This window comes from Streptococcus oralis Uo5 (assembly GCF_000253155.1).
Lineage (GTDB): Bacteria > Bacillota > Bacilli > Lactobacillales > Streptococcaceae > Streptococcus > Streptococcus oralis_L.
This window is the reverse complement of record NC_015291.1, coordinates 1,383,700-1,440,911: the sequence shown is the minus strand read 5'-3', so window position 1 is coordinate 1,440,911 and position 57,212 is coordinate 1,383,700. Positions and strand designations below refer to the sequence as shown.

Annotated in this window: 60 protein-coding genes and 1 tRNA gene (2 of these 61 only partly in view); 46 read left to right on the top strand and 15 right to left on the bottom strand. The window is 41.1% G+C overall.

What is annotated here, in order from left to right; translation table 11 throughout:
* The 3 genes from thrS to SOR_RS07285 form a co-directional block, all read right to left on the bottom strand.
* A protein-coding gene (thrS, locus tag SOR_RS07295) for a threonine--tRNA ligase (protein WP_000591037.1) crosses the window boundary here: on the bottom strand, positions 1–160 show its start. Its footprint begins 1,784 nt before the window's first position; 160 of the gene's 1,944 nt are visible here — the first part of the coding sequence; its start codon is at positions 158–160; the stop codon falls past the left edge of the window.
* Positions 161–170: 10 nt separating this feature from the next.
* Positions 171–797, bottom strand: a complete 627-nt coding sequence (locus SOR_RS07290; protein WP_013670263.1) for an adenylate kinase family protein — start codon at positions 795–797, stop codon at positions 171–173.
* Between the two features lie 257 nt (positions 798–1,054).
* Entirely contained in the window at positions 1,055–1,429 is a 375-nt protein-coding gene (locus SOR_RS07285; RefSeq protein ID WP_001181915.1) for a hypothetical protein, read from the bottom strand.
* Between the two features lie 192 nt (positions 1,430–1,621).
* Here SOR_RS07285 and SOR_RS07280 point away from each other — a divergent pair, with 192 nt between their 5' ends.
* From SOR_RS07280 to SOR_RS07270, 3 genes are all read left to right on the top strand, one after another.
* A complete protein-coding gene (locus SOR_RS07280) occupies positions 1,622–2,473 on the top strand; it encodes a metallophosphoesterase family protein (RefSeq protein WP_000161108.1) in 852 nt (283 codons plus the stop codon).
* Positions 2,474–2,633: 160 nt separating this feature from the next.
* The gene (locus SOR_RS07275; RefSeq protein ID WP_000801525.1) at positions 2,634–3,575 is read left to right on the top strand and encodes a hypothetical protein; all 942 of its coding nucleotides are present in this window, start codon (positions 2,634–2,636) and stop codon (positions 3,573–3,575) included.
* Positions 3,576–3,741: 166 nt separating this feature from the next.
* Positions 3,742–4,179 (top strand): Rrf2 family transcriptional regulator, encoded by a 438-nt coding sequence (locus SOR_RS07270; RefSeq protein WP_001167394.1) that lies wholly within the window; start codon positions 3,742–3,744, stop codon positions 4,177–4,179.
* A gap of 167 nt (positions 4,180–4,346) precedes the next feature.
* Here the strand turns inward: SOR_RS07270 and SOR_RS07265 are convergent, their stop codons facing one another.
* Genes SOR_RS07265 through SOR_RS07250 form a run of 4 tightly spaced genes read right to left on the bottom strand, consistent with a single transcriptional unit; the run spans position 4,347 to position 7,269 of the window.
* The gene (locus tag SOR_RS07265) at positions 4,347–5,006 is read right to left on the bottom strand and encodes an amino acid ABC transporter permease (protein ID WP_000443846.1); all 660 of its coding nucleotides are present in this window, start codon (positions 5,004–5,006) and stop codon (positions 4,347–4,349) included.
* A 9-nt stretch (positions 5,007–5,015) separates the two neighbouring features.
* Positions 5,016–5,693 carry an amino acid ABC transporter permease gene (locus SOR_RS07260; RefSeq protein ID WP_000131152.1) on the bottom strand — a complete coding sequence of 226 codons (678 nt, stop codon included), beginning with the start codon at positions 5,691–5,693 and terminating at the stop codon, positions 5,016–5,018.
* Between the two features lie 12 nt (positions 5,694–5,705).
* Positions 5,706–6,500, bottom strand: a complete 795-nt coding sequence (locus SOR_RS07255; RefSeq protein WP_000726174.1) for a transporter substrate-binding domain-containing protein — start codon at positions 6,498–6,500, stop codon at positions 5,706–5,708.
* 10 nt (positions 6,501–6,510) lie between these two features.
* Positions 6,511–7,269: an amino acid ABC transporter ATP-binding protein gene (locus tag SOR_RS07250; RefSeq protein WP_001229582.1), complete on the bottom strand. Its 759-nt coding sequence runs from the start codon at positions 7,267–7,269 to the stop codon at positions 6,511–6,513.
* Positions 7,270–7,446: 177 nt separating this feature from the next.
* Here SOR_RS07250 and recJ point away from each other — a divergent pair, with 177 nt between their 5' ends.
* The 13 genes from recJ (at position 7,447) to brnQ (ending at position 22,746) form a co-directional block, all read left to right on the top strand.
* Positions 7,447–9,663 (top strand): single-stranded-DNA-specific exonuclease RecJ, encoded by a 2,217-nt coding sequence (gene recJ / locus SOR_RS07245; protein WP_041170869.1) that lies wholly within the window; start codon positions 7,447–7,449, stop codon positions 9,661–9,663.
* A gap of 5 nt (positions 9,664–9,668) precedes the next feature.
* Positions 9,669–10,490 carry a hypothetical protein gene (locus SOR_RS07240; RefSeq protein WP_013670262.1) on the top strand — a complete coding sequence of 274 codons (822 nt, stop codon included), beginning with the start codon at positions 9,669–9,671 and terminating at the stop codon, positions 10,488–10,490.
* 358 nt (positions 10,491–10,848) lie between these two features.
* Positions 10,849–11,496, top strand: coding sequence for a COG3942 and LysM peptidoglycan-binding domain-containing protein (locus SOR_RS07235; RefSeq protein ID WP_000754475.1), 648 nt, complete (start codon positions 10,849–10,851; stop codon positions 11,494–11,496).
* Between the two features lie 509 nt (positions 11,497–12,005).
* The gene (locus tag SOR_RS07225) at positions 12,006–13,667 is read left to right on the top strand and encodes a ribonuclease J (RefSeq protein WP_000065641.1); all 1,662 of its coding nucleotides are present in this window, start codon (positions 12,006–12,008) and stop codon (positions 13,665–13,667) included.
* Positions 13,668–13,736: 69 nt separating this feature from the next.
* Complete coding sequence (locus SOR_RS07220) at positions 13,737–14,516, top strand: alpha/beta hydrolase (protein WP_000290049.1); 780 nt, start codon at positions 13,737–13,739, stop codon at positions 14,514–14,516.
* Positions 14,517–14,620: 104 nt separating this feature from the next.
* Positions 14,621–15,322: a M57 family metalloprotease gene (locus SOR_RS07215; protein ID WP_000498552.1), complete on the top strand. Its 702-nt coding sequence runs from the start codon at positions 14,621–14,623 to the stop codon at positions 15,320–15,322.
* Between the two features lie 101 nt (positions 15,323–15,423).
* The gene (uvrC, locus tag SOR_RS07210; RefSeq protein WP_001061171.1) at positions 15,424–17,271 is read left to right on the top strand and encodes an excinuclease ABC subunit UvrC; all 1,848 of its coding nucleotides are present in this window, start codon (positions 15,424–15,426) and stop codon (positions 17,269–17,271) included.
* Positions 17,261–18,115: a metallophosphoesterase family protein gene (locus SOR_RS07205; protein ID WP_001015757.1), complete on the top strand. Its 855-nt coding sequence runs from the start codon at positions 17,261–17,263 to the stop codon at positions 18,113–18,115. Before uvrC ends, SOR_RS07205 begins: the two co-directional genes overlap by 11 nt.
* Before the next feature lie 174 nt (positions 18,116–18,289).
* The gene (locus SOR_RS07200; protein WP_000670170.1) at positions 18,290–18,895 is read left to right on the top strand and encodes a nitroreductase family protein; all 606 of its coding nucleotides are present in this window, start codon (positions 18,290–18,292) and stop codon (positions 18,893–18,895) included.
* A gap of 12 nt (positions 18,896–18,907) precedes the next feature.
* The gene (gene pepV / locus SOR_RS07195; RefSeq protein WP_000125067.1) at positions 18,908–20,308 is read left to right on the top strand and encodes a dipeptidase PepV; all 1,401 of its coding nucleotides are present in this window, start codon (positions 18,908–18,910) and stop codon (positions 20,306–20,308) included.
* Positions 20,309–20,361: 53 nt separating this feature from the next.
* The gene (locus SOR_RS07190) at positions 20,362–20,952 is read left to right on the top strand and encodes a uracil-DNA glycosylase family protein (protein WP_000078133.1); all 591 of its coding nucleotides are present in this window, start codon (positions 20,362–20,364) and stop codon (positions 20,950–20,952) included.
* Entirely contained in the window at positions 20,949–21,236 is a 288-nt protein-coding gene (locus SOR_RS07185) for a rhodanese-like domain-containing protein (RefSeq protein WP_000658236.1), read from the top strand. The genes SOR_RS07190 and SOR_RS07185 overlap by 4 nt, the downstream gene beginning before the upstream one ends.
* Before the next feature lie 184 nt (positions 21,237–21,420).
* Entirely contained in the window at positions 21,421–22,746 is a 1,326-nt protein-coding gene (gene brnQ / locus SOR_RS07180) for a branched-chain amino acid transport system II carrier protein (protein ID WP_001074596.1), read from the top strand.
* A gap of 48 nt (positions 22,747–22,794) precedes the next feature.
* On the opposite strand, the gene SOR_RS07175 is transcribed toward brnQ, so the two are convergent.
* Positions 22,795–23,346 carry a DUF1307 domain-containing protein gene (locus tag SOR_RS07175; RefSeq protein ID WP_000861105.1) on the bottom strand — a complete coding sequence of 184 codons (552 nt, stop codon included), beginning with the start codon at positions 23,344–23,346 and terminating at the stop codon, positions 22,795–22,797.
* 316 nt (positions 23,347–23,662) lie between these two features.
* Positions 23,663–24,214: a DUF1307 domain-containing protein gene (locus tag SOR_RS07170; RefSeq protein WP_000844334.1), complete on the bottom strand. Its 552-nt coding sequence runs from the start codon at positions 24,212–24,214 to the stop codon at positions 23,663–23,665.
* Between the two features lie 139 nt (positions 24,215–24,353).
* Between SOR_RS07170 and SOR_RS07165 the strand changes: the two genes are divergently transcribed.
* The 17 genes from SOR_RS07165 to SOR_RS07085 all read left to right on the top strand — a co-directional run bounded on the left by SOR_RS07165 (position 24,354) and on the right by SOR_RS07085 (position 37,635).
* Entirely contained in the window at positions 24,354–25,391 is a 1,038-nt protein-coding gene (locus SOR_RS07165; protein WP_001076925.1) for a M42 family metallopeptidase, read from the top strand.
* A 1-nt stretch (position 25,392) separates the two neighbouring features.
* The gene (locus SOR_RS07160; protein ID WP_000335630.1) at positions 25,393–25,854 is read left to right on the top strand and encodes an HIT family protein; all 462 of its coding nucleotides are present in this window, start codon (positions 25,393–25,395) and stop codon (positions 25,852–25,854) included.
* Positions 25,855–25,868: 14 nt separating this feature from the next.
* Positions 25,869–26,585 (top strand): LD-carboxypeptidase LdcB/DacB, encoded by a 717-nt coding sequence (gene ldcB / locus SOR_RS07155; RefSeq protein ID WP_000747813.1) that lies wholly within the window; start codon positions 25,869–25,871, stop codon positions 26,583–26,585.
* A 122-nt stretch (positions 26,586–26,707) separates the two neighbouring features.
* A complete protein-coding gene (rplK, locus tag SOR_RS07150) occupies positions 26,708–27,133 on the top strand; it encodes a 50S ribosomal protein L11 (protein WP_001085808.1) in 426 nt (141 codons plus the stop codon).
* Between the two features lie 97 nt (positions 27,134–27,230).
* Positions 27,231–27,920 (top strand): 50S ribosomal protein L1, encoded by a 690-nt coding sequence (rplA, locus tag SOR_RS07145; protein ID WP_001085675.1) that lies wholly within the window; start codon positions 27,231–27,233, stop codon positions 27,918–27,920.
* Between the two features lie 487 nt (positions 27,921–28,407).
* Entirely contained in the window at positions 28,408–29,166 is a 759-nt protein-coding gene (locus tag SOR_RS07140) for a class I SAM-dependent methyltransferase (protein ID WP_001287222.1), read from the top strand.
* An 86-nt stretch (positions 29,167–29,252) separates the two neighbouring features.
* The gene (locus SOR_RS07135) at positions 29,253–29,765 is read left to right on the top strand and encodes an adenine phosphoribosyltransferase (RefSeq protein ID WP_001049316.1); all 513 of its coding nucleotides are present in this window, start codon (positions 29,253–29,255) and stop codon (positions 29,763–29,765) included.
* Between the two features lie 185 nt (positions 29,766–29,950).
* A complete protein-coding gene (gene metA / locus SOR_RS07130) occupies positions 29,951–30,895 on the top strand; it encodes a homoserine O-acetyltransferase MetA (RefSeq protein ID WP_001122734.1) in 945 nt (314 codons plus the stop codon).
* Between the two features lie 8 nt (positions 30,896–30,903).
* Entirely contained in the window at positions 30,904–31,581 is a 678-nt protein-coding gene (locus SOR_RS07125; RefSeq protein ID WP_000220745.1) for a DnaD domain-containing protein, read from the top strand.
* Between the two features lie 96 nt (positions 31,582–31,677).
* Positions 31,678–32,436 (top strand): triose-phosphate isomerase, encoded by a 759-nt coding sequence (gene tpiA, locus SOR_RS07120; RefSeq protein WP_000087899.1) that lies wholly within the window; start codon positions 31,678–31,680, stop codon positions 32,434–32,436.
* A gap of 191 nt (positions 32,437–32,627) precedes the next feature.
* On the top strand, positions 32,628–33,146 hold the full coding sequence (locus SOR_RS07115) for a Dps family protein (RefSeq protein WP_000229890.1): 519 nt from the start codon (positions 32,628–32,630) through the stop codon (positions 33,144–33,146).
* A gap of 209 nt (positions 33,147–33,355) precedes the next feature.
* A complete protein-coding gene (locus SOR_RS07110) occupies positions 33,356–33,694 on the top strand; it encodes a zinc ribbon domain-containing protein YjdM (RefSeq protein WP_001061600.1) in 339 nt (112 codons plus the stop codon).
* A 2-nt stretch (positions 33,695–33,696) separates the two neighbouring features.
* Positions 33,697–34,320: a Pr6Pr family membrane protein gene (locus SOR_RS07105; protein ID WP_000775200.1), complete on the top strand. Its 624-nt coding sequence runs from the start codon at positions 33,697–33,699 to the stop codon at positions 34,318–34,320.
* A gap of 112 nt (positions 34,321–34,432) precedes the next feature.
* Positions 34,433–35,584 carry an MFS transporter gene (locus SOR_RS07100; RefSeq protein WP_000816255.1) on the top strand — a complete coding sequence of 384 codons (1,152 nt, stop codon included), beginning with the start codon at positions 34,433–34,435 and terminating at the stop codon, positions 35,582–35,584.
* 99 nt (positions 35,585–35,683) lie between these two features.
* A complete protein-coding gene (gene truA, locus SOR_RS07095) occupies positions 35,684–36,433 on the top strand; it encodes a tRNA pseudouridine(38-40) synthase TruA (protein WP_000199153.1) in 750 nt (249 codons plus the stop codon).
* Positions 36,423–37,196 carry a bifunctional hydroxymethylpyrimidine kinase/phosphomethylpyrimidine kinase gene (locus SOR_RS07090; protein ID WP_000794801.1) on the top strand — a complete coding sequence of 258 codons (774 nt, stop codon included), beginning with the start codon at positions 36,423–36,425 and terminating at the stop codon, positions 37,194–37,196. The genes truA and SOR_RS07090 overlap by 11 nt, the downstream gene beginning before the upstream one ends.
* Positions 37,174–37,635: an ECF transporter S component gene (locus SOR_RS07085; protein ID WP_000814956.1), complete on the top strand. Its 462-nt coding sequence runs from the start codon at positions 37,174–37,176 to the stop codon at positions 37,633–37,635. Before SOR_RS07090 ends, SOR_RS07085 begins: the two co-directional genes overlap by 23 nt.
* Positions 37,636–37,857: 222 nt before the next feature.
* Here the strand turns inward: SOR_RS07085 and SOR_RS07080 are convergent, their stop codons facing one another.
* The 5 genes from SOR_RS07080 to SOR_RS07060 form a co-directional block, all read right to left on the bottom strand.
* Positions 37,858–38,589 carry a hypothetical protein gene (locus tag SOR_RS07080; protein WP_000930852.1) on the bottom strand — a complete coding sequence of 244 codons (732 nt, stop codon included), beginning with the start codon at positions 38,587–38,589 and terminating at the stop codon, positions 37,858–37,860.
* Between the two features lie 12 nt (positions 38,590–38,601).
* Positions 38,602–39,684: a M24 family metallopeptidase gene (locus SOR_RS07075; RefSeq protein WP_000040918.1), complete on the bottom strand. Its 1,083-nt coding sequence runs from the start codon at positions 39,682–39,684 to the stop codon at positions 38,602–38,604.
* A gap of 127 nt (positions 39,685–39,811) precedes the next feature.
* Positions 39,812–40,594 (bottom strand): lipid II isoglutaminyl synthase subunit GatD, encoded by a 783-nt coding sequence (gene gatD / locus SOR_RS07070; RefSeq protein ID WP_000263173.1) that lies wholly within the window; start codon positions 40,592–40,594, stop codon positions 39,812–39,814.
* Complete coding sequence (murT, locus tag SOR_RS07065) at positions 40,594–41,937, bottom strand: lipid II isoglutaminyl synthase subunit MurT (protein ID WP_000770018.1); 1,344 nt, start codon at positions 41,935–41,937, stop codon at positions 40,594–40,596. The genes gatD and murT overlap by 1 nt, the downstream gene beginning before the upstream one ends.
* A 205-nt stretch (positions 41,938–42,142) precedes the next feature.
* Positions 42,143–43,459, bottom strand: coding sequence for an FAD-containing oxidoreductase (locus SOR_RS07060; protein WP_000958954.1), 1,317 nt, complete (start codon positions 43,457–43,459; stop codon positions 42,143–42,145).
* Between the two features lie 191 nt (positions 43,460–43,650).
* Here SOR_RS07060 and SOR_RS07055 point away from each other — a divergent pair, with 191 nt between their 5' ends.
* From SOR_RS07055 to SOR_RS06995, 12 genes are all read left to right on the top strand, one after another.
* Positions 43,651–44,928 carry an L-lactate MFS transporter gene (locus SOR_RS07055; RefSeq protein ID WP_000841594.1) on the top strand — a complete coding sequence of 426 codons (1,278 nt, stop codon included), beginning with the start codon at positions 43,651–43,653 and terminating at the stop codon, positions 44,926–44,928.
* Between the two features lie 146 nt (positions 44,929–45,074).
* Positions 45,075–46,652 carry a DEAD/DEAH box helicase gene (locus SOR_RS07050; RefSeq protein ID WP_000671079.1) on the top strand — a complete coding sequence of 526 codons (1,578 nt, stop codon included), beginning with the start codon at positions 45,075–45,077 and terminating at the stop codon, positions 46,650–46,652.
* 263 nt (positions 46,653–46,915) lie between these two features.
* Positions 46,916–47,704, top strand: a complete 789-nt coding sequence (gene codY, locus SOR_RS07045; protein ID WP_000940724.1) for a GTP-sensing pleiotropic transcriptional regulator CodY — start codon at positions 46,916–46,918, stop codon at positions 47,702–47,704.
* Positions 47,704–48,279 carry a cysteine hydrolase family protein gene (locus SOR_RS07040; protein WP_001029657.1) on the top strand — a complete coding sequence of 192 codons (576 nt, stop codon included), beginning with the start codon at positions 47,704–47,706 and terminating at the stop codon, positions 48,277–48,279. Before codY ends, SOR_RS07040 begins: the two co-directional genes overlap by 1 nt.
* 80 nt (positions 48,280–48,359) lie before the next feature.
* Positions 48,360–48,445: transfer RNA gene (locus SOR_RS07035), tRNA-Leu, on the top strand.
* A 281-nt stretch (positions 48,446–48,726) separates the two neighbouring features.
* Positions 48,727–49,338: a CPBP family intramembrane glutamic endopeptidase gene (locus tag SOR_RS07030; RefSeq protein ID WP_000245886.1), complete on the top strand. Its 612-nt coding sequence runs from the start codon at positions 48,727–48,729 to the stop codon at positions 49,336–49,338.
* A 134-nt stretch (positions 49,339–49,472) separates the two neighbouring features.
* The gene (locus SOR_RS07025; RefSeq protein WP_001068257.1) at positions 49,473–50,750 is read left to right on the top strand and encodes an ABC transporter permease; all 1,278 of its coding nucleotides are present in this window, start codon (positions 49,473–49,475) and stop codon (positions 50,748–50,750) included.
* A gap of 12 nt (positions 50,751–50,762) precedes the next feature.
* Entirely contained in the window at positions 50,763–51,410 is a 648-nt protein-coding gene (gene vex2, locus SOR_RS07020; RefSeq protein WP_000173735.1) for an ABC transporter ATP-binding subunit Vex2, read from the top strand.
* Positions 51,411–51,460: 50 nt separating this feature from the next.
* Complete coding sequence (gene vex3, locus SOR_RS07015) at positions 51,461–52,840, top strand: ABC transporter permease subunit Vex3 (protein ID WP_000903002.1); 1,380 nt, start codon at positions 51,461–51,463, stop codon at positions 52,838–52,840.
* A 246-nt stretch (positions 52,841–53,086) separates the two neighbouring features.
* Entirely contained in the window at positions 53,087–53,743 is a 657-nt protein-coding gene (vncR, locus tag SOR_RS07005) for a response regulator transcription factor VncR (protein ID WP_000697935.1), read from the top strand.
* Positions 53,740–55,068: a sensor histidine kinase VncS gene (vncS, locus tag SOR_RS07000; RefSeq protein ID WP_000831379.1), complete on the top strand. Its 1,329-nt coding sequence runs from the start codon at positions 53,740–53,742 to the stop codon at positions 55,066–55,068. Before vncR ends, vncS begins: the two co-directional genes overlap by 4 nt.
* A gap of 139 nt (positions 55,069–55,207) precedes the next feature.
* Entirely contained in the window at positions 55,208–56,089 is an 882-nt protein-coding gene (locus tag SOR_RS06995; protein ID WP_001018995.1) for a class II fructose-bisphosphate aldolase, read from the top strand.
* Positions 56,090–56,223: 134 nt separating this feature from the next.
* Here SOR_RS06995 and SOR_RS06990 read toward each other — a convergent pair whose 3' ends face one another.
* Positions 56,224–56,685 carry a helix-turn-helix transcriptional regulator gene (locus SOR_RS06990; protein WP_000910599.1) on the bottom strand — a complete coding sequence of 154 codons (462 nt, stop codon included), beginning with the start codon at positions 56,683–56,685 and terminating at the stop codon, positions 56,224–56,226.
* Positions 56,686–57,210: 525 nt separating this feature from the next.
* Between SOR_RS06990 and SOR_RS06980 the strand changes: the two genes are divergently transcribed.
* Positions 57,211–57,212 carry a 2-nt sliver of a hypothetical protein gene (locus tag SOR_RS06980; protein WP_000344039.1) on the top strand. The gene runs 349 nt beyond the window's last position, so a 2-nt sliver of its 351-nt coding sequence is all that appears in the window; the start codon is cut by the window's right edge — 2 of its three bases fall inside, at positions 57,211–57,212; the stop codon falls past the right edge of the window.

The window sequence follows — 57,212 nt, the reverse complement described above, 5'->3', positions numbered from 1 at the left end:
CTTCAGTGATAGCACGAGTCGTGTCGATGAGTTTGCCGTTGAATTTACCAGCGAGAGCTTTTTTAGCTAGAGAATTGCTGATAGATTGGGCAATTTCAAAAGTTGTCACGCCAGATTCGAATTCACGAACAGCGCCATCTGGGAAAGTAATCTTAATCATGATTTTCTCCTTAAATATTTATTCTATTTTTGTTGGACAATTTTAAGAGCCGAGCAACTTCTTCCACAGTCTGATTCTCTGATTGACTGCCATCTGTTACGAGACTAGGATAGCCTAATTTCATCGCTTCCTTACGAACCATTTGGGCAAAAAGAATGTCTCGTTGCATCCAGTTTTCAAAAGCTTGCTCAGGGTTGGTTGTACCCTCTAAGACATAAGGAACCCATTCTCTCTGTATATAATGCTTTTTTTGAAAATCAGCTGTCGGAGTCAAGCATAGATAGGAAGACGCTGGGCATTCAAGCTCCTTTACCAAGTGAGGCAAAAGTCCTGCTCCCTCCACCAAGAGAGGTCTGTTTTGATTCTTTATCAAGTAAGATTTTACATAAGGAAAAATCTCTTCATAAAAGCGCCATTCTTCATCTGCCATCTCTTCTGGATTTCTCATCCAGACTTGTTCTGGATTTCTATCCTGCCTAAGAAGGCAAATTGGCTGTGAGTCTTCACTTGCTTGACTCATCATCTTTTCTACCAAATCATCCAGTTTGATATGAAGTAGTTGATACTGTCTAGCAAGAAGTGAGGCAATTGTTGACTTTCCACTGCAAGGCGATCCGCCAATCATATAAAGCATCATTCTTCCTCCTTCTGACAAAACAAAAACGACATCCTAAAAGGACGTCGCAACGTGGTTCCACCTTCATTTATGTTCCTCAAAAAAGAGGGACACCTCTGATTGGCTTTAACGTAGCCACCGTTTTATGTTTTCATAAAAGTCAGTAGAGTAGTATCAGTTTAGGCTTTCTATGCGTTTCCAGCAACCACGCACTCTCTAGTAGAAAGGGACTAAGTGACTTGTCTCTATGCATTATTATAGCATGATTGCGAGAATTTTCAAGGTTTTTGTATAATTTTTTTATTTTTCTCTCGCTGGAAGACATGCTTGATCCCCACACCAGAAACCAAGCCAAGTAGGGCAAAGAGCTCATAGGCTAGGAAGTAAAGCAGGATGAATTCGCCAAAGGTGATGATGGTAAAGCAATAGAGCAGACCAATACCGAGTAGCCACCAAAGTGAGAAATGAAATCGATAGCTATAAAGTAGTGATACGATAAAGGTTACCAGAGGTGAAAAGAGGATGATGTTGTAAATGTACAGTCCCTTCAGTGTATATGGGTCAGAGATGAGTAGAGAGAGGAGTTCATAGAGTGGCCAGTAAAAAAAGAAAATGACAAGGTAGAATGGGATATGCTTAAGATAATTCTGCATGGCAATAGTCCTCCAATCTGGAAAAATTGAGAGATATTGTAGACCACATAATCCTAAATGAAGGGGAAATCTCTACTTATATTATAGCACGAGTTAGAAGCTCTTACAATTTAATCCAGTGATTAGTGATAGTAATCTTTTCGAGTGTTTTCTGTTATAATACTAACAAAAGAAGGAAAATAAGGAGAAAGAATGACCAAAATAGCAGTTCTTTCAGACATACATGGAAATACGACAGCTTTGGAAGCTGTACTGGCTGATGCAAGAGCGGCAGAGGTAGACGAGTACTGGCTTTTGGGAGATATTCTGATGCCAGGAACAGGACGTAGAAGGATATTGGACCTCTTAGCTAGCTTGCCTATTACAGTAAGAGTTCTGGGAAATTGGGAAAATAGTCTCTGGCGAGGCCTGCATCGCAAGTTAGATCCTACAAAAGCGAGTCATTCTTATCTCCTGCGTCAAAGTCAGTATATCTTAGAGGAGATTAGCCCTAAAGAAATCGAAGACCTCAATAATCAACCCATGCAAGTTCATCGTCAGTTTGGTGATTTGATGGTGGGAATCACTCATCATCTCCCTGATAAAAACTGGGGTAGAGAATTGATCCATACGGGAAAACAAGAAGATTTTGATAGATTAGTGACGAATCCACACGCCTCTATCGCAGTATATGGCCATATCCACCAACAGTTACTTCGTTATGGAAGTGACGGTCAGTTGATTCTCAATCCAGGATCCATTGGACAACCCTTCTTTTTAGATGCGAAGTTGCGTAAGGATCTGCGGGCTCAGTATATGATCTTAGAGTTTGATGAATCTGGTTTGTCTGATGTTGATTTTCGTCAAGTGGATTATGATGTAGAAGCTGAATTGCAGTTGGCTAAGGATTTGAAGCTCCCCTATTTCCAGGTCTACTATGAAAGTTTGGTAAATGGGATTCACCATACTCATAACCATGAATTGTTAGGTCAGATTAGTGAACAAGAAGGTTATGATCAGGATGTTGAACTCTGGATGGAAAGAGACAAGAAAGATTGGTTTTAAGAGGAGTTCTAGCTAGAAATCAGATAGTCTAGTGACTGCTGTTTCCCGATAAGTCGAACTGGATACGAATTGACGGCTTCTCAAATTTATGTTAGAATAACGGAATATAACTAATTTGAATCTCATACTAATTGATATTCAAAATAAGAGGAGACAGATAATGAAACCAGAAGAGTTACACGCTATTGCCTCGGAGTTGGGCTTGCAATTTGACGAAGATTCGCGTAGTATTTATGGCACGCAGTCAGGCTATTTACTTTTCCTGCAAGAAACTGATGTGAAAAATCAGTTTCGACTTTGCGTCAGTGTGAGTTTGAATGGCAATCCTGCGGATTCAGAAGAAAATGAATTGGTTTGGGATGAGTTTAAGAGTGAATCTCTTCCAAACTTGTCGACCTTGTCTATCAACCAGTACCTTGTTTCTTTTGTTGTAAAAGGTGCCATGCGCAAATCAAAAACAATTGAGAAGTTACAGACGCTCATAACAGATCTCGTTGCCTTCCTTGAAACCCATCATTTCGTCCAAGTGTGTGCCTACAGTGGTCAGGAGGGTCCTGTTGGTCTCTATCAATTAGGTGATTCAATTTTCCTTATCAATGAGGAAAGTTATCAATTGCTGAAGAGCAATCTTCAGATTGAGGTGGATTCTTATCAAAATCAAAAGGAAAATGTTCTTCTTGGAGCAGTTGGTGCGTTGCTTGGAGCCTTGATTGGTGGAGCAGTTGCTCTATTTATCGCTCGTCTAGGTTATGTAGCTATGGTAGCGGGTATTGTTCTGGGGATTTGTACCATTAAAGGATATGAAATCCTTGGAAGAAAGGTATCTCGAAAGGGGATTGTGATTTCCTCTATTTGGATGGTGATTACTGTTTTTCTAGTGAATCAAATTGATTTGGCGATGGAAGTCGTTTCCAAACTAGGGGTTGAGTTTGCCTTTGCTTTCCGAGTGGTAAATCAATTAATCTTTAGCGGTGATTTCCCAGATAACTATTTTTATAATCTAGCTATGTTAGCTGTGTTTACCTTAGTTGGTGCTGGTGTGTCTATCAGCTCAGTCTGGTCAAGCCATAAAACAAAAGGGATTGTCCGTAAAATTGCATAAAAAAAATAAGTCTTTGTATGCCCTCTACCGTTCTGGTTGGCAAGAGGGATACAGGACTTTTTGCATGGAGAAGATAATCAGTCGTTAATATTTGACAGGAAAACCAAAAACGGTATAATGTTTATACGGGAAAAGATGAATAAAATATCAGTGAAAGGAGAAGAAAATGCAAATTTCAAGTCGATTTACAATTGCGACTCATATGATGATTATTATTGCAATGCAGGATACAGAAAGTAAAGTAACCAGCGATTTTCTCGCTGCCAGCGTTGGGGTCAATCCAGTCATTATCCGTAAGACTTTATCGCAACTCAAAAAAGCTGGATTGATTTCAGTTGCTCGTGGTACGGGAGGAACTGAGATAATAAAAGACCTTCAGGATATCAGCTTGTTGGATGTCTACCAAGCTGTGGAGTGTTTAGGAAAATCTGGTAAGCTCTTTAGTTTCCATGACAATCCAAATCCTAATTGCCCAATTGGTGCTAATATCCATGGGGTCTTGGACCAAAAGCTGTTCGATGTCCAAGCAGCTATGGAAAACCAACTGCGTCAGACAAGTTTGGCTCAGGTTGTGGCCGATGCTCAGAATAAACTGTCTAAGTAAGAGGACTAAGGTTCTCTTTTTCTATTGCCCTTATGTAGCTAGGATGTAGCCGTGAGAGGAGGTAATAGACTACATGCAATAGAATTTTCTCTGGATAGTCAGAACCAAGACCAGCGCTTAGTAGCAGTCAAAAACCAGCTCCCTACATGCATGGAGAGCTGGTTTCTTTATTCTGCGGCTTGTTGCCAACGTTTTGCTAGCATATGAGATAAGCTAGAAATAGCAAAGTTAAAGATAAAGTAAATCAAGGCAATCAGGATATAAAGACTGAAGACCTGCTCAGGTTCAAAATAGCGTCCCATGAGGATTTGGCTAGCTCCAAAGAGCTCTTGTAGAGCGATAACAGAGTAGAGAAGGCTGGTATCCTTAATCACGGTCACAAACTGAGAAATGATAGCCGGCAGCATTTTACGGATTGCTTGTGGGAGAATGATGTAGTAGAGGATTTGCACTGAAGTGAATCCTTGCGACATTCCTGCTTCATACTGCCCTTTGTCCACAGCATTGAGGCCGCCTCGGATAATCTCAGCCAGGGCTGCTGATGTAAAGAGGGTGAAGGCGGTAATGCCAGCTGGCGTCGACTTCATCTTGAAAACCAAAAAGATAGTGAAAATCCAGAGGAGGTTGGGAACGTTACGTACAAACTCGATATAAATGCTGGAGATGATCCGCAAGACAGGATTTTTCCCATTTCTCATGACGGCTAGCACTGTTCCGATAAGGGTCGAGAGGACGATAGCAATCAGAGAAATATAGAGGGTCAAGCCAAATCCTTTAAAGATAAAGGCTAGGTTATCTGGGGTCAAAACTTCTAAAATAGATTCCATAGTAACCTCCTAAAGTGAATAGGCCTTTTTGTTGGCTTGCTCCATCTTGCGACCAAATTGGGCAACAGGGAAGCATAGGGCAAAGTAGAGAAGAGCAGCACCTAAAAAGGCTGGGATATAGTTTCCGTTGAGAGCCGACCAAGACTTAGTTACAAACATCAAGTCTACTCCAGAGATGATAGCTACGGTAGAGGTGTTCTTGATGAGGTTAACGATTTGGTTGGTCAATGGAGGGAGAATGATACGGAAGGCCTGAGGCAAGATAATCAAGCGCATAGCACTGATATAGGTGAAACCTTGCGACAAGGCGGCCTCCATCTGACCACTAGGAATAGACTGAATCCCTGAACGAATAACCTCAGCAATATAGGCACCGTGATAAAGTCCGACGCAGAGAACAGCTGTCCAATAAATCGGAATCATGATGGTGTGTTCACTGATAAGAGGCAAACCATAAAAAACAATGACAAACTGTACCAAGAGGGGGGTATTTTGGTAAAATTCGACAAAGATACGAGCCAAAATTCTTAAAATTTGATGTTTGCTAGTTGATAGGACTCCAAAGATGATTCCTAAGACCATAGCGAGGATAAAGGATCCGATAGCTAGGGCAAGGGTGAAGAGGAAACCATTGAAAAATTGTCCAAAATCCTGAAAATAGGCTGTCCAAGATGATAAATCTGTCATGGGGTGTCCTCCTTAATCTGCTGTATGGCTAGATGGTTTGAGCTTGTAACGGTCATAGAGTTTCTGTAAACTACCATCCTTGCTCCATTTAGTGACCAAGGTATCAAGATAGTCGTTGAGCTCGGTGTTTGATTTCTTGGTGACGATACCGTAGTCAGATGGCTTGAAACTATCTTCTAGTAGTTCTGTCCGTTTACTAATGTAGCCAGACAGGATAGAACGGTCTACGGAAAAGGCATCAATACGGTGAGCGTGAAGGGAAGTAATCAATTCTGGGTAGGAACCAAGTTCGACGAATTTAAAGGTTAGACCTTTCTTTTTGCCCAGTTCAGTAATCAAGCGCTGGGTAATAGATCCTTGAGCAACTCCGATCGTTTTACCGTTTAGGTCTTCAATGCTTTTGATATTGGCAGATTTGTTGACCAAAAAACCAGAAGCGTCCGTATAGTAGGGACTGGTGAAGTTGTATAATTTTTTACGTTCGTCTGTGATAGTGAAAGTTGCGATATCCATGTCGACCTGTTCATTGTCTAGAAGAGGGCCACGGGTTTGTGCGGTAACAGGCACATAGCGAACCTTGACCTTGAGCTCGTCTGCAATCATCTTGGCTAAGTCGGTTTCGATACCAGAATAAGTCCCTGTCTTGGGATCTTTGTAACCAAAATTGGGAACGTCTTGTTTGACACCGACAACCAGTTCGCCTCTTTTTTGAATGTCTGCGACGCTGGTATCAGCCTGAACTGGTTTGGCAGCAGCAAGGCCGAAAAGGCTAATCAATAATGCGGATAAAAAGAATTTCTTTTTCATAGGCGCCTCCTTATTTGACTTTATCACTTTCGTGGTTGATAATTTTGCTGAGGAATTGCTGGGCACGAGGTTCGCTTGGATTGTCGAAAAAGTCATCGACATCTGTCGTATCCACCAAAACTTCTCCGTCAGCCATAAAGATGATACGGTCAGCAACTTCACGGGCAAAGCCCATTTCGTGGGTAACGATAATCATGTTCATCCCGTCATGTGCCAGTTTTTGCATAACAGCTAGAACGTCTCCGATGGTCTCAGGGTCAAGGGCAGATGTTGGTTCATCAAAGAGGAGGAGTTCGGGATGCATAGCGAGTCCACGTGCGATGGCAATCCGTTGTTTTTGTCCACCAGATAGCATGGCTGGATAAGAATCTTTCTTATCCCACATGTTTACAAATTCCAGATATTTTTGGGCTGTTTTTTCAGCTTCTTTTTTATCAATTCCTAGAACTTTTACAGGCGCAAGTGTTACATTTTCTAACACTGTTTTATGTGGATAAAGGTTGAAATGTTGGAAAACCATGCCGACTTCCTTACGGAGAGGAACTAAATCTTTCTGACTGGCACCTGCTACTTGGTGTCCATTGACTAGGAGACTTCCTTTGTCAACAGCCTCCAAACCATTAATAGTACGGATAAGAGTGGACTTCCCAGAACCAGAAGGTCCAAGCAGGACAACAACTTGTCCTTTTTCAAAACGGAGATTGATGTCGCGGAGTGCGTGGTAGTCTCCGTAATATTTTTCGATGTTTTTAAATTCTACTAAAGCCATGAGAGATCTCCTTTGTGTTAGATTTTATAACACGATTCTACAACAAAAGAATGTTCTTGTCAAATCATATCTGAAAAAAATTCACTAAAATTTTATAAAAAAGCAATCTGGATAGAGAAAATGCCTAAATCATGTTATAATGAAACGATAGAATTCTTAGAAAGAGTGGATGTTTTTTTGATAACTCCTACTTATGAATGGCAGTTTGCCCCACAGGTTGAAGATGCGGATTTTACAAAGATAGCCAAGAAGGCTGGACTGGGCCCTGAGGTGGCTCGGTTATTATTTGAAAGAGGGATTCAGAATGAAGAAAGTCTAAAGAAGTTTTTAGAACCTTCTTTAGAGGACTTGCATGACCCTTATCTGCTCCATGATATGGATAAGGCAGTAGAACGGATTCGTCAGGCCATTGAAGAAGGGGAAAACATTCTCATCTATGGGGACTACGATGCGGATGGCATGACTTCAGCGTCGATTGTGAAGGAAAGTTTGGAACAGCTGGGCGCCGAGTGCCGTGTTTATCTGCCAAATCGCTTTACCGATGGCTACGGTCCTAATGCCAGTGTCTATAAATACTTTATCGAGCAAGAGGGAATTTCCCTGGTTGTGACAGTGGATAATGGGGTTGCAGGGCACGAAGCCATTGAATTGGCCCAGTCTATGGGAGTGGATGTCATTGTGACCGACCACCATTCCATGCCGGAAACCCTTCCTGATGCCTATGCGATTGTTCACCCTGAGCATCCGGATGCGGACTATCCTTTTAAACAGTTGGCTGGTTGCGGAGTGGCTTTCAAGCTGGCTTGCGCTCTTTTAGAAGAAGTACAAGTGGAGTTGCTTGATTTGGTTGCCATCGGAACCATTGCCGATATGGTGAGTCTGACGGATGAAAATCGTATCTTGGTTCAATATGGTCTGGAAATGTTGGGACATACCCAGCGCATTGGACTACAAGAAATGCTGGACATGGCTGGGATTGCTGCTAATGAAGTAACAGAAGAAACGATTGGTTTCCAGCTTGCACCGCGTTTGAATGCTTTGGGGCGTTTGGATGATCCCAATCCTGCCATTGATTTGCTGACTGGATTTGATGATGAGGAAGCGCATGAGATTGCCCTCATGATTCACCAGAAAAACGAAGAGCGCAAGGAAATCGTTCAGTCAATCTACGAAGAAGCTAAGACCATGGTGGATCCTGAGAAGAAGGTCCAGGTTTTGGCCAAGGAAGGCTGGAATCCTGGCGTTCTGGGTATCGTTGCTGGTCGTTTGTTGGAAGAACTAGGGCAGACAGTCATCGTTCTTAATATAGAAGAAGGTCGCGCCAAGGGTAGTGCTCGTAGTGTGGAAGCGGTCGATATTTTTGAAGCTCTGGATCCCCATCGAGACCTCTTTATCGCCTTTGGCGGCCATGCTGGTGCAGCTGGAATGACGCTGGAAGTTGAGAAACTTTCAGATTTATCTCAGGTTTTAGAAGACTATGTCCGTGAAAAAGGTGCAGATGCTGGTGGCAAGAATAAGTTAAATCTAGATGAAGAGTTGGATTTGGAGACTCTTAGTTTAGAAACGGTTAAAAGCTTTGAACGCTTGGCACCCTTTGGGATGGATAATCAGAAACCTGTCTTTTATATCAAGGATTTTCATGTCGAAAGTGCCAGAACCATGGGAGCAGGCAATGCCCACCTCAAACTAAAAATTTCCAAGGGTGAGGCGAGTTTTGAAGTGGTGGCCTTTGGACAAGGTAGATGGGCAACAGAATTTTCTCAAACCAAGAATCTAGAATTGGCAGTCACCCTGTCTGTCAATCAATGGAATGGCCAAACTGCCCTCCAGTTGATGATGGTGGATGCGCGTGTGGAAGGTGTTCAACTCTTTAACATTCGTGGGAAGAATGCAGTCTTGCCAGAAGGGGTTCCAGTCTTGGATTTCTCTGGAGAATTGCCGGATTTGGCGAATAGTGAAGCGGTTGTTGTGAAAACTATTCCCGAGGATATTACCTTGCTTAAGACCATTTTTCAGGAACAGGATTTCTCTGCTGTCTATTTCAAAAATGACATCGATAAGGCCTACTATCTGACAGGTTATGGGACTAGGGAACAGTTTGCAAAATTGTACAAGACCATTTACCAGTTCCCAGAGTTTGATATTCGCTACAAGCTGAAAGATTTGGCGGCTTATCTCAATATCCAACAAATCTTGCTGGTCAAGATGATCCAAGTATTTGAAGAGCTGGGCTTTGTGACAATCAAAGATGGTGTCATGACAGTCAATAAAGAAACGCCGAAAAGGGAAATTGCTGAAAGTCAGATTTACCAAAATCTCAAACAGACCGTTAAAGACCAAGAAATGATGGCACTGGGGACAGTGCAAGAAATGTATGACTTTTTGAAAGGATAAGCATGATGTCTTTAAAGAAAATTTCAAGCTGGATTGTTAAAGATAAAGTAATAGTAATATTCTTTTTTGTGTCTTTTTTACCTATATTGTATGCTGTTGTAAAAATTGTTTTAAAAACGCACTTTGGAACTGAAGATTTTGGTATTAATTTGAGAAAAACAATAGACTTTGATTGGTTAGCTTATTATGGGTCAATTATTGGGAGTTATTTGATTGTATATACTCTAAAGAATGAAAATACAAAATATAGGGAAGAAAAACGTGACTCAGTTAGACCAATATTGAATGTTGGATTAAATTATGAACAAATGGGAAGTAAAGATAAACATAAACATACCTCTAATTGTTTAAAAATAGATTCAGAACAAGGCAAGAAACAAGGCAAGAAACAAGGCAAGAATTATATCTGTCAGTATAATTATATAAAGATTAACAAAGAAGATGCTCAAGATGAAGAATCGATTGCTATTCTTATAAAAATTAGAAATATTGGGTTAGGTCATGCCTTAATTGATAAAATAGAATATATAGAAAAAAATGGATCGGGAGGTAATCATAAATTAAAGGCTGAAGAAAGATTTATGATTGATAAGAAACCTCAAAATAATCTACTATTGAAGTTTGACTCAAGAATTGAAGATATTGAAAAGATTAAAATATCTTTTATTGATATTTTAGAAAATAAATATGTCTATGATTTAAAATTAGAAGGAATCAATGATAAAATGAATTTTGTGAATATTGAGGGTAAAAAATTACATTTATTTAGCCTTACCAAGGCATATTTTGAAAGTTATTTTCCAGAGATAGTAGAAAAAGATAGCTAAAGAACCGTCAAATACCAAGAAATGATGGCGCTGGGTACCGTGCAGGAAATGTATGACTTTTTAATGGAGTTATGGGTGGAAAGGGACTGAGATGACCTATCTCGGTCTCTTTTTGACGGATAAATGCTTGGTGTGGGAGTGGTTGATTGGATAGTCTTTTGGATGGTTTGCTGATGTAAAGGTTGGGGAAATGATTCATTTTTTTATTCTCTTCTATCACTTTATACGATGTCTGCTTTTAAACCTTATGTAGTAAAAGTATAAATTTTTGTAACATGACTAAAATATAACTCTAAACGAACTGACATGTAAATCAAGTATGATTTTCTTATCAAGAAAATATAAGGGGAATCCAGTTATGAAAAAAACAGTTACGAAACTGACTCTTGGTTTGACTTCTACCGCTATTTTAGCTACAGTTGGTGCTCAAACTGTGCACGCGAACTCTTACGTTGTCCAAGACGGTGATTCATTTTATGCCATCGCAACTGCAAACGGCATGGATCCGCATGAGTTGGCAGCTTTGAATGGAAAAACCATCTTTGACACTATCCACCCAGGGGACGTATTGGAAGTGAGTGGTTCCGCTCAGGCTAGCTCAACCTACAGTGCTCCAGCTAGCACTGCGAACGTGGTATCTGATACAGAAGATGTTGTCGAAAAGACTCCGACAAACTATGGAAACTCTTATCCTGTTGGTCAGTGTACATGGGGCGTGAAAGAATTGGCACCTTGGGCTAGCAACTGGTGGGGAAATGCCAACACTTGGGCAATCTACGCGAGCGCTCAAGGTTATAAGACAGGAAGTATTCCAGTAGTAGGAGCAATCGCCGTTTGGGACGGTGGTGAATATGGACACGTTGCTTATGTAACAGATGTTCAAAGTGAAAACTCTATCCAGGTATTGGAAGCAAACTACAGACGTCAAAAGCAGATTGCGAATTACCGTGGCTTCTTTAATCCTCATGAATTTTTAGGTAACGTCACTTATATCTATCCAAACTAAAGATGATAAAAAGATTTAGAATTTCTAAGTCTTTTTTCTTTTTGAAAAAATTTCCTATCGTTACCCACCATCTTAGTGGCTAATTGCTGAAAATTTTTAGATTCTGTAGCGAACAGGAAATTCTCGCTTTTGCATGTAGATAAATCATGTCTTTGTAGAAAAAAGTTCTCAAGTCGAGAGGCGAAGGGCAAGAATTTAACTTGTTTTGAACTAAAAGAGAAATTTAGAGTTCGAGAAAGGTATCTGAAATCAAACTGATTCAGAAAATCCATATTTTTGATGGTACAATCGTTCTATTATCTTCGATGAAGCCTCCAAAAGAGAAGTCAAAGTAAAAGAATTCGATTCACAGTAGTGACTAATCTCTAGTTAAAAACCGATCTTCGTTTTGAAAATAATCAAAAAAATGGTATAATGGTAGGAAAAGATTCGGCTGGAAGTTTTAGAACTTTTAGAATAAGAGGGTGAATTCGCCCTATAATCAAGATAAATGAAGTTTCGGAGGAAAAATGAGTAATATTAGTTTAACAACACTAGGTGGTGTACGAGAAAATGGGAAAAATATGTACATCGCTGAAATCAATGGTTCTATTTTTGTTTTGGATGCTGGGCTTAAATACCCTGAAAATGAACAGCTTGGGGTTGATGTCGTCATTCCAAATATGGACTACCTTTTTGAAAATAGCGATCGTATCGCAGGTGTCTTCTTGACCCACGGACATGCGGATGCCATTGGAGCTCTGCCTTACCTTTTGGCAGAGGCTAAGGTGCCTGTGTTTGGCTCTGAGTTGACCATCGAGTTGGCGAAACTCTTTGTCAAAGGGAATGATGCTGTGAAGAAATTCAATGACTTTCATGTGATTGATGAGGATACGGAGATTGACTTTGGAGGAACTGAGGTTTCCTTCTTCCGTACAACTCACTCCATTCCAGAAAGTTTGGGAGTCGTCTTGAAAACTGCAAAAGGTAGCATTGTTTACACAGGTGACTTCAAGTTTGACCAGACTGCTAGCGAATCCTATGCGACGGATTTTGCTCGTTTGGCAGAAATCGGTCGTGATGGTGTCTTGGCGCTCCTCAGTGATTCAGCCAATGCGGACAGCAATATCCAAGTGGCAAGCGAGAGTGAAGTTGGGGATGAAATTACCCAGACCATTGCAGACTGGGAAGGTCGTATCATCGTTGCAGCAGTTGCCAGCAACCTTTCTCGTATCCAGCAGGTTTTTGATGCTGCAGCAGATACAGGTCGCAGAGTTGTTTTGACTGGATTTGATATTGAAAATATCGTCCGCACTGCGATTCGTCTCAAAAAATTATCCCTAGCTAATGAAAGTCTCTTGATTAAACCAAAAGAAATGTCTCGTTTTGAAGACCATGAGTTGATTATCCTTGAGACGGGCCGTATGGGTGAGCCTATTAATGGACTTCGTAAGATGTCTATTGGTCGCCACCGCTATGTGGAAATCAAAGATGGGGACTTGGTCTATATCGTAACGACTCCATCTATCGCCAAAGAAGCTGTCATGGCGCGTGTTGAAAACATGATCTACCAAGCTGGTGGTGTGGTGAAACTCATTACCCAAAGCTTGCGAGTATCCGGACACGGGAATGCGCGTGATTTGCAGTTGATGATTAATCTTTTGCAACCAAACTACCTCTTCCCTATCCAAGGAGAGTATCGTGAGTTGGATGCGCATGCCAAGGCTGCCATGGCAGTTGGGATGTTGCCGGAACGCATTTTCATCCCTAAAAAGGGAACGACCATGTCTTATGAACATGGAGACTTTGTTCCAGCTGGAGCAGTTTCTGCAGGGGATGTCTTGATTGACGGAAATGCCATCGGGGATGTTGGAAATGTCGTCCTTCGTGACCGTAAGGTCTTGTCTGAGGATGGGATCTTTATCGTGGCGATCACTGTCAACCGTCGTGAGAAGAAAATTGTGGCCAAGGCTCGCGTCCATACACGTGGATTTGTTTATCTCAAGAAGAGCCGCGATATTCTCCGTGAAAGTTCAGAATTGATTAACCAAACGGTAGAAGAGTATCTTCAAGGTGATGACTTTGACTGGGCAGATCTCAAAGGCAAGGTTCGCGACAATCTGACCAAGTACCTCTTTGATCAAACCAAGCGTCGTCCAGCAATCTTGCCAGTCGTAATGGAAGCAAAATAATAAGCAGAATACCTACAGAAAAAGTCGAAATTCGGCTTTTTCTTATAGAAATAGTAAAAGGAGACAACCATGGCAGTTATGAATATTGAGTATTACTCAGAAGTTTTGGATATGGAGTGGGGCGTTACCGTACTCTATCCAGATGCTAGTCGGGTGACTGAACCAGATTGCACAGATATTCCTGTTCTTTACCTTTTGCACGGAATGTCAGGAAACCAAAATAGCTGGCTCAAACGTACCAATGTCGAGCGTTTGTTGCGTGGAACCAATCTCATTGTTATCATGCCCAATACTAGCAATGGCTGGTACACAGATACTCAGTATGGCTATAACTACTATACTGCTCTAGCAGAAGAACTCCCCCAAGTCATGAAACGTTTCTTCCCCAATATGACCAGCAAGCGAGAAAAGACTTTCATAGCAGGTCTCTCCATGGGTGGCTACGGCTCCTTCAAACTCGCTTTATCGACGAATCGTTTTTCTCATGCGGCTAGTTTTTCTGGTGCGCTCAGTTTTCAAGAATTTTCTCCTGAAAGTCAGGATCTGGGATCGCTTGCCTACTGGAGAGGAGTTTTTGGAGAAATCAAAGACTGGGCAGCTAGTCCTCATTCGCTTGAAAGTATCGCTGCAAAATCCGATAAAAAAACCAAACTATGGGCTTGGTGTGGAGAGCAAGACTATCTCTACTCTGCCAATAATCTCGCAGTGAAAAACCTCAAAAAACTAGGTTTTGAGGTGACCTATAGTCATAGTCCAGGTAAGCACGAGTGGTACTACTGGGAAAAGCAATTGGAGCGTTTTTTGGCTACTCTACCAATTGACTTTGTCTTGGAAGAACGTTTATCTTAGTTTTAGGTTTCTTTCAGCTTTCTTCAGTAAAATAGAGAATCTATCTTGGTCAAGGAGAATGTGATTTCAAGATAGGTTCTTATTTTTATGAAAGGTGGGACGTCATGTTCTGGATTATTCGATTATTCTTCCGATTTCTTTTGGGAATTTGGCGTTTCTTCTGGCGTCTGGTTTGGACTGTGGTTATTTTACTACTCATTGCTTTTGGAGTGGTTTGGTATCTGTCTGGTGATTTTCATTCTGCGGTCAATCAAGTTGAAAAAATGAGTAAGATTGGTCAAGGTGGCTGGAATCAATGGAAGGAGACGGGAACGCTGGAAGTCTTGTCTCAGACAGATAGTCACCAACATGCAGAAGGCAAGTGGGCTCAGGCCTCAGCTCGCATCTATATTGAGCCTCAAATGGATGAAACCTTCCAAGGTGCCTATGCAGAAGCTATAAAAAACTGGAATCAAACGGGAGCCTTTACCTTTGAGGTGGTTGCGGATCCCAGCCAGGCAGATATTGTGGCAAGTGAGATGAATGATGGATCGACCGCTGTAGCTGGTCAAGCCGAGAGTCAAACCAATCTGTTGACCAATCAATTTATATCTGTAACGGTTCGCTTGAATCACTATTATCTATCCAATCCAAGTTATGGTTATTCTTATGAACGAATCGTGCACACGGCGGAGCACGAGCTGGGGCATGCCATCGGATTGGATCATACTAACGAGACCTCTGTTATGCAGCCTGCCGGCTCCTACTATGGGATTCAGCCCCAGGATGTGAAGGCTGTTCAAGAACTCTATACCGGTAGCGACTAGCTGAAGTCGGTGTAATCTAAAATGAAATCAAAGCTCCTCCATCAAGTGATTGGTGGGGCTTTTTGTTCGTCCTGTTACATCCTTTTTGCTATAATGGAACTATGAATAACTTGATCAAATCAAAACTAGAGCTCTTGCCGACCAGCCCTGGTTGTTACATTCACAAAGATAAAAACGGCACCATTATCTATGTCGGAAAGGCTAAAAATCTGCGTAACCGCGTGCGATCCTATTTTCGTGGAAGTCATGATACCAAGACAGAGGCTCTGGTGTCTGAAATTGTGGATTTTGAATTTATCGTCACCGAGTCTAATATCGAGGCCCTTCTGCTGGAAATCAACCTCATCAAGGAAAATCAGCCCAAGTACAATATCATGCTCAAGGATGATAAGTCTTATCCTTTTATCAAAATCACCAATGAGCGCTATCCGCGGCTTATTATTACTCGTCAGGTCAAAAAGGATGGAGGGCTTTATTTTGGTCCTTATCCAGATGTGGGGGCGGCCAATGAAATCAAGCGGCTACTGGATCGGATTTTCCCTTTTCGTAAGTGTACCAATCCGCCGTCTAAGGTCTGTTTCTATTACCATATCGGTCAATGTATGGCCCACACCATCTGTAAAGAAGATGAGGCCTACTTCAAGTCCATGGCTCAGGAGGTTTCTGATTTCCTAAAAGGACAGGATGACAAAATCATCGATGATCTCAAGGGTAAAATGGCAGTGGCAGCCCAAAGTATGGAGTTTGAACGTGCAGCGGAATACCGTGACCTGATTCAGGCCATTGGGACTCTTCGGACCAAGCAACGGGTTATGGCCAAGGATCTCCAAAACCGTGATGTCTTTGGCTACTATGTGGACAAGGGTTGGATGTGTGTCCAGGTTTTCTTTGTACGTCAAGGAAAACTCATTGAGAGGGATGTCAATCTCTTCCCCTACTACAATGATCCGGATGAGGACTTCTTGACCTATGTGGGACAATTCTATCAAGAAAAATCTCACCTGGTTCCCAATGAGGTGCTGATTCCGCAGGATATAGATGAAGAAGCCGTCAAGGCCTTGGTGGATACCAAGATTCTCAAACCCCAGCGTGGAGAGAAAAAACAACTGGTCAATCTAGCCATAAAAAATGCCCGTGTTAGTCTGGAGCAGAAGTTCAATCTGCTAGAAAAATCTGTTGAAAAGACCCAAGGAGCTATTGAAAATCTGGGACGCTTGCTCCAAATACCGACTCCGGTTCGTATCGAGTCCTTTGATAACTCTAATATCATGGGAACCAGTCCTGTTTCAGCCATGGTGGTCTTTGTCAATGGTAAACCGAGTAAAAAAGACTACCGTAAGTACAAGATAAAAACGGTTGTCGGTCCAGATGACTATGCTAGTATGCGTGAGGTTATTCGCAGACGTTATGGTCGAGTTCAACGAGAAAGTTTAACCCCGCCAGATTTGATTGTCATTGATGGGGGGCAAGGTCAGGTCAATATCGCCAAGCAAGTCATCCAAGAAGAGCTAGGTTTGGATATCCCAATTGCAGGTCTGCAAAAGAATGACAAGCACCAAACCCATGAATTGCTCTTTGGAGATCCGCTGGAAGTGGTGGAGTTGTCTCGCAATTCTCAAGAATTCTTTCTCCTCCAACGCATCCAGGATGAGGTGCACCGCTTTGCCATCACTTTCCACCGGCAACTGCGCTCCAAAAATTCTTTTTCATCTCAATTGGATGGGATTGACGGTCTGGGGCCTAAACGCAAGCAAAATCTCATGAAGCATTTCAAGTCTCTGACCAAAATCAAGGAAGCCAGTGTGGATGAGATTGTCGAAGTTGGGGTGCCAAAAGCAGTCGCAGAAGCTGTTCAGAGAAAGTTGAACCCTCAGGAAGAAGTGGAGTTGGCTCAAGTAGCGGAAGAGAGAGTAGATTATCAAATAGAAGGAGAACACAATGAATCATAAAATTGCAATTTTATCAGATATTCATGGCAATGCGACTGCCTTAGAAGCAGTGATTGCAGATGCTAAAACTCAAGGAGTCAGTGAATACTGGCTTCTGGGAGATATTTTTCTTCCTGGTCCAGGTGCAAATGATCTGGTCGCTCTGTTGAAGGGACTTCCTATTGCAGCAAGTGTTCGAGGTAATTGGGATGATTGTGTCCTTGAGGCCTTGGATGGTGAATATGGTTTGGAAGATCCACAAGAAATCCAGCTCATGCGATTGACTCAGTTTTTGATGGAGCGAATGGATCCTGCAACGATTGACTGGCTACGAAGTTTACCTATGCTAGAAAAGAAAGAAGTTGACGGACTGCGCTTTTCTCTTTCTCATAATTTGCCAAATAAGAACTATGGTGGTGACTTGCTAGTTGAGAATGATACAGAGAAATTTGACCAACTCCTAGATGATGAAGTTGACGTGGCAGTCTATGGTCATGTCCACAAGCAGTTGCTTCGTTATGGCAGTCAAGGGCAACAAATCATCAATCCAGGGTCGATTGGCATGCCCTATTTTAATTGGGAGGCGTTAAAAAATCACCGTGCCCAGTATGCCGTGATAGAAGTGGAAGATGGAGAATTGGTAAACATTTTATTCCGAAAAGTTTCTTATGATTATGAAGCAGAGTTAGAATTGGCCAAGTCCAAGGGGCTTCCTTTTATCGAAATGTATGAAGAACTACGCCGAGATGACAACTATCGGGGGCACAATCTGGAACTCTTAGCTAGTTTAATTGAAAAGCATGGATATGTAGAGGATGTGAAAGATTTCTTGGAGGCTATAAAGTCAAAATATAAGATAGACTAGTTTCTTTAAACCCCTGAAAATTAGTTGAAATTGGATGGGGAAAAAACTGGTTTTAATGATAAGTTTAAATCCATGGCTTCATCCGTGTTCCAATTTCTTTCTATGAAAAATCTCTGCAAGCTCTTTCAAAATATGGTAGAATGGAAGCAGTAGAATTAGAAAAGGAAATCGATTATGAAATTTCTTGAATTAAATAAAAAACGTCATGCGACTAAGCATTTCACTGATAAGCCGGTGGATCCCAAAGATGTGCGTACGGCTATCGAAATCGCAACCTTGGCACCAAGTGCCCACAACAGCCAGCCTTGGAAATTTGTGGTTGTTCGTGAGAAAAATGCTGAATTGGCAAAATTGGCATACGGTTCGAACTTTGAGCAGGTTTCTTCAGCTCCTGTAACCATTGCCTTGTTTACCGACACAGATTTGGCCAAACGTGCCCGCAAGATTGCCCGAGTTGGTGGTGCTAACAATTTCTCAGAAGAGCAACTTCAATATTTTATGAAGAATCTACCAGCTGAATTTGCGCGTTACAGTGAACAACAAGTCAGCGACTACCTAGCTCTCAATGCAGGTTTGGTTGCCATGAACTTGGTTCTGGCTTTGACAGACCAGGGAATCGGTTCTAACATTATCCTTGGATTTGATAAATCAAAAGCCAACGAAGTTTTGGACATCGAAGACCGTTTCCGCCCAGAACTCTTGATTACGGTAGGTTACACTGACGAAAAATTGGAACCAAGCTACCGCTTGCCAGTAGATGAAATCATCGAGAAAAGATAGAAAGAAGAAAAAATGACAGCAATTGATTTTACAGCAGAAGTAGAAAAACGCAAAGAAGACCTCTTGGCTGACTTGTTTAGCCTTTTGGAAATCAACTCAGAACGTGATGACAGCAAGGTAGATGCTGAGCATCCATTTGGACCTGGGCCAGTAAAAGCCTTGGAAAAATTCCTTGAAATCGCAGACCGTGACGGCTATCCAACTAAGAATGTCGATAACTACGCAGGACATTTTGAGTTTGGTGAAGGAGAAGAAGTTCTCGGAATCTTTGCTCACATGGACGTGGTGCCAGCTGGTAGTGGTTGGGACACAGATCCTTACACACCAACTATCAAAGACGGTCGTCTTTATGCGCGTGGAGCTTCAGACGACAAGGGGCCTACAACAGCTTGTTACTATGGCTTGAAAATCATCAAAGAATTGGGCCTCCCAACTTCTAAAAAAGTTCGTTTCATCGTCGGAACAGATGAAGAATCAGGTTGGGCAGACATGGACTACTACTTTGAACATGTAGGACTTGAAAAACCAAACTTTGGATTCTCACCAGATGCTGAATTCCCAATCATCAATGGTGAAAAAGGAAATATCACAGAATACCTTCACTTTGCAGGTGAAAATGCAGGTGCTGCTCGTCTTCACAGCTTCACAGGTGGTTTGCGTGAAAACATGGTACCTGAATCAGCAACAGCAGTTGTTTCAGGTGACTTGGCTGACTTGCAAGCTAAACTAGATGCCTTTGTTGCAGAACACAAACTCAGAGGAGAAATCAAAAAAGAATCTGGCAAATACAAGGTGACAATCATTGGTAAATCAGCTCATGGTGCTATGCCAGCTTCAGGTGTCAATGGTGCGACCTACCTGGCCCTCTTCCTCAGCCAATTTGACTTTGCTGGACCAGCCAAAGACTACCTCGACATCGCTGGTAAGATTCTCTTGAATGACCATGAGGGTGAAAATCTCAAGGTTGCTCATGTGGATGAAAAGATGGGTTCCCTTTCTATGAATGCGGGTGTCTTCCGCTTTGATGAAACAAGTGCTGATAATACCATTGCTCTCAACTTCCGTTATCCAAAAGGAACAAGTCCAGAGCAAATCAAGTCAATCCTTGAAACCTTGCCAGTTGCTTCTGTTAGCCTTTCTGAACACGGTCACACCCCTCACTATGTACCGATGGAAGATCCACTTGTGCAAACCTTGTTGAATGTTTATGAAAAACAAACTTGTCTTAAAGGTCACGAGCAAGTCATCGGTGGTGGTACCTTTGGTCGTTTACTGGAACGTGGGGTTGCCTACGGTGCTATGTTCCCGGACTCAATCGATACCATGCACCAAGCCAATGAATTTATCGCCTTGGACGATCTCTTCCGAGCAGCAGCAATTTATGCAGAAGCTATTTATGAATTGATCAAATAAAACGATAGAAGTCTGAGATTGTATGCTTGGACTTCTTTTTGGAGGGAAAACAGATGTCTCAAATTGAAAGAATCAAGCAAGCCATTATGGCGGATCCGCAAAATACCAGCTATACAGAACGCGGAATCGAACCTCTCTTTGCGGCGCCAAAAACTGCCCGCATCAATATTGTCGGTCAGGCACCGGGGCTTAAAACCCAAGAAGCTGGGATTTATTGGAAGGATAAGAGTGGTGATCGCTTGCGGGACTGGCTAGGTGTAGATGAAGATACCTTTTACAATTCAGGCTTGTTTGCAGTTTTGCCAATGGATTTTTACTTTCCTGGACATGGCAAGTCAGGCGACCTTCCACCTCGTACAGGTTTTGCAGAAAAATGGCATCCGCAACTCTTGCAAGAATTGCCCGATATTCAATTAACTCTCTTGATTGGGCAATATGCCCAAGCCTATTATTTACATGAGAAAGTTAGTGGCAAGGTAACAGAGCGGGTGAAACACTACAAAGACTATCTACCAGAATTTTTCCCTCTGGTGCACCCGTCACCACGAAATCAAATCTGGATGGCTAAGAATCCTTGGTTTGAGTCAGAAGTAGTGCCAGAGTTGAAAAAAAGAATTAAAGCTATTTTAGGAGAAAAAGAATGAAAGAAATAGCCTTCGATGCATTTTACCAGCTTTATCAAAATGAGCAACTTTCTTTAGTGGACGTGAGAGAAGTAGAAGAGTTCGAGACGCTTCATTTAGAAGGTGCTCAGAACCTACCACTTAGTCAATTGGCTGATACTTATGATCAGTTGGACAAGGACCTCTTGCATTATGTCATTTGTAAATCAGGAATGCGTTCAGCGCGTGCTTGTCAGTTTCTAGCTGAACAGGGTTATGACGTTATCAATGTCCAAGGTGGAATGACGGCCTTTGAAAATCTTTAAAGCTATATAGCGTTAGATCCTAATCTTCCCTTGCTCGGTTCCAACTGAGTGAGGGATTTTGTTTTTAGATAATTCTTATTTTTAAAAATATTGAAAACATTCAATGATTAATTTTGGATACTTTTTTCAGAGTCTTAATCATGGTATACTAGGTCAGTATTTTAGAAATATGAAGGAGATTATTATGGCTAAAAAAGGTGCCCTAACAGGCTTACTCCTGTTTGGAATATTTTTTGGTGCGGGGAACTTGATCTTTCCGCCTTCTCTAGGTGCCCTATCTGGAGAACAGTTTCTTCCTGCCATCGCAGGTTTTGTCTTTTCAGGTGTCGGTATTGCCGTCTTGACACTTATTATTGGAACGCTAAATCCGAAAGGATACATTCACGAGATTTCTAAGAAAATCTCACCTTGGTTTGCGACACTTTATCTTGCAGTCCTCTATCTATCAATTGGCCCCTTCTTTGCCATTCCGCGTACAGCCACAACAGCTTATGAAGTTGGGATTAGCCCCCTCTTATCCGAAGCAAACAAAGGTCTAGGATTGATTGTTTTTACTGTGCTTTATTTTGCAGCAGCCTATCTGATTTCACTCAATCCATCAAAGATTTTGGATCGAATCGGACGTGTTTTAACGCCAGTCTTTGCCTTATTGATCGTTATCTTGGTTGTACTAGGTGCCTTCAAATATGGTGGAACAAGCCCTCAAGCGGCTTCAGCTGCTTATCAAGCTTCTGCCTTTGGTACAGGATTCCTAGAAGGTTATAACACCTTGGATGCCCTTGCTTCAGTTGCCTTCAGTGTGATTGCAGTTCAAACCTTGAAACAACTTGGATTCTCCAGTAAGAAAGAATACATTTCAACTATTTGGGTGGTTGGTATCGTTGTAGCTCTTGCCTTTAGCGCTCTCTATATTGGTCTAGGATTCCTTGGAAATCACTTCCCAGTGCCGGCAGAAGCCATGAAGGGTGGAACTCCAGGTGTTTATATCTTGTCGCAAGCAACTCAGGAAATCTTTGGTTCAACAGCTCAACTCTTCCTTGCTGTTATGGTAACTGTAACCTGCTTCACAACGACAGTTGGATTGATTGTGTCGACAGCAGAGTTCTTTAACGGACGTTTCCCACAAATCAGCTACAAGGTCTATGCCACTGCCTTTACCTTGATTGGATTTGCTATTGCAAACCTCGGTTTGGATGCAATCATTAAGTACTCAGTGCCAGTACTGGTAATCTTGTACCCAATCACCATCGCCATTGTGATGATCGTGATTGTTAATAAGTTTGTAGCCCTATCAAAACCGGGCATGCAGTTAACTATTGGGCTTGTTACAGCTATTGCTCTTGCAAGTGTCCTTGGAAGTTCCTTTAAAATTGAGTTTCTAGAAAATCTGATTAATGCCCTTCCGTTTGCGTCAGCCTCTCTTCCATGGCTAGTGCCTGCTATTATCGGAATCTTGCTTTCATTGGTTCTACCAAACAAACAAGAGAGTGACGTTTTTGAGATGGAATGAAAAAATTCTTGGTCAACGACCAAGAATTTTTTGTATAAGCACGACTCGTTAGTTGGTTTGTTCAGTATAACCAGCCTCTTTAAGCATTTTTCTAGTTTTTAGGAAACTTACACGGCTTCCAGAGCCAGAAACTTCATTTGGCATTGCTTTTTTCATCTCTTCGAGATTCACAACAGTCATGTCAACCTCCATGCTATGGATGACTTTTCCATCTTTGAATTCGATATTTTGTGTAATGCCTTTAAGTCCTTCCTCCTTTTTATAAGTTTTCACGATAAGTTCTTTAATCTCTTCTGCTGACTTGTCCAGTATTTCAGGGTCAAAAACATTATAGACTTCTTGTTTTACAACATCATCCCCCTTAACAGTGTATGTCAAGGTAGAAGTTCTTCCGGGATTGCTATTGTGAACAAAAATATAGTTTTTTGTCTCATCTTTCTTTTCAGATGATTGTTGACTGCTTTGTTTGGTCTCGCTTGACTGATTTGTTGTGTCTTCTTTGCTACTGCTGTTTGCAGTTGTTGATGCTTGTTTGGAACATCCGAGTAGGAGAATAAGTGAAGCCACTAGAGCTAATGAAGTTTTAACATAAGTTTTCATAAAATTTCCTTTCATAATCAAAGTATTTTGTATTATAACATGATTCTACTACAAAATCAACTAGACCTCCCCTCTCATCTGACCTGACATGACAACGAATAGAAACTAGTCTGACGATTAATGTTTTGTCTCTATCTATTTCAAAGAACTTTTATCCTATGGATTGAAAAGTGGGAAGTTTTAAATGCACTTTTTATGGAATTGCGATGAATCTATTGAACTCATCGGTTAGGGATGTAATAAAACACCCCAAGAGTTAGAGTTGTGTCTAACTTTTGGGGTGGACCTACACTAGTCTATATGAAATTTTAGGAGATTAGTTCGTCTTTTCTGTGAATCCCATTTTTTCCAGTGCTTTTTTTGAGTTTGAGAAACTGACACGATTGCCGATACCAGAATATTCTTCAGGAAGTGCTTTTCTAAGTTCGCTAATACTTGCAACTGAGAAATCAACTTCTAGATCTTGAACAACTTTTCCATCTTTGATTTCAATCGTTTGTTTAACACCTTTGAGTCCATTATAACCTTTGTACTTTTCTTCGATAAAACTCTTGACATCTTCTGGAGTTGCACCAAGGATTTCAGGATCAGCAATGTTATTAGCTGATTGCTTGATAACATTGTCCCCCTCTACAGTATAAACCAAGGTAGAAGTGATTCCAGAATTATTTTTGTTTACAAAGGTATGTGTTTTAGTTGTTTCTTTCTTTTCAGATGATTGTTGACTGCTTTGTTTGCTCTCACTTGACTGAGTTGTTGTGTCTTCTTTGGTACTGCTGCTAGCAGTTGTTGATGCTTGTTTGGAACATCCGAGCAGGAGGACAAGTGAAGCCACAAGGGCTAGTGATACTTTAAAGTATGATTTCATATTTGTTACTTTCCTTTCATAATCAAAGTATTTGTATTATAACATGGATCTATAGTGAAAGCAACTAAACACAGTTTTTCTCCTTTTGAGAAGGAGTCTGACTAGAAAAATGTTATAATAGTAGGAAAGAGGTGAAGAAATGAATCAGACTATAAACTATATCAAAGAACTAACCGCTATTGCATCTCCAACAGGCTTTACTCGTGAGATTTCAGACTACCTAGTCCATACTTTAGAAGAGATTGGTTACCAGCCGGTTCGTACAGCCAAGGGCGGTGTCAATGTTACTATTAAAGGTCAAAATGATGACCAACACCGCTATGTGACTGCCCATGTGGATACGCTGGGTGCTATTGTCCGTGCAGTCAAATCGGATGGCCGTCTCAAATTGGATCGTATTGGTGGTTTCCCTTGGAACATGATTGAAGGGGAGAACTGTACGGTTCATGTGGCTAGCACTAGTCAAAAGGTATCTGGGACCATCCTCATCCACCAGACTTCTTGTCATGTCTACAAGGATGCAGGAACTGCAGAACGTACGCAGGACAATATGGAAGTGCGTTTGGATGAAAAAGTGACCAATGAAAAAGAAACCCGCGCCATGGGCATTGAGATCGGTGATTTTATCAGCTTTGACCCGCGAACTGTCGTGACAGAGACTGGTTTTATCAAGTCTCGTCACTTGGACGACAAGGTCAGCGCGGCAATTCTGCTCAATCTTCTTCGTGTTTATAAGGAGGAGGGAATTGAGTTGCCAGTAACAACTCATTTTGCCTTTTCAGTCTTTGAAGAGGTTGGTCACGGTGCCAACTCCAATATTCCAGCTCAGGTAGTGGAATATTTAGCTGTGGATATGGGAGCTATGGGCGATGACCAGCAGACGGATGAGTATACAGTTTCTATCTGTGTCAAGGACGCTTCAGGTCCCTATCACTATGACTTCCGTCAACACTTGGTAACTTTGGCGAAGGAGCAAGATATTCCTTTTAAGCTCGACATTTATCCATTTTACGGTTCGGATGCTTCAGCGGCTATGTCAGCAGGAGCAGAGGTCAAACACGCCCTCCTTGGAGCTGGTATTGAGTCCAGTCACTCTTACGAACGAACACATATTGATTCGGTCGTGGCGACAGAGCGTATGGTTGATGCCTATCTCAAGAGTGCATTGGTAGACTAATATGTGTTTGATTTGTCAAAGAATTGAATGGATCAAGGCAGGGGAAAATCCCTATTTTGTAAAAGAATTAGAAACAGGCTATGTTGTCATTGGAGACCACCAATACTTTAAGGGCTATACCTTATTTCTGGCAAAAGAGCATGTCACAGAACTTCACCATATGGAGACTTCTGAAAAATTGCGTTTTCTAGAGGAAATGAGTTTGGTCCAAGAAGCTGTCGCCAAAACGTTTAAAGCTGAAAAGATGAACATCGAACTTCTAGGAAATGGAGATGCCCACGCTCACTGGCACCTCTTTCCAAGACAATCAGGTGATATGAGGGGGCATGGATTGAATGGCCGTGGTCCAGTCTGGTGGGTGCCCTGGGAAGAAATGGCGGCAGAAGATTGCCAAGTGAAATCCCATGAGTTGGAACAAATGATTAAAGCCTTATCCGATGAGTTAGAGAAGCACGTGGTCTAAGAGAGGAAGAAAAAATGAAAAAAAGATATGTCATTTTATCTGGTATACTAGCGTTGACTCTTGCAGCTTGTTCGCAAGAAAAACCTAAAAATGAAGAAAACACTCAAAAAACAGAACAAACTAGTCAACCTGAAGGAACTGTAGGGAGCAAATCTCAAGCCTCTAGTCAGAAGAAGGCAGAAGTTGTCAATAAGGGAAACTACTATAGTGTTCAAGGGAAATACGATGAAATCGTCATAGCTAATAAGCACTATCCTTTGTCAAAAGACTATAACCCAGGAGAAAATCCAACAGCTAAAGCAGAGTTGCTGAAGCTCATTGCAGCAATGCAAGCAGCTGGCTACCCAATCAGCGATCACTACAGTGGTTTTAGAAGTTATGAAACTCAAACCAAACTTTATCAAGACTATGTGAATCAAGATGGTAAGGAAGCAGCAGATCGTTACTCAGCTCGCCCAGGTTATAGTGAACACCAAACAGGCCTTGCTTTTGACCTTATTGGGACAGATGGTGATTTAGTTACTGAAGAAAAGGCAGCCCAGTGGCTCTTGGATCATGCGGCTGACTATGGCTTTGTTGTCCGCTATCTCAAAGGCAAGGAAAAGGAGACCGGCTACATGGCAGAAGAATGGCACCTCCGCTACGTTGGAAAAGAAGCCAAAGAAATTGCTGCAAGTGGCCTCAGTTTGGAAGAATACTATGGATTTGAAGGTGGCGATTACGTCGATTAAAAATGAAAGTTTTCTCTTGCATTTTTAGATAAATAGTGTATAATGGAAAGGTATGTGTAAAGCATACTTGTGGGAGGTAAAAATCTCTAATTACCGCCAAAACCACAAAGGAGGATTTAAAAATGGCTAAAAAAGTCGAAAAACTTGTAAAATTGCAAATCCCTGCTGGTAAAGCTACACCAGCTCCACCAGTTGGACCTGCTCTTGGTCAAGCTGGTATCAACATCATGGGATTCACAAAAGAGTTCAACGCTCGTACAGCTGACCAAGCTGGTATGATCATTCCAGTTGTTATCTCAGTATACGAAGACAAATCATTTACTTTCGTAACAAAAACACCACCAGCTGCTGTTCTTTTGAAAAAAGCTGCAGGTGTTGAAAAAGGATCAGGTACACCTAACAAAACTAAAGTTGCTACAGTTACTCGTGCACAAGTACAAGAAATTGCAGAAACTAAGATGCCAGATTTGAACGCAGCAAACATTGAGTCTGCAATGCGTATGATCGAAGGTACTGCTCGTTCTATGGGATTCACTGTTGTTGACTAATCAATAACACCCCCAATATAACCCGCAAGACTTCATCATTTCGAGAAGTGACGTGGGAGATGAAAATCGATTGAACCACTTACAAGGAGAATAGAAAATGGCTAAAAAAAGCAAACAACTTCGTGCTGCTCTTGAGAAAATCGACAGCACAAAAGCATACAGTGTAGAAGAAGCTGTAGCACTTGCAAAAGAAACTAACTTTGCAAAATTTGACGCAACTGTAGAAGTTGCTTACAACTTGAACATCGACGTTAAAAAAGCTGACCAACAAATCCGTGGCGCAATGGTATTGCCAAACGGTACAGGTAAAACTTCACGCGTTCTTGTTTTCGCACGTGGTGCAAAAGCTGAAGAAGCAAAAGCTGCTGGTGCAGACTTTGTTGGTGAAGATGACCTTGTTGCAAAAATCAACGACGGTTGGTTGGACTTCGACGTAGTTATCGCTACACCTGACATGATGGCTCTTGTTGGACGTCTTGGACGTGTCCTTGGACCACGTAACTTGATGCCAAACCCTAAAACTGGTACTGTAACAATGGATGTTGCTAAAGCAGTTGAAGAGTCTAAAGGTGGTAAAATCACTTACCGTGCTGACCGTGCAGGTAACGTTCAAGCAATCATCGGTAAAGTATCATTTGAAGCTGAAAAATTGGTTGAAAACTTCAAAGCTTTCAACGAAACAATCCAAAAAGCAAAACCAGCTACAGCTAAAGGAACTTACGTAACAAACTTGACTATCACAACTACTCAAGGTGTTGGTATCAAAGTTGACGTAAACTCACTTTAATCAGTAGTTTATATCAGAGAACGAGTGCGAAAGTGCTCGTTTTTTTAGGTACGACGGGCATTCCGTTCATCTGAGGTGTAAGTCCTCTGTGGGTACCATATACTAGTAAACCCAAAAGTGATTCCCAAGCCTGACTATTGTGAGTAGCTGATCGAACGGCATTAGGATAGACTGTTTAAGTCTGACGTTGGAAGCAAGAATCGGCAGAGAAAGAGATAGAGAAATCTTGGCTATACGAATAGGCACGTGATAGTAAAGCGCATATAGCGGATAAGGAGGCCAGCAACTCTAAAGTACAAATATGTAGTCGTAAACTATATGCGTAAACTACGTGAGCAATTGAATTTGAACTAGAGAGGTGATTAATAGATTTATGCTATAGTCATGGCAGCTTGTATGCTTTTGATTCTAGTTTATCAAATAATAGATTAGAATTGTCAGATAATATAATTTTATGTTATAATGAAGAAAAAATAGAGGTGTTCAAATGTCAGAAGCAGGTCATAAGTTTTTAGCAAAACTGGGGAAAAAACGCTTACGTCCAGGTGGAAAACGTGCTACAGATTGGTTAATTGCGGAAGGAGAATTTTCAAAAGAAAAGAGAATACTAGAAGTTGCGTGCAATAGGGGAACTACAGCAATTGAGTTGGCACAGCGTTTTGGTTGTAAGATAACTGCTGTTGATATGGATGGACAAGCCTTAGAAGTGGCTAAAAAATCTGCTGAAACGGCAGGTGTTGGTCATTTGATCAGATTTGAAAGAGCAAATGCAATGAAACTTCCTTATGAAGATGCTAGTTTTGATATTGTTATAAATGAAGCTATGCTGACTATGCAAGCCGATCAAGCTAAGAAAAAATGTGTAATGGAGTATCTAAGGGTTTTAAAACCTGAAGGTCTTCTTTTGACACATGATGTGCTTCTTAAGGAGGCTAAAGAGTCTGTCAGACAGGAATTGTCACAAGCAATTCATGTAAATGTAGGTCCTTTAACTCAAGATGGTTGGGAACAGGTGATGATAGAATCAGGTTATCGTGATGTGAAAATATTGACTGGTGAAATGACATTAATGAAATTATCAGGTATGATTTATGACGAAGGTTGGCTAGGAACTTTGAAAATTTGCGTAAATGCTTGTAAAAAGGAGAATAGAAAGCAGTTTTTAACTATGTATAAAATGTTTGCTAAGAATAAACAGAAATTGGGCTTTATTGCTATGGCTAGTTATAAATCGTCAAATCGTTAGATAATTATTGAAGTTAACTTTTCCTTTTTTCTTTCTTAAAAAATATGCTATAATAGAGAGTAAAAAACTTTGAAAGAAAGAAAAAGATGAATTTAAAAGATTATATCGCAACGATTGAAAATTATCCCAAGGAAGGCATCACCTTCCGTGATATCAGCCCTTTAATGGCAGATGGAAATGCATATAGCTATGCTGTTCGTGAAATCGTTCAGTATGCAACTGACAAGAAAATCGACATGATCGTGGGTCCAGAGGCTCGCGGATTTATTGTTGGCTGTCCAGTTGCTTTTGAGTTGGGAATTGGCTTTGCACCCGTTCGTAAACCAGGGAAATTACCACGTGAAGTGATTTCTGCTGACTATGAGAAAGAGTACGGTATTGATACCTTGACCATGCATGCAGATGCGATCAAGCCAGGCCAACGTGTTCTCATCGTAGATGATCTTTTGGCAACAGGTGGAACTGTCAAGGCAACGATTGAGATGATTGAAAGACTTGGTGGAGTTGTAGCCGGTTGTGCTTTCTTGATTGAGTTGGATGAGCTTAAAGGCCGTGAAAAAATCGGAGACTACGATTACAAGGTTCTTATGCATTATTAATGAAAACAGTCCTTGGGGCTGTTTTCTCTTCATCTGCTATATAAATTAACTATAGCTAGTTAGAGAAAAACTATAATTGAAAACTATATCTTCATACAGTATAATAAAGGGAAGAAGTATTTGGAGGTTTTTACTTTCAAACAGACAACATCATTCCCGAAATAGAGAACTGTTAGGAGGGTATTATGCCGATTCGAATTGATAAAAAATTACCAGCTGTGGAGATTTTAAGGACAGAAAATATCTTTGTTATGGACGACCAACGGGCCGCTCATCAGGATATTCGCCCCTTGAAGATTTTGATTTTAAATCTCATGCCTCAAAAAATGGTAACAGAAACGCAACTCTTGCGGCATTTGGCTAATACCCCTTTGCAACTAGATATTGATTTCTTATATATGGAAACACATCGTTCCAAGACAACTCGTTCCGAACATATGGAAACCTTCTATAAGACCTTTCCAGAGGTCAAGGATGATTTTTTTGATGGACTGATTATCACAGGAGCACCAGTAGAGCATTTACCTTTTGAAGAGGTAGATTACTGGGAGGAATTCAAACAGGTCATCGAATGGTCTGAGACGCATGTTTTTTCAACCCTCCATATCTGTTGGGGAGCTCAAGCAGGTCTTTATGTTCGCTATGGCGTTGAAAAGCACCAGATGGATCGGAAACTATCAGGCATTTATCCACAGGACACCTTGAAAGAAGGGCACCTTCTTTTTAGAGGGTTTGATGATCGCTATGTAGCTCCTCATTCTCGTCATACGGAGATTTTAAAAGAAGAGATCTTAAACAAGACCAATCTTGAGATTCTATCAGAAGGTCCTGAGGTTGGGGTTTCTATCCTAGCTAGTCGAGATTTGCGTGAGATTTATAGTTTTGGTCATTTGGAGTATGATCGTGACACTTTGGCAAGAGAGTATTTTCGTGATTATGAGGCGGGACTCGATCCTCATATCCCAGAGAACTACTTTAAAAATGATGATGTAAATGAGACGCCCTGTCTTTGTTGGTCTTCATCAGCTGCCCTCTTTTTCAGCAATTGGGTAAACTATGCAGTTTATCAAGAAACCCCTTTTGACTGGAGAAAGGTAGAGGATGATGCGGCTGCATTTGGATATCTATAAGAGGAATTATGACATATTTTGACGCTTTTAAATCAGGGAACTTGGTTTTGCCAAGTGCCCTGCTCTTGCATTTTAAGGAACTCTTTCCTTCCAGCGAAGATTTTCTCGTCTGGCAATTTTTCTATTTACAAAATACCACAGCCCTAGGAGATGTTTCGCCTAGTCAGATTGCTGAAATCATTGGGAAAGAAGTAGCAGATGTCAACCAATCCATTTCGAATTTGACAGAAAATGGGTTACTACAATATCGTACCATTGAACTAAATGGGGAAATTGAGCTCATTTTTGATGCTAGTTTGGCTTTTGAACGCTTGGATAGCTTGCTAGACAGCCAAACTCCAGCTACAACAGCCCCCAACCCGCAAAATCAATTGAAGGATCTGGTTGAAACGTTTCAGCAGGAATTGGGACGCTTGTTAACGCCATTTGAAATCGAAGATCTTTCTAAGACAGTCAAAGAAGACGGAGTTAAGGCGGATTTGATTAAGGAAGCTCTCCGAGAGGCCGTCCTCAATGGCAAGCCAAACTGGAAATATATTCAGGCAATCCTACGAAACTGGCGCCATGAAGGCATTCAGTCTGTGACTCAGGTAGAGGCCAAACGAGCAGAGCGAGAAGCGAATAATCCCAAACAAGTTCAGGCTTCGGCTGATTTTCTCGATGCCATGAATTTGTGGCAAGATTAGTCGCTTGAAAAATCTTGAAAATTAGAGTAAGGTTTGCAAGCTCCTTATAAATATGATAGAATAATAGTGAATAAAATGAAAAAAGAGGTATGTGAAATGTCACGTAAACCATTTATCGCTGGTAACTGGAAAATGAACAAAAATCCAGAAGAAGCAAAAGCATTCGTTGAAGCCGTTGCATCAAAACTTCCTTCATCAGACCTTGTTGAAGCAGGTATCGCAGCTCCTGCAGTTGATTTGACAGCTGTTCTTGCTGCTGCTAAAGGTTCAAACCTTAAAGTTGCTGCTCAAAACTGCTACTTTGAAAATGCAGGTGCTTTCACTGGTGAAACTAGCCCACAAGTTTTGAAAGAAATCGGTACTGACTACGTTGTTATCGGTCACTCAGAGCGTCGTGACTACTTCCATGAAACTGACGAAGATATCAATAAAAAAGCAAAAGCAATCTTTGCAAACGGTATGCTTCCAATCATCTGTTGTGGTGAATCACTTGAAACTTACGAAGCTGGTAAAGCTGCTGAATTCGTAGGTGCCCAAGTATCTGCTGCATTGGCTGGATTGACAGCTGAACAAGTTGCTGCATCAGTTATCGCTTATGAGCCAATCTGGGCTATCGGTACTGGTAAATCAGCTTCACAAGACGATGCACAAAAAATGTGTAAAGTTGTTCGTGACGTTGTAGCAGCTGACTTTGGTCAAGAAGTTGCGGACAAAGTTCGTGTTCAATACGGTGGTTCTGTTAAACCTGAAAATGTTGCTTCATACATGGCTTGCCCAGACGTTGACGGTGCCCTTGTTGGTGGTGCGTCACTTGAAGCTGAAAGCTTCTTGGCATTGCTTGATTTTGTAAAATAATCTCAGTTATTCCAGACAGTCTTCTAAGACTGTCTTTTTTTTAAAAAATTCTGTATATTTTTCTTAAATTATCAGTCTATTGCAACTTTTCTCAGATAGTACATTTTCCTTGATATCATTTTCTGGTAGTAGTATACTTGTATTATAGCTACTGTGAAGTAGTTATAAAAAAATGAAAAGAGGTAAGAAATATGGTTGAATTGAAAAAAGAAGCAGTAAAAGACGTAACAACATTATCTAAAACAGCGCCAGTAGCATTGGCAAAAACAAAGGAAGTATTGAACCAAGCAGTAGCGGACTTGTATGTGGCTCACATTGCCCTTCACCAAGTTCACTGGTATATGCGTGGTCGTGGTTTCCTCGTATGGCATCCAAAAATGGATGAATACATGGACAGCCTTGATGGCTATCTTGACGAAATCAGCGAACGTTTGATCACCCTTGGCGGCAAACCTTACTCAACTTTGACAGAATTCCTTCAACACAGTGAAATCGAAGAAGAAGAAGGAGAATTCCGTAACGTTGAAGAAAGCTTGGAACGTGTTCTAGCGATTTATCGCTACCTCATCGCTCTTTTCCAAAAAGCTTTGGATGTGACTGATGAAGAAGGCGATGATGTTACAAACGATATCTTTGTTGGTGCTAAGGCTGAACTTGAGAAAACAGTTTGGATGCTTGCAGCAGAACTTGGACAAGCTCCTGGTTTGTAAAATATAGTTGCTACCCCTTTTATCATGTGGTGCTTGATAAGTGCCCATGACCAATCATCTTTTAAAAGTCATGTAACTGTAAACAGTTGCATGATTTTTTTGTCTGCTGGACTTAGGACACATTGTCAAAAGTAGGATTTTACGGTATAATAGTTGCTGTTCAATAACATATGAATTTTAAAGAATAATTGTTAGTTTTAGGAGGACTTATGAACAACTTACCAAATTGCCCAAAATGTAATTCAGAATATGTCTACGAAGACGGAAGTCTCTTGGTCTGCCCAGAGTGTGCCTATGAGTGGAATCCTGCAGAAGTTGCAGAAGTAGAAGAAGGTGTTGTTGCTATCGATGCCAATGGAAATAAATTGGCTGACGGCGATACTGTAACCCTTATCAAGGACTTGAAAGTAAAAGGTGCGCCAAAGGATTTGAAACAAGGAACTCGCGTTAAAAATATCCGTATCGTAGAAGGTGACCACAACATCGACTGTAAGATTGATGGTTTTGGAGCCATGAAACTCAAGTCAGAATTTGTTAAGAAAATCTAGCCATGAAACTGAATTATAAATTTATCTTTTATAGTCGTGTACTTTTGTTCTTAGCGGCATTTACAGGAGTTTATTTGGAGATTACCAAGCACGGTGGCTTTGGTATGCTCCTTTACTACACAGTGTTGTCCAATCTTTTGGTAACGATTTTCACGGGCTATTTGCTCCGTGTGATGAGCCGTTCAGGTGAAAATTGGCAAAATTCGACCCTACTTCGTCTCAAGGGTGGCGTTACCATGAGTATCATGATTACCTGTGTGATTTACCATTTTATGCTTGCTCCGATCGCGACAGACTTTTACAGAGTGGAAAATTTCCTTTGCCACTATATCGTTCCACTCTGGTTTTTAGCCGACACCCTCTTCTTTGATAAACGGGGTCAATACAAGATCTGGGATCCAGTCTTGTGGACCATATTGCCCTTGGTTTATATGATTTTTGCCTTGTTTAACGGTCTGGTCTTAAAACTCAATATTCCGAATTCCAAGGACAATCCCTTCCCTTATTTCTTTTTAAATGTGAACAAGGGTTGGGACGTGGTTATCAAATGGTGTTTGATCATTTTTGCGGCGTATATGGTTGCAGGCTTCATCTTCTATCTGATCAAGCAAATCAAGCGAAAATAGTCTTCCTATTAGGAAAGTTAGGACGGAGTCTCTAGTTCAATCGGGCTCCTTCTTTTCTTGCCATCTTCCTTTTACAAGGATCAACAGTGAGAAATATATAGAAAGAAAATCCATGAAACAATATTTAGAACGGGCTAGTATTTTGGCCCTCTCCCTCGTTTTGATTACCTCCTTTTCCATCTCAAGTGCTCTGCCAGCCATGTTTGACTATTATCAAGGCTCCCCCAAAGAACAAATCGAGCTCCTGGTCAGTCTCCCTTCTTTTGGAATCATGATTATGCTGATTTTAAATGGGTTTTTGGAGCGTTTGCTTCCTGAGCGACTTCAGATTAGTCTGGGACTTCTCATCCTCTCTATCGGTGGAACAGCTCCCTTCTGGTATCAGGATTATAACTTTGTCTTTGCTATGCGGATTTTATTTGGTTTGGGCGTGGGGATGATCAATGCCAAGGCCATTTCCATTATCAGTGAACGCTATCATGGAAAGACACGGATCCAGATGCTGGGTCTCCGCGGATCAGCAGAAGTTGTTGGGGCGTCGATTTTGACTCTAGTGGTCGGTCAGCTCTTATCCTTTGGGTGGACAGTGACCTTCTTGGCCTACAGTGCGGGATTTTTAGTATTGATTCTTTATCTGCTCTTTGTCCCTTATGTCAAAGAAAAGAAAGAAACAAAGAAAAAAGAGGCCGAAACGACTCGTTTGACAGGACAGATGAAAGGCTTAATTTTTCTCTTGGCTGTCGAAGCAGCAGTTGTTGTCTGTACCAACACAGCTATCACCATTCGTATTCCTAGTCTGATGGTGGAAAGAGGTCTAGGGGATGCCCAGTTATCGAGTTTGGTTTTAAGTATCATGCAGTTGATTGGTATCTTGGCAGGTGTGAGTTTTTCTTTCTTTATCTCTCTGTTTAAAGAAAGGTTGCTCCTTTGGTCAGGTATCACCTTTGGATTGGGGCAGATTGTGATTGCCTTGTCTCCGTCATTGGGTGTGATGGTAGTTGGAAGTGTTGTGGCAGGTTTTGCCTACAGCGTAGCCTTGACCACTGTCTTTCAGCTTCTTTCTGAAAGAATCCCAGCCAAGCTCCTTAATCAGGCAACATCTTTTGCAGTGCTAGGATGCAGCTTTGGAGCCTTTACGACACCTTTCATTCTTGGGGCGATTGGCTTGGTGACTCAAAACGGTATGTTGGTCTTCACCATTCTAGGATGCTGGTTGATTGTCACTTCTATCTTTGTTATGTACGCACTTCAAAAGAGAGCTTAGGATTGGTTTCCTAAGTTTTTCTTTTCGGAATTTTTGTACCCAGACAGTTATTAGTTTTTAAACTTGTTTACACTTTTATTTCCTGATAAAATAGAAGTTATGACAAGATATAAAGCAATCATTTCCTATGATGGTTATGCCTTTGCTGGTTTTCAGCGCCAGCCTCATGCGCGGAGCGTTCAAGAGGAAATCGAAAAAACTTTAACGAGACTCAATAAGGGGCAAGCCATCACTGTACACGGTGCTGGTAGGACTGATAGTGGGGTCCATGCTCTGGGACAGGTGATTCATTTTGACCTGCCCTATCAGATGGATGAGGAAAAACTCCGTTTTGCTCTAGATACCCAGTCTCCTGAAGATATCGATGTGATTTTGATTGAGATTGTGGCCGATGATTTTCATTGCCGTTATGCAAAACATAGCAAGACCTATGAGTTTATCGTGGATAGAGGGCGTCCCAAAAATCCTTTGCGCCGTCACTATGCCACTCACTTTCCCTATCCGCTTGATGTAGAACGCATGCAGATGGCAATCAAAAAGCTAGAGGGAACCCATGATTTCACCGGTTTTACAGCATCTGGAACCAGTGTAGAGGACAAGGTTCGAACTATTACAGAAGCCAGTCTTAGTGTTGATGAGACAGGGCAGTTTTTGACCTTTACCTTTTCAGGAAATGGCTTCTTGTATAAGCAGATTCGCAATATGGTGGGGACGCTGCTCAAAATCGGAAATGATCGAATGCCAGTTGAGCAGATTGACTTGATCTTAGAAAAAAAAGACAGACAGCTTGCAGGTCCAACAGCAGCACCGAATGGCTTGTATTTAAAGGAGATTCGTTATGAAGAATAATCGTATTTTAGCCCTTTCTGGGAGTGATATTTTTAGTGGTGGTGGTTTATCAGCTGATCTTGCCACCTATACCTTGAACGGCTTGCATGGCTTTGTAGCTGTCACTTGTTTGACGGCCTTGACCGAAAAGGGCTTTGAAGTCTTCCCTACGGATGATACTATTTTCCAACATGAGTTGAATAGCTTACGTGATGTGGAATTTGCAGGGATTAAGATTGGTCTTCTCCCTACTGTCAGTGTGGCTGAGAAGGCATTGGACTTTATCAAGCAACGTCCAGGAGTGCCTGTGGTATTGGACCCTGTCTTGGTCTGCAAAGAAACGCACGATGTAGCTGTCAGTGAACTCTGTCAAGAGTTGATTCGCTTTTTCCCTCATGTCAGTGTGATCACGCCAAATCTTCCTGAAGCAGAATTATTGGCTGGTCAGGAAATTAAAACATTGGAAGACATGAAAGCTGTAGCGCAGAAATTGCATGATTTAGGAGCGCCAGCAGTTATTATTAAGGGAGGCAATCGCCTCAGTCAGGACAAGGCTGTAGATGTCTTTTATGATGGACAAACTTTCACTGTTCTAGAAAATCCTGTTATCCAAGGTCAAAATGCTGGTGCAGGTTGTACCTTTGCCTCAAGCATTGCCAGTCACTTGGTTAAAGGTGATGAACTTTTACCAGCAGTAGAGAGCTCGAAAGCTTTCGTTTACCGTGCTATCGCACAATCAGATCAATATGGAGTAAGACAATATGAAGCAAACCAAAACAACTAAAATCGCCCTTATATCCCTCTTAACCGCCCTTTCTGTGGTTCTAGGTTATTACTTGAAAATTGGAACGGCAACAGGAATATTGACTCTCTTGGATGCAGGTATTTTCTTTACTGCCTTTTACTTTGGCAGTAAAGAAGGGGCCGTCGTTGGAGGACTAGCAGCTTTTCTGCTTGACCTTTTATCAGGCTTTCCACAGTGGATGTTCTTTAGCTTGGTAAACCATGGCTTGCAAGGATTTTTTGCAGGCTTTAAAGGCAAATGGCAATGGCTAGGCCTTGTCTTGGCTACTATCGTCATGGTAAGTGGCTACGCCCTAGGTTCTACCCTGATGAATGGCTGGTCAGCAGCCTTACCAGAAATCCTTCCAAACTTCCTGCAAAATACCTTGGGAATGATTGTGGGGTTTGTAGTCTTTCAGAGTGTTAAGAAGATTAAGTAGAGAGGTTGAGTCAAAAGTCTTTAAAATCAAAAAACGCATAGTATCAGGTGTTGAATAAACTTGATACTATGCGTTTTATTATTTTGACTCTCAGTCTTCCTGTAGATAATAGGAAATTACAACAGAAGAATTACTATCAAAATAGGAATCTTTATCAAAATATTTGCAATTTTCTATTGTAATACTATGTATTTTGTAATTCTTAATAAAATGTGGTATTTTTCAATATTTTTCTTCAAGTAATGTTACATTATGAAATCCAATATTCTCAAAAAGCTCTTTTACTTCGAAAGGTTCTTTTGCAAGTAAAATCTCATAATCATCAGGTGGAAGAATATACTGATTCTTTAAAATATCATTAAGCCGCTCCGAAATTCGTAAACTAACATTTTTAGGCATACTTGAGTCAGTGTTTTCACTTGAGATTCTAACTTTTCCTGTTAAAATTCCATAATCATTATAATCTAAAGTAAAACACCAAGTTGAAATTCGACTATTTGAATATACCTCCAAATTAATTAAAGTTTGGCTAATTTCTACTTTTTTTATTCGAATAATTTTATCGGTTTCTTCGTGAATTATTCTATTGAACTCTTCTTGATTTAAGAATTCTGGAAATTGAATGGATAAAGATTGTCTAAGCTCCTCATCTTGTTTCTTTTCAAGACGCTCTTGACTATTCCATGAGTGTACTTCAAGAATAATATTTACAACTTTACCTGGAATACTTATAACATTAGAAATTCCTGTCATAGTATTATTGACTATATTCACAGCTCCATCTACAGTATTGCCAGTTATTTTTGAAGTTTCATCGACAACTATTTTTACGGCTTTTGAAGTCTCATTAGCAATATCATTAACAACCTTCGAGGATTCATTAACGATACCATTAACAACCTTAGAAGTTTCGTTAGTAACGTTGTCAACTAATTTAAAGAAATCATTTAACATAAAATAATACCATTAATCAAAATAAAGCAAATCTTTGCTGGTGCTTGTAAAGAGGTCAAAGCCATCCTTAGTGACGACACCGCAATCTTCGATACGAACACCGACCTTACCAGGAATATAGATACCTGGTTCAACAGAGAAGCACATGCCTTCTTCGATGACCATGTCGTTTCCTTCCATGATAGAAGGGAATTCGTGGACATCCATACCGATACCGTGACCGAGACGGTGGTTGAAGTACTCACCATAACCAGCTTTTTCGATGACCTCACGGGCAGCGCGGTCTACTTCATGAGCAGTCACACCAGGTTTGATAAAGTCAAGGGCAGCTTGTTGGGCTTCAAGGGTCAAGTTGTAAATATCTTTTTTGAATTGGTCTGGTTTGCCGACAGCGACCGTACGAGTCATATCTGAGGCATAGCCATTAACCATGACACCGAGGTCAAAGAGGAGAAGGGCGTCCTTTTCAACTTTGTTTGCACCAGGAATTCCGTGCGGATTTGCAGCGTTATCGCCAGTTAAGACCATGGTATCAAAGCTCATTTCATAGCCTTCACCTTTCATGGCAAAGTCGATTTGGGCAATGATATCTGTCTCTGTCTTATCAAGAGAAATATTGTCAAAACCAACCTTAACAGCCTTATCAGCATAAAGACCTGCAACCATCATTTTTTGCACTTCGTCAGCTGATTTGATGACGCGCATGCGTTGGATGCGAGGAGTGAGGTTTTCAAACTCAGCAGTTTCAAAAACTGTTTTCAAACCATGGTATTTGGTTAAGATGAGATTGTCAAACTCAACAGCGACACGTTTGAAATCAAGTTGTGGAAGAGCATTTTGGATTTTCTTCCATGGGTTTTCAGAGTCCACATAGCCCACAACTGGGAAGGAAACAGTGCTGCTTGCACGCTCTACTTCAAGGGCTGGAACAAAGAGAAGCGGTTCCTGATCTGCTAGAACAAAGAGGAACATTTGGCGTTCATGGGGATCACTGTAAAAGCCAGTGACGTAATTAATAGTGACGGGGTCAGATACGACAGCGACGTCTAGTTTTTCTGATTCAAGATATGTTAGGATTTGTTGTAATTTAGACATATGCTACCTTCTTTCTACCCCTCTATTTTGGCAAAAAAAGAGAGAAAATGCAAGGGAGAAGGGTAAAAGAACAGGCAAAAAGAACTCCGACAAGATAGGGGAGTTCTTTGATCTAATTTTCCTTGGTTTAAGAAAAGTCAGCCTTGCTTTTCACGTCGCTGTATTCTTCAGCGATTTCTTGACTGAGAATATCCTCATAGGCAGGGAGTTGGATGTCCTGACCGTATTTTTTTCGGAGGGCAGTAGTGACTAGGCGATAAGCCAGATTGGCATTACGAGAGAGGATAGGTCCGTGGAAGTAGGAACCAAAGACGTTCTTATAATGAACCCCTTCGCCGACCTTTTCTTCGTTGTTTCCATTTCCATAGACAACCAATCCCAGTGGTTTTTGGTCATCTGAGAGGAAGGTACGGCCCTGGTGATTTTCAAATCCATAGTAGGTTTCATTGAAATCTTCATTGTGAATCTTGATGTCACCGATAAAGCGGTTATTGGTCTGGTTGAGGGTATAGTGGCCCATGACCCCTAGACCTTCGATGCGCTTGCCTGAAGCTTCAACATAATATTGACCCAATAGTTGGAAACCACCGCAGATGGCTAGAACAACACCATCGTTTTGGATGTAGTTGTCAATGCTCTCTTTTTTAGCAGGAAGATCGCCAGCGATAATACTTTGTTCAAAATCTTGACCCCCACCGAAAAAGGCGATGTCGTAGTGGTTTTCATCAAAGTCATCATGGAGAGAAACGATGTCAACTGTCACATGAGCCCCCAGCTTTTCAGCCACATACTTGAGCATAAGGATGTTTCCATTGTCTCCATAGGTATTCATGAGATTTCCATAGAGGTGGGCGATGTTGAGCTGATAAGGGTAGTTGCCAGCTTTTGAGGAAAGTGAAGTATAAACCATTAGTTCATCTCCTTTCTAACAATCTGACGACTAGCCAGCAGTTCACGGAATTCTAGCATAGCAGTATAGGTAGCCAGGATATAGGCATGCTTGCAGTCTTGGTTCTCAATGGTTTTGAGAACTTGCTCCAGATTGCTTGTCTCAGTGATTTTATCAGCTGGGTAGCCAGTCACTCGAAGACGGCGTGCGATTTCAGAATGACGAACACCGCCAGCATTGATTGCAGGGATATCCATGTCAGTGATTTGTTCAAAGTCTGCATCCCAGATCCAACTGGTATCAATCCCATCAGCATAGTTGGCATTGAGGAGGACAGAAAGGCTAAATGGATAAGGCGCTAGTTTAATCATCTCGATAGCCTGAGTTGCACCAACCGGATTCTTGATGAGGACAAGGGTACATTCTTTGTTACCGATATGGAAGGTTTCCTGACGACCAAAGACTGCACGACTCTTGTCAAATCCTTGTTTGATCCGTTGTGAATCTGCACCGAGGAAGCGAGCAATGGCAACCGCAGCAAGGGCATTGTAGATGTTGTAAAGTCCACCGATTTGGATGCCGTATTCTTGTCCGTCAATGACAAAACGAGAGCGATTGTTGGTCAACTCAACTAGTTCTGTCAGACGGTAGTCCAAGTCAGGTCGTTTGCAGCCACAATTTTCGCAGATATAGGCACCCAAGTTGGCATAGGTATTGTGCTCATATTTGAGGATGCCTTGACAGTCAGGGCAGAGAATCCCTTCGGTATTGTAGTGAGCCAGTTGGGCTGGCCCTTTCTCCAAGTCTAAACCAAAATACTGAACTGGGTTTGGAATAGCTGGTTTATAGAAAAGCGGACTGTCACCATTGAGGAGAACAGTAGCCGTAGGCACCTTACGGATGGCATCCAAAATCATGTTATAAGTTGTGTAAATCTCACCGTAGCGGTCCATCTGATCACGGAAAATATTAGTGATGACAAAAAGGCTAGGATGGATGTAGTCACAGATACGAGATAGACTGGCCTCGTCAATTTCTAGAACGGCAATGTTTTTCCCAGTTTTAGAGGATTTGGCCGTCAAGAAGGTTGTCGTAATCCCTGTAATCATATTGGCACCGCTTGGATTGGTCAGAACTTGACCATAAACTTCTTTTAAAATACCGACAGTGAGAGCAGTTGTCAGGGTTTTCCCGTTGGTTCCAGTGACCACGACAATCTCGTAGTTCTTAGCTAGGTTTTGTAAAATATCTTTATCAAATTGAAGGGCGAGTTTTCCAGGGAGCGTACTTCCACGGCCAAGACGGCTCAAAATAAAATGAGAAGAACGCCCAGCTAGGAGACCCAAAGTAGTTTTTAATTTCATGTTTCTATTATATCATAAAAGAGGGAAAAGACAGATTTGATACTCAATGAAAATCAAAGAGCAAACTAGGAAGCTAGCCGCAGGCTGTACTTGAGTACGGCAAGGTGAAGCTGACGTAGTTTGAATTTGATTTTCGAAGAGTATGAGATTTCGCAGAAACAAAAACAGCCCGACGAGGGCTGTTAGCTAACAAATCAGTCTCAACTTAAATCGCAAACAAGTCATTCAAGTTCTCAGCCAAGGTTGGGTGAGTGAAGATTTGTTTTGTGAAGTAAGTGTAAGGAATCTTGTTGTCCATGGCAACAGTGATGATGTTGATGATTTCTTGTGAACCTTCTGAGAAGATAGTTGCACCGAGAATTTCTTTGGTTTCAGTATTCACAACAGCTTTGAAGGCACCTCGAAGGTCGCCATTTACATGACCACGAGGCATCGCAGCAACAGGGATTTCCTTAACAGCGTATGGAAGTTTCAAATCAGCTGCTTGGTTTTCAGTCAAACCAACTTGTGAAAGTGCAGGTGTGATGAACATGGTGTTTGGCACATTGAGACGGTCTTCAAGAGTGTAGCTGCCATCTCCAGCAAGGTAACTATAGACAACACGGAAGTCATCAAGTGAAATGTAGGTAAATTGAGGTCCACCATTGACGTCTCCAACTGCAAAGACACCAGGAACGTTTGTTTGACAATGTTTGTCGACCTTGATAGCACCACGCTCTGTTAGTTCAATATCAGTATTCTCAAGTTGAAGTGGTTCTACGTTTGGCTTACGTCCAGTTGCGTAGAGAAGGGCGTCGAAACGGTAGGTTTCATTTTCAGTTACGACAAGGACTTGATCACTGTCGTTTTTGATTTCAGTAGTACGGATGTTTTGAAGCAATTCAATACCGTCTTCTTCCATGTACTGTTTAGCAAGAGCTGCGATGGAAGGTTCTGCTCGAGGTAGAAAAGTATCCAAGGCATCTAGGACTGTAACTTTGCTGCCAAGTTTGTTGTAAAGGCCTGCAAATTCAAGACCGATATTTCCGCCACCAAGGACACCAAGTTTTTCAGGCAATTTGTCCAAGTTTTGGATACCTGTTGAGTCAAAGACGTTTTTGCTTGTAGCAAGTCCAGGGATTGGCAAGACGTTTGAAACAGCACCAGTGTTGATAACGATAGTTTCAGCAGTCAGTTCTTGTTTTTCATCACCAGCCTGGATTTCGATGACTTTGTTTGAAAGGAAGTGAGCTTCCGCATCAAAGATATCTACACCTGTTCCCGCAACAGTAGCATAGTTTTTGCCGTTGAGGCGACTAGTGATAGTATTTTTGGTAGCAATGACTTCTTCAAAAGATAAGTCTTTCTCAGCAGCAACTAGCAAGGTTTTAGTTGGGATACATCCGATGTTGATACAAGTTCCACCGTACATAGCTTTGCTACGTTCAACCAGGGCAACTTTTTTGCCAGCTGAAGCCAATTTACCAGCTAGTGTTTTCCCAGCTTTACCAAATCCAATAACGATTAAATCATATGTTAACATTTATAGTCCTCCTATTCGATTTTCATTCTAGCATAAGAAAACACTTTTTGCACAAATCTGCTACGAAAAAGACAGAAAAGATAAAAACGCTTTCCAGACAAAAAACTAGTAATTTTTTGACAAGCTTGATAGACTAAAATCCTATCTATTTTTATGTAAAATAGAATAAATGTTCGAAAATAGGAGGTTTTATGAAATCGAATCGTTATATTATTGCCTTTGCTGGGGTCATTTTACACTTAATGCTGGGTTCGACTTATGCTTGGAGTGTTTATCGCAACCCTATTATTGAAAAAACGGGATGGGATCAGGCTTCTGTTGCCTTTGCCTTTAGTCTAGCAATCTTTTGTTTGGGATTATCGGCTGCATTTATGGGGCGTTTGGTAGAAAAATTTGGTCCGAGAGTCATGGGGAGTCTATCTGCTTTTCTATACGCAGGTGGAAATATCTTAACAGGATTTGCAATAGAACGTCAGGAGCTGTGGTTGTTGTATCTCGCTTATGGCATTTTAGGTGGGCTTGGTTTGGGAGCAGGCTATATTACCCCTGTGTCAACGATTATAAAATGGTTTCCTGATAAACGTGGTCTCGCAACAGGTTTAGCGATTATGGGGTTTGGTTTTGCTTCTTTATTGACTAGTCCCATAGCGCAACATCTCATCGCAGGGGTAGGGCTTGTAGAAACTTTTTATATTTTAGGTGCAAGTTACTTTATTATCATGCTCCTAGCTTCACAATTCATTAAGCGTCCAAATGAGCAAGAGCTTGCAATTTTATCTGTTTCAGGGAAAGAAAAAACAGCCTCTTTGACGCAAGGAATGGCTGCGAATCAGGCCCTGAAAAGCAATCGGTTTTATATACTTTGGATTATTTTCTTTATCAACATAGCTTGTGGTTTAGGTTTAATTTCAGCGGCATCGCCAATGGCACAGGAGATGGCTGGTTTGTCTACAAGTCATGCAGCAGTAATGGTGGGCGTTTTAGGGATTTTCAATGGGTTTGGTCGTTTGCTCTGGGCTAGTTTATCTGACTATATCGGTCGCCCTCTAACCTTTAGTATATTACTGCTTGTCAATCTTTTCTTTTCTCTCTCACTTTGGCTCTTTACAGATTCCGTTTTATTTGTAGTCGCTATGTCTATTTTGATGACTTGCTATGGAGCTGGTTTTTCATTGATTCCGGCTTATCTCAGTGATATTTTTGGAACCAAGGAATTGGCCGCACTGCATGGATATATTTTAACAGCTTGGGCAATGGCTGGTTTAGCAGGGCCTATTTTATTAGCAGAGACTTATAAAATAGCTCATTCATACACACAAACCTTGTTCGTTTTTCTCATTTTATATAGTATAGCCTTGGCTTTGTCTTATTATCTAGGTCGTTCAATCAAAAAAGGAAATCCAAAAACCGCTTACATGATTTTCCTTAAGGATTCTACTATCTTTTGCTTCTCTCTTGTGTTATACTAGATAGGTTGCAAAGAAACTCGTACTTTTCTTTCGTGGAAAAGAAGCAACACGGTATCTCTTTTTTGTAGAAGATACGTCATGAAAAGAAAAGTATAAACTAAAGCCCTATAGGGTGGCTTCGCACCACCTTTAGAAAGAAGAATAACGTGAAATTTAATGAATTTAACTTGTCTGCTGAATTGCTAGCAGAGATTGAAAAAGCTGGATTTGTAGAAGCCAGTCCCATCCAAGAACAGACCATTCCCTTGGCTCTCGAAGGAAAAGACGTTATCGGTCAAGCTCAGACTGGTACAGGAAAAACTGCAGCCTTTGGCTTGCCAACCCTTGAAAAAATCCGTACAGAAGAAGCGACCATCCAAGCCTTGGTCATCGCTCCAACTCGTGAACTCGCAGTTCAAAGCCAAGAAGAACTCTTCCGATTTGGCCGTAGCAAGGGAGTGAAAGTTCGCTCAGTTTACGGTGGTTCCAGCATTGAAAAACAAATCAAGGCCCTTAAATCTGGTGCCCATATCGTGGTAGGAACACCAGGCCGTCTCTTGGACTTGATTAAACGCAAGGCCTTGAAATTACAAGATATTGAAACCCTCATCCTTGACGAAGCGGATGAAATGCTCAATATGGGCTTCCTTGAAGACATTGAAGCCATCATTTCCCGTGTCCCTGAAAATCGTCAAACCTTGCTCTTTTCAGCAACCATGCCAGATGCTATCAAACGTATTGGTGTTCAGTTTATGAAAGACCCTGAGCATGTCAAAATTGCTGCCAAGGAATTGACAACAGAGCTGGTGGACCAGTACTATATCCGTGTCAAGGAACAAGAGAAATTTGATACCATGACACGTCTCATGGATGTGGAACAACCAGAACTTGCTATCGTATTTGGTCGTACCAAACGCCGTGTAGATGAATTGACTCGTGGTCTTAAAATCCGTGGCTTCCGTGCAGAAGGGATTCATGGTGATTTGGACCAAAACAAACGTCTTCGTGTCCTTCGTGATTTTAAAAATGGGAATCTTGATGTTCTAGTTGCGACAGACGTAGCAGCACGTGGTTTGGATATCTCAGGTGTGACCCACGTCTACAACTACGATATTCCACAAGATCCTGAAAGTTATGTTCACCGTATCGGTCGTACAGGTCGTGCTGGTAAGTCAGGTCAATCTATTACCTTTGTTTCTCCAAATGAAATGGGCTACCTTCAAATTATTGAAAACTTGACTAAGAAGCGCATGAAAGGCTTGAAACCAGCGACAGCAGAAGAAGCCTTCCAAGCTAAGAAACAAGTAGCGCTCAAGAAAATCGAACGAGACTTCGCAGACGAAGCCATTCGTGGGAACTTCGAGAAATTTGCTAAAGATGCTCGTAAGTTAGCTGCAGAATTTAGTCCAGAAGAATTGGCTATGTATATCTTGAGTCTGACAGTCCAAGATCCAGACAGCCTTCCTGAAGTGGAGATTGCGCGTGAAAAACCACTGCCATTTAAACCATCAGGTAATGGCTTTGGTGGCAAAGGCAAGGGAGGTCGAGGAGACCGTCGTGGAGATGACCGTCGAGATCGTGATCGCCGTGGCAATGGTCACCGTGATGATTTCAAGAAAGGCAGTCGTGGGAACGATCGTTTTGATAAAGACAGACGTTACCGTAATAAAGACAATAGAAAACCTCGCAACACTTCAAGCGAAAAGAAGACTGGCTTTGTTATTCGTAACAAAGGAGACAAATAGAAAAAAGCGATTCACACTGTGAATCGCTTTTATATATAAGGAGACCGATAGTAAAAGAAGATGGTGATAGTAAAGGATAGGTGAAACGGAAAGGGATTTATCATGTCATCTTCTTATAATGTTATGATATCAAAAATAAAATTGCTTTTTTTCTAAAATATTTTTGCTGTTCAAAATTGCAATTAAATAAGCAATTTTCAGATAATTATTGAAATAAAGACTTTTCTATGTTATAATGGAAGCGATTATATGCGAGGTAAAAAATGGCACATTTATTAGAAAAAACAAGAAAAATCACGTCTATTCTAAAGCGCTCTGAGGAGCAACTCCAAGATGAACTTCCTTACAATGCGATCACACGCCAGTTAGCAGATATTATTGACTGTAACGCTTGTATTGTGAATAACAAGGGACGTCTCTTGGGTTACTTTATGCGTTATAAGACCAATAATGACCGTGTAGAACAATTCTTCCAAACCAAAACCTTCCCTGACGTCTATGTACAAGGGGCAAACATGATCTATGATACGGAAGCCAATCTTCCTGTTGAACATGATTTGACCATTTTCCCTGTGGAGAGCCGTGCGGACTTTCCAGATGGGTTGACAACGATTGCTCCGATTCATGTATCAGGGATTCGCCTAGGTTCCTTGATCATTTGGCGCAATGATAAGAAGTTTGAAGATGAAGATTTGATCCTTGTCGAGATTGCCAGCACGGTAGTAGGGATTCAACTATTGAACTTCCAACGTGAAGAAGATGAGAAAAATATTCGCCGTCGTACGGCTGTTACCATGGCGGTCAATACCCTTTCCTATTCAGAACTTCGTGCCGTATCAGCTATTTTAGCTGAGTTGGATGGGAATGAAGGGCAGCTGACTGCATCAGTTATTGCAGATCGTATTGGCATTACGCGCTCAGTGATTGTCAATGCGCTTCGTAAATTGGAGTCGGCGGGAATTATTGAGAGCCGTTCACTCGGAATGAAGGGGACTTATCTCAAAGTTCTAATTGGTGATATTTTTGAGGAAGTGAAAAAGAGGGACTACTAATGGCAAAGGCTTTAATTTCGATTGACTATACAGAGGATTTTGTAGCAGACCATGGAAAGCTAACTTCTGGCGCACCCGCTCAAGCAATATCAAAAGCCATTGATCAGGTAACTAGATTAGCTTTTGATCGTGGAGACTATGTCTTTTTTACCATTGATGCTCATGAAGAGAAGGATACATTCCACCCAGAAAGCAAGCTCTTTCCACCGCACAACATCATTGGAACTAGTGGGCGTAACCTTTATGGCTCCCTAGCTGATTTTTATGCTGAGCATGGGGCGGATAGTCGTGTCTTTTGGATGGACAAGCGTCACTATTCAGCTTTTTCAGGAACGGACTTAGATATCCGTTTGCGGGAACGTCGGGTTGATACTGTTATCTTAACTGGAGTCCTGACTGACATTTGCGTCCTTCATACGGCTATTGATGCTTATAATTTAGGTTATCAAATTGAGATTGTTAAGCCTGCAGTTGCCTCTATTTGGCCAGAAAATCATCAGTTTGCTCTTGGGCATTTTAAGAACACATTGGGAGCAAAATTACTGGATGAAAACCTTGCTGAAATTGAACTATAAGCCTGTTGGAAAAATGAAAAAAATCTGAAAAAAGTGTTGACAAAGATTTTGAAAGTTGATATACTAGTAAAGTAATCGACGCGGGGATGGCGGAATTGGCAGACGCGCAGGACTAAGGATCCTGTGACCGCTTTAGGTCGTGAGGGTTCAAGTCCCTCTCTCCGCATAGGGTAAGAGTTAGCTTTTGCTAGCTCTTTTTTTTTTTTTTGTTAGCACGCATAGTGATTATTCAACAAGAGAGGTCTACCTTTCTTGTTTTTTTCTTTTCTTTTAAATAGTGCTATAATATAGATAGAAAGTAACTGCAAAAAGTCTTATATGAAAGATCATCGAGTAATGGATACTAATAGGCTTGGTTAAAACGGATATATATAAGGTAGGAAAGGAGGAGTAGATAGTCATTTGGTATTTGAAATGAGTATTTCAAAAGTTTAAAGGAGGATTACGATGGTTAATGAACTTCAACGAATAATGAGCGCCTTTATTCAAATTCTCTTTATTATTTTACTACCTTCTATCTGGTGGTTTATGACTACGAGGGGGAAAGTTCCATTTATGGAATGGATCGGACTAAAAGCTATCAAAAGAGTAAAAACTTTGCATCTGATTTTATGGATGGTGGGGGGATTTTCCTTATTTACTATTTTTTCTATCCTTATCTTTCCTCTTACTAGTGGTCTAGAAACAGCTACTTCGGCTTTTTCTGCTATGGGTTCTAAGGCTTTACCAAGTATTCTAATTTACAGTATTTTGCAAACATCTTTACCAGAGGAACTATTATTTAGAGGTTTTCTACTGAAACGAATGGCAAATCACATGCCGTTTGTCTTTGCAAATACCATACAGGCCTTCGCTTTTGGATTGCTTCATGGAGTATTGTTTGCTTCAGTAGTGAGTTTGGGAGTCACTTTTTTCATTGTATTTTTTACTGGAGCAATAGCAGCTTATCTTGGTTTTGTTAATGAAAAGATAGCAGGAGGATCAATTTTACCAAGTTGGCTAATGCATGCCACAGCTAACATCCTCTCTGGTTTAGTTTCTGCATTTTCTTTGCTTTGAGTGGATGCAGTTATAAAAATGGAGCTGGTAGAAATACCAGCTTTTTTTCAAAAAATAAATCAAAAAGTTTTTTCGATTTCATAAACATTTCATATTTAGATTTTATAATAGTCTTACAAATATGGAGGTGACAAATGAATCCAATCCAAAGAGCTTGGGCTTATGTCAGCAGAAAACGACTGAGAAGTTTTATTTTATTTCTGATTTTATTTGTCCTTTTAGCAGGAATTTCAGCCTGTTTGACGCTGATGAAGTCCAACAAAACAGTGGAAAGCAATCTTTACAAATCACTCAATACCTCTTTTTCTATCAAAAAGATAGAAAATGGACAGACCTTCAAGTTATCGGACCTAGCATCCGTGAGCAAGATTAAGGGACTGGAAAATGTCTCTCCTGAACTCGAGACGGTCGCAAAACTAAAAGACAAGGAAGCAGTGAGTGGTGAGCAGAGCGTCGAACGTGATGACTTGTCAGCTGCGGACAAGAATTTAGTTAGCTTAACGGCTCTCGAGGATTCATCCAAAGATGTCACCTTTACCAGTTCGGCTTTCAATCTAAAAGAAGGGCGACACCTTCAAAAAGGGGACTCCAAGAAAATCCTTATCCACGAAGAGTTGGTCAAGAAGAACGGTCTTTCGCTTCATGATAAGATTCGCTTGGATGCTGGTCAGTCAGAATCTGGTAAAGGGCAGACAGTTGAGTTTGAAATTGTCGGCATCTTTTCTGGAAAAAAACAAGAGAAGTTCACAGGCTTGTCTTCTGACTTCAGTGAAAACCAAGTCTTTACAGACTATGAAAGCAGCCAAACCCTTTTGGGAAATAGTGAACCGCAGGTCAGTGCAGCGCGCTTCTATGTAGAAAATCCTAAGGAAATGGACGGACTCATGAAGCAGGTGGAAAACTTGGCTTTAGAAAGTCAAGGCTACCAAGTCGAGAAGGAAAACAAGGCCTTTGAACAAATCAAAGACTCAGTGGCAACCTTCCAAACCTTCCTCACCATCTTCCTTTATGGGATGTTGATAGCAGGAGCAGGAGCCTTAATTTTGGTCTTGTCTCTCTGGTTGAGAGAAAGGATCTACGAAGTAGGGATTCTTCTGGCACTAGGAAAAGGCAAGAGTTCAATCTTCCTACAATTCTGTTTAGAGGTAGTTTTGGTATCAATCGGAGCTTTGCTTCCAGCATTTGTTGCAGGAAACGCCATCACATCCTATCTGCTCCAAACTGTACTAGCCAGTGGAGATCAGGCAAGCTTACAGGACACGCTGGCCAAAGCAAGCGGTCTATCAACCAGTCTCCTATCCTTTGCAGAATCCTATGTCTTTCTGCTCTTGATTGGTTGCTTGTCCGTAGCCCTTTGTTTCCTATTCTTATTTAGAAAATCGCCGAAAGAAATTTTATCATCTATTAGTTAAGAAGGAGAAATCATGACTTTATTACAATTGCAAGATGTTACCTACCGTTATAAGAACACTGCTGAGGCAGTTTTATATCAGATCAAGTATAATTTTGAACCCGGAAAGTTTTATAGTATCATTGGTGAGTCAGGAGCAGGAAAATCCACTCTCTTGTCCCTACTCGCTGGCCTAGATAGTCCTGTTGAAGGTTCTATCCTTTTCCAAGGAGAGGACATTCGGAATAAGGGATATTCTTACCATCGCATGCACCATATTTCTCTGGTCTTTCAAAATTATAACTTGATAGATTATCTTTCTCCGCTGGAAAATATCCGCTTGGTCAACAAAAAAGCCAGCAAGGATACGCTTCTTGAACTTGGTTTGGATGAAAGTCAGATCAAGCGGAACGTTCTCCAGTTATCAGGTGGTCAACAGCAACGTGTTGCTATTGCTCGCAGTTTGGTTTCAGAAGCTCCAGTTATTCTAGCTGATGAGCCAACAGGAAATCTGGACCCTAAAACTGCTGGAGATATTATCGAACTGCTCAAGTCACTTGCTGAGAAAACAGGTAAATGTGTGATTGTCGTCACCCACAGTAAAGAAGTGGCACAAGCGTCAGATATTACACTTGAATTGAAGGATAAGAAACTGACTGAAACTCGCAACACTACAAAATAAGATGAGCTTGTTTTGATAGAATTATGAAATCAAATCTAGAAAGGGAACCTATGTTACACAACGCATTTGCCTATGTTACAAGGAAGTTTTTCAAATCGATTGTTATCTTCCTGATTATTCTCCTCATGGCGAGCTTGAGTTTGGTCGGCTTGTCGATCAAGGGAGCTACTGCCAAGGCTTCTCAGGAGACATTTAAAAATATCACCAATAGCTTCTCCATGCAAATCAATCGTCGCGTCAACCAAGGAACACCACGTGGTTCAGGGAATATCAAGGGTGAGGATATCAAAAAAATCACCGAAAATAAGGCCATCGAGTCTTATGTTAAACGTATCAACGCTATCGGAGATTTAACTGGATATGACCTTATCGAAACGCCAGAAACCAAGAAAAATCTCACTGCAGACCGTGCCAAACGGTTTGGAAGCAGTTTGATGATTACAGGTGTTAATGACTCCTCAAAAGAAGATAAGTTTGTCTCTGGCTCATATAAGCTGGTTGAAGGTGAGCACCTAACCAACGACGACAAAGACAAGATCCTCATGCACAAGGACTTGGCTGCTAAACACGGTTGGAAAGTCGGAGATAAGGTCAAACTAGACTCCAATATCTACGATGCAGACAATGAAAAAGGAGCCAAGGAAACAGTTGAAGTGACAATCAAGGGACTCTTTGATGGTCACAATAAGTCAGCAGTAACCTACTCACAAGAACTCTATGAAAATACAGCTATCACAGACATTCACACTGCTGCAAAACTTTATGGATACACAGAAGACACAGCTATTTATGGGGATGCAACCTTCTTTGTAACAGCAGACAAGAACTTGGATGATGTTATGAAAGAGTTGAATGGCATCAGCGGTATCAACTGGAAGAGCTATACACTTGTTAAGAGCTCATCTAACTACCCAGCTCTTGAGCAATCCATCTCTGGTATGTACAAGATGGCCAACCTCCTCTTCTGGGGTAGCTTGAGCTTCTCAGTCCTTCTCCTTGCCCTCTTGCTCAGTCTTTGGATCAACGCCCGTCGCAAGGAAGTGGGAATTCTCCTCTCTATTGGTCTCAAGCAGGCAAGTATCTTGGGTCAATTCATCACTGAATCGATCTTGATTGCCATCCCTGCTCTTGTTTCTGCTTACTTCCTAGCTAACTATACAGCTCGTGCAATCGGAAACACCGTCCTTGCCAATGTTACTTCAGGTGTTGCCAAGCAAGCCAGCAAGGCAGCTCAAGCCTCTAACCTTGGTGGTGGTGCAGAAGTAGATGGCTTTAGCAAGACCTTGTCGAGCCTAGACATTTCCATTCAGACATCAGACTTTATCATCGTCTTTGTCCTTGCCTTGGTTCTAGTGGTTCTCGTTATGGCGCTTGCTTCAAGCAATCTCCTCAGAAAACAACCAAAAGAGCTCTTGCTCGATAGCGAATAAAAAACTTGCTACCTATTCTCCCCTAAATGGGGTATAATATAGGTAGCATTTTTATCTATTTCATCTTGATAATACTCTTCGAAAATCTCTTCAAACCACGTCAGCTTCACCTTGCCGTACTCAAGTACAGCCTGCGGCTAGCTTCCTAGTTTGCTCTTTGATTTTCATTGAGTATAAGGACTCTTCCTATCAGGATGAAACAGAGAAGATTTACAAGAAATTTAAAGGAATGTGAAACGTTTTTCTATGAAAATTTTAATTGTAGAAGATGAGGAGATGATCCGTGAGGGGATCAGTGACTATTTGACGGATTGTGGTTATGAAACCATTGAGGCAGCAGATGGTCAAGAAGCTCTGGAAAAATTTTCCAGCTATGAAGTTGCTCTAGTACTACTGGATATCCAGATGCCCAAGTTTAATGGCCTAGAAGTCCTAGCGGAGATTCGTAAAAGCAGTCAAGTTCCTGTCCTGATGCTGACCGCCTTTCAGGATGAGGAATACAAGATGAGCGCTTTTGCTTCTCTAGCAGACGGCTATCTGGAAAAACCCTTCTCCCTCTCCCTCTTAAAAGTGAGGGTAGACGCGATTTTCAAGCGCTACTACGATACAGGACGAGTCTTCTCCTATAAGGATACCAAGGTGGACTTTGAGAGTTACAGTGCAAGCCTAGCAGGTCAAGAAGTGGCCATCAATGCCAAAGAGTTGGAAATTCTGGACTATCTGGTGAAAAATGAAGGCCGGGCCTTGACTCGTTCTCAGATAATTGATGCGGTCTGGAAGGCGACAGATGAGGTTCCCTTTGACCGTGTCATTGATGTCTATATCAAAGAACTGCGGAAAAAGCTAGACTTGGATTGCATCCTCACTGTGCGCAATGTTGGTTATAAATTGGAGAGAAAATGAAACGAACAGGTTTATTTACAAAGATTTTTATCTATACCTTCTCTATTTTTAGTGTTCTGGTTATTTGTCTTCATTTAGCCATTTATTTTCTCTTTCCCTCTACTTATCTGAGCCATCGTCAGGAAACCATTGGCCAGAAAGCGACAGCCATTGCCCAGTCCCTAGAAGGGAAAGATAGGCAAAGCATCGAGCGAGTGTTGGACTTGTATTCCCAGAGCAGTGATATCAAAGGAGCTGTCAAGGGAGAGATGACCGAGGACAAGTTAGAGGTCAAGGACAATCTTCCTCTGGATACGGACCGCCAGACCACCTCTCTCTTTATTGAGGAGCGTGAGGTGAAAACGCAAGATGGTAGCACTATGACTCTTCAGTTTCTAGCTTCCATGGATTTGCAAAAGGAAGCGGAGCAGATCAGTCTCCAGTTTCTTCCCTATACTTTGTTGGCATCCTTTCTGATTTCCCTTTTGGTAGCATACATCTACGCTCGGACCATTGTTGCACCGATTTTGGAAATCAAGCGGGTGACCCGTCGAATGATGGAATTAGATGCCCAAGTGCGATTGCGTGTGGATTCTAAGGATGAGATTGGTGATCTCAAGGAACAAATCAATAGCCTTTACCAGCATCTCTTGACTGTCATTGCGGACTTGCATGACAAGAATGAAGCTATTCTCCAGCTGGAGAAGATGAAGGTTGAGTTCCTACGAGGGGCTTCTCATGAATTGAAAACACCTCTGGCCAGTCTCAAAATCCTAATCGAAAATATGAAAGAAAATGTCGGCCGTTATAAGGATAGAGACCATTATCTTGGAGTTGCCTTGGGGATTGTGGATGACCTCAGCCACCACGTTCTCCAGATACTGTCTCTTTCTTCTGTTCAGGAATTGCGAGACGAGAAAGAAGAGGTCGACCTTCTTCAGATGACGCAAAGTCTGGTCAATGATTATGCTTTGCTCGCCAAGGAGAGAGAACTCCAGGTAGACATTAGCCTTACCCGTCAGCAGGCTTACATAAATCCTTCTGTGATGAAGTTGATTCTATCTAATCTCATCAGCAATGCTATCAAGCACTCCGCTCCAGGCGGCTTGGTCCGTATCGGAGAGAGAGAAGGGGAGCTCTTTATCGAGAATAACTGTAGTCCTGAAGAACAAGAAAAACTGGCCCAGTCTTTTTCTGAAAATGCTAGTCGCAATGCCAAGGGTTCAGGGATGGGGATTTTTGTGGTCAAAAGTTTATTAGAACACGAGAAATTAGCTTATCATTTTGAGATGCAAGATGATCGTTTGACCTTCTTCATGTCTTATCCTAAAGTCGCTCAAGACTAAAAGAAAGAAAGGGTTTACATTGATTGAGTTGGAAGAAATTCAATCTAAAGTATGGGAAAAACTAGCTTTTTTTGTCAAAAAGTGATAAAATGAACAATGTAAATGGGATGTCCCAAAAAATATATAGGAGGCCTGACAAATGGCAATCGTTTCAGCAGAAAAATTTGTCCAAGCAGCTCGTGACAACGGTTATGCAGTTGGTGGATTTAACACAAACAACCTTGAGTGGACTCAAGCTATCTTGCGTGCAGCAGAAGCTAAAAAAGCTCCAGTTTTGATCCAAACTTCAATGGGTGCTGCTAAATACATGGGTGGTTACAAAGTTGCTCGCAACTTGATCGCTAACCTTGTTGAGTCAATGGGTATCACTGTACCAGTAGCTATCCACCTTGACCACGGTCACTACGAAGATGCACTTGAGTGTATCGAAGTTGGTTACACTTCAATCATGTTTGACGGTTCACACCTTCCAGTTGAAGAAAACCTTAAGTTGGCTAAAGACGTTGTTGAAAAAGCACACGCTAAAGGTATCTCAGTAGAAGCTGAAGTTGGTACTATCGGTGGTGAAGAAGACGGTATCATCGGTAAAGGTGAGTTGGCTCCAATCGAAGACGCTAAAGCAATGGTTGCAACTGGTATCGACTTCTTGGCAGCTGGTATCGGTAACATCCACGGTCCTTACCCAGCAAACTGGGAAGGTCTTGACCTTGACCACTTGAAGAAATTGACAGAAGCTCTTCCAGGCTTCCCAATCGTATTGCACGGTGGTTCAGGTATCCCTGATGACCAAATCCAAGCAGCTATCAAACTTGGTGTTGCGAAAGTTAACGTTAACACTGAATGCCAAATCGCATTCGCTAACGCAACTCGTAAATTTGCTCGTGACTACGAAGCAAACGAAGCTGAATACGACAAGAAGAAACTCTTCGACCCACGTAAATTCTTGGCTGACGGTGTAAAAGCTATCCAAGCATCAGTTGAAGAACGTATCGACGTATTCGGTTCAGAAGGTAAAGCTTAATCTAGCTGAACAATACAGATGAAACCTGCCCATTGGGTGGGTTTTTTGGTTTATAGAAAAGTTTTTTGTTGTAGATAAAAAAGCAAAAACGACTAGAAGTTTTTACTTTTTGTTTTATTTTTACGAAATAAATTTTATTTCTTATCTTTTGAGTTCATTAAGGCTGCAACGACTGTTGCCCCAATAATTGGTGCAAGCGAGGCAATGATTCTAGAAGCATTTTTAACAGTAGAAGTAGTTGCAATTAATGAAGATGCTTCACTAATTTGTTCTAAATCTATAGATTTTTTCTCAGATACTGCATATTTTTCTGATTCATCAAAAAAATTTAGCAACAACTCTGCTCTATCAGCTCTGTCTTGATCTGTTGTTTTTAAATTTTCAATTTCGAAATCTATTACGGTACGTAATGCAATATAGTGAAGTTTTGTTAATCTACTTTTTTGAGTTTCAAGATTACTGATGGTTTGTTTAGTAACTCCTATAAGATTGCTAAGATCTAAACTTGTCCAATTTAAAATCTCACGAATAGCTTTTAGGTTATTTTGTAGAATTGCTCTTGTATCTTCTGTTGATGGATATTTTTCTTTTAACATATCTTCTTACCTATAATTTTCTACTTCTATTATAACAAAAATACAATAAAATTTAAATAGTTGACCACACTAAAATTATATACCTTATAAAAAATAATTGACAAGTATAATATTTTATATTATACTATATATACTAAAAGTAGAAGGGATTTGAATTATAAGATTGATTATTACAAAGGATAAAATAAAGAGGAATTTTTAATATTATCTTCTTTATGATTAACAGTAAAACTATTTATTAAAAATTAAGAGGAGTGTTTTTATGGATATTCAATTGACGTTTATCTTATTGTTAATTTGTTTGTGTTTCTTTCTATTGGTTAGAAAGAACATAATTACTAAAAAGTTTACGGACTTTTTGATAAACAATAAAGGACCAGAACTAGATTTTTTAGAATCTAGTGACTTCAGTGTTTTAGAATGTGCAAAAATACTAAACAAAAAATACCAAAATTGGATTGATTAATTCATATATTGTGGTTAATTCATTAAAAGTAGGGTAATATAAAATAAAGGGGAGTTATAAT

Bases quoted from the DNA above. Each gene is read 5' to 3' on its own strand.
- vncS (WP_000831379.1), top strand. From the start codon at position 53,740: ATGAAACGAACAGGTTTATTTACAAAGATTTTTATCTATACCTTCTCT.
- SOR_RS07280 (WP_000161108.1), top strand. From the start codon at position 1,622: ATGACCAAAATAGCAGTTCTTTCAGACATACATGGAAATACGACAGCT.
- SOR_RS07200 (WP_000670170.1), top strand. From the start codon at position 18,290: ATGAAATTTCTTGAATTAAATAAAAAACGTCATGCGACTAAGCATTTC.
- SOR_RS07265 (WP_000443846.1), bottom strand. From the start codon at position 5,006: ATGGAATCTATTTTAGAAGTTTTGACCCCAGATAACCTAGCCTTTATC.
- SOR_RS06995 (WP_001018995.1), top strand. From the start codon at position 55,208: ATGGCAATCGTTTCAGCAGAAAAATTTGTCCAAGCAGCTCGTGACAAC.
- SOR_RS07105 (WP_000775200.1), top strand. From the start codon at position 33,697: ATGAAACTGAATTATAAATTTATCTTTTATAGTCGTGTACTTTTGTTC.
- SOR_RS07240 (WP_013670262.1), top strand. From the start codon at position 9,669: ATGTCTTTAAAGAAAATTTCAAGCTGGATTGTTAAAGATAAAGTAATA.
- SOR_RS07290 (WP_013670263.1), bottom strand. From the start codon at position 797: ATGATGCTTTATATGATTGGCGGATCGCCTTGCAGTGGAAAGTCAACA.
- SOR_RS07080 (WP_000930852.1), bottom strand. From the start codon at position 38,589: ATGTTAAATGATTTCTTTAAATTAGTTGACAACGTTACTAACGAAACT.
- SOR_RS07225 (WP_000065641.1), top strand. From the start codon at position 12,006: ATGAGTAATATTAGTTTAACAACACTAGGTGGTGTACGAGAAAATGGG.
- vncR (WP_000697935.1), top strand. From the start codon at position 53,087: ATGAAAATTTTAATTGTAGAAGATGAGGAGATGATCCGTGAGGGGATC.
- SOR_RS07135 (WP_001049316.1), top strand. From the start codon at position 29,253: ATGAATTTAAAAGATTATATCGCAACGATTGAAAATTATCCCAAGGAA.
- SOR_RS07040 (WP_001029657.1), top strand. From the start codon at position 47,704: ATGGCAAAGGCTTTAATTTCGATTGACTATACAGAGGATTTTGTAGCA.
- SOR_RS07100 (WP_000816255.1), top strand. From the start codon at position 34,433: ATGAAACAATATTTAGAACGGGCTAGTATTTTGGCCCTCTCCCTCGTT.
- SOR_RS07090 (WP_000794801.1), top strand. From the start codon at position 36,423: ATGAAGAATAATCGTATTTTAGCCCTTTCTGGGAGTGATATTTTTAGT.
- rplA (WP_001085675.1), top strand. From the start codon at position 27,231: ATGGCTAAAAAAAGCAAACAACTTCGTGCTGCTCTTGAGAAAATCGAC.
- SOR_RS07190 (WP_000078133.1), top strand. From the start codon at position 20,362: ATGTCTCAAATTGAAAGAATCAAGCAAGCCATTATGGCGGATCCGCAA.
- SOR_RS07085 (WP_000814956.1), top strand. From the start codon at position 37,174: ATGAAGCAAACCAAAACAACTAAAATCGCCCTTATATCCCTCTTAACC.
- ldcB (WP_000747813.1), top strand. From the start codon at position 25,869: ATGAAAAAAAGATATGTCATTTTATCTGGTATACTAGCGTTGACTCTT.
- metA (WP_001122734.1), top strand. From the start codon at position 29,951: ATGCCGATTCGAATTGATAAAAAATTACCAGCTGTGGAGATTTTAAGG.
- SOR_RS07255 (WP_000726174.1), bottom strand. From the start codon at position 6,500: ATGAAAAAGAAATTCTTTTTATCCGCATTATTGATTAGCCTTTTCGGC.
- SOR_RS07165 (WP_001076925.1), top strand. From the start codon at position 24,354: ATGAATCAGACTATAAACTATATCAAAGAACTAACCGCTATTGCATCT.
- SOR_RS07260 (WP_000131152.1), bottom strand. From the start codon at position 5,693: ATGACAGATTTATCATCTTGGACAGCCTATTTTCAGGATTTTGGACAA.
- tpiA (WP_000087899.1), top strand. From the start codon at position 31,678: ATGTCACGTAAACCATTTATCGCTGGTAACTGGAAAATGAACAAAAAT.
- gatD (WP_000263173.1), bottom strand. From the start codon at position 40,594: ATGGTTTATACTTCACTTTCCTCAAAAGCTGGCAACTACCCTTATCAG.
- SOR_RS07220 (WP_000290049.1), top strand. From the start codon at position 13,737: ATGGCAGTTATGAATATTGAGTATTACTCAGAAGTTTTGGATATGGAG.
- SOR_RS07160 (WP_000335630.1), top strand. From the start codon at position 25,393: ATGTGTTTGATTTGTCAAAGAATTGAATGGATCAAGGCAGGGGAAAAT.
- SOR_RS07125 (WP_000220745.1), top strand. From the start codon at position 30,904: ATGACATATTTTGACGCTTTTAAATCAGGGAACTTGGTTTTGCCAAGT.
- rplK (WP_001085808.1), top strand. From the start codon at position 26,708: ATGGCTAAAAAAGTCGAAAAACTTGTAAAATTGCAAATCCCTGCTGGT.
- SOR_RS07060 (WP_000958954.1), bottom strand. From the start codon at position 43,459: ATGTTAACATATGATTTAATCGTTATTGGATTTGGTAAAGCTGGGAAA.
- SOR_RS07235 (WP_000754475.1), top strand. From the start codon at position 10,849: ATGAAAAAAACAGTTACGAAACTGACTCTTGGTTTGACTTCTACCGCT.
- uvrC (WP_001061171.1), top strand. From the start codon at position 15,424: ATGAATAACTTGATCAAATCAAAACTAGAGCTCTTGCCGACCAGCCCT.
- SOR_RS07215 (WP_000498552.1), top strand. From the start codon at position 14,621: ATGTTCTGGATTATTCGATTATTCTTCCGATTTCTTTTGGGAATTTGG.
- SOR_RS07075 (WP_000040918.1), bottom strand. From the start codon at position 39,684: ATGTCTAAATTACAACAAATCCTAACATATCTTGAATCAGAAAAACTA.
- vex2 (WP_000173735.1), top strand. From the start codon at position 50,763: ATGACTTTATTACAATTGCAAGATGTTACCTACCGTTATAAGAACACT.
- SOR_RS07250 (WP_001229582.1), bottom strand. From the start codon at position 7,269: ATGGCTTTAGTAGAATTTAAAAACATCGAAAAATATTACGGAGACTAC.
- SOR_RS07175 (WP_000861105.1), bottom strand. From the start codon at position 23,346: ATGAAAACTTATGTTAAAACTTCATTAGCTCTAGTGGCTTCACTTATT.
- SOR_RS07270 (WP_001167394.1), top strand. From the start codon at position 3,742: ATGCAAATTTCAAGTCGATTTACAATTGCGACTCATATGATGATTATT.
- SOR_RS07030 (WP_000245886.1), top strand. From the start codon at position 48,727: ATGGTTAATGAACTTCAACGAATAATGAGCGCCTTTATTCAAATTCTC.
- SOR_RS07055 (WP_000841594.1), top strand. From the start codon at position 43,651: ATGAAATCGAATCGTTATATTATTGCCTTTGCTGGGGTCATTTTACAC.
- SOR_RS07285 (WP_001181915.1), bottom strand. From the start codon at position 1,429: ATGCAGAATTATCTTAAGCATATCCCATTCTACCTTGTCATTTTCTTT.
- SOR_RS07115 (WP_000229890.1), top strand. From the start codon at position 32,628: ATGGTTGAATTGAAAAAAGAAGCAGTAAAAGACGTAACAACATTATCT.
- vex3 (WP_000903002.1), top strand. From the start codon at position 51,461: ATGTTACACAACGCATTTGCCTATGTTACAAGGAAGTTTTTCAAATCG.
- pepV (WP_000125067.1), top strand. From the start codon at position 18,908: ATGACAGCAATTGATTTTACAGCAGAAGTAGAAAAACGCAAAGAAGAC.
- SOR_RS06990 (WP_000910599.1), bottom strand. From the start codon at position 56,685: ATGTTAAAAGAAAAATATCCATCAACAGAAGATACAAGAGCAATTCTA.
- SOR_RS07025 (WP_001068257.1), top strand. From the start codon at position 49,473: ATGAATCCAATCCAAAGAGCTTGGGCTTATGTCAGCAGAAAACGACTG.
- codY (WP_000940724.1), top strand. From the start codon at position 46,916: ATGGCACATTTATTAGAAAAAACAAGAAAAATCACGTCTATTCTAAAG.
- SOR_RS07275 (WP_000801525.1), top strand. From the start codon at position 2,634: ATGAAACCAGAAGAGTTACACGCTATTGCCTCGGAGTTGGGCTTGCAA.
- brnQ (WP_001074596.1), top strand. From the start codon at position 21,421: ATGGCTAAAAAAGGTGCCCTAACAGGCTTACTCCTGTTTGGAATATTT.
- SOR_RS07170 (WP_000844334.1), bottom strand. From the start codon at position 24,214: ATGAAATCATACTTTAAAGTATCACTAGCCCTTGTGGCTTCACTTGTC.
- murT (WP_000770018.1), bottom strand. From the start codon at position 41,937: ATGAAATTAAAAACTACTTTGGGTCTCCTAGCTGGGCGTTCTTCTCAT.
- SOR_RS07140 (WP_001287222.1), top strand. From the start codon at position 28,408: ATGTCAGAAGCAGGTCATAAGTTTTTAGCAAAACTGGGGAAAAAACGC.
- truA (WP_000199153.1), top strand. From the start codon at position 35,684: ATGACAAGATATAAAGCAATCATTTCCTATGATGGTTATGCCTTTGCT.
- SOR_RS07185 (WP_000658236.1), top strand. From the start codon at position 20,949: ATGAAAGAAATAGCCTTCGATGCATTTTACCAGCTTTATCAAAATGAG.
- SOR_RS07110 (WP_001061600.1), top strand. From the start codon at position 33,356: ATGAACAACTTACCAAATTGCCCAAAATGTAATTCAGAATATGTCTAC.
- SOR_RS07205 (WP_001015757.1), top strand. From the start codon at position 17,261: ATGAATCATAAAATTGCAATTTTATCAGATATTCATGGCAATGCGACT.